53 protein-coding genes and 4 pseudogenes (1 of these 57 cut by a window edge) are annotated in these 55998 nt (G+C 71.5%); 22 read left to right on the top strand and 35 right to left on the bottom strand.

The genetic code is table 11. The features are described 5' to 3' along the window. The first annotated feature begins 253 nt into the window (after positions 1–253). Entirely contained in the window at positions 254–607 is a 354-nt protein-coding gene (locus AC067J_RS34320; protein WP_478305947.1) for a hypothetical protein, read from the top strand. A gap of 204 nt (positions 608–811) precedes the next feature. Here the strand turns inward: AC067J_RS34320 and AC067J_RS34315 are convergent, their stop codons facing one another. The 3 genes from AC067J_RS34315 to AC067J_RS34305 all read right to left on the bottom strand — a co-directional run bounded on the left by AC067J_RS34315 (position 812) and on the right by AC067J_RS34305 (position 3844). After that, the gene (locus tag AC067J_RS34315) at positions 812–2425 is read right to left on the bottom strand and encodes a peptide chain release factor 3 (protein ID WP_478305945.1); all 1614 of its coding nucleotides are present in this window, start codon (positions 2423–2425) and stop codon (positions 812–814) included. Continuing rightward, positions 2422–2922, bottom strand: a complete 501-nt coding sequence (locus AC067J_RS34310; RefSeq protein WP_478305943.1) for a site-specific integrase — start codon at positions 2920–2922, stop codon at positions 2422–2424. Before AC067J_RS34310 ends, AC067J_RS34315 begins: the two co-directional genes overlap by 4 nt. 94 nt (positions 2923–3016) lie before the next feature. After that, on the bottom strand, positions 3017–3844 hold the full coding sequence (locus AC067J_RS34305; protein WP_478305941.1) for a tyrosine-type recombinase/integrase: 828 nt from the start codon (positions 3842–3844) through the stop codon (positions 3017–3019). 339 nt (positions 3845–4183) lie between these two features. On the opposite strand from AC067J_RS34305, the gene AC067J_RS34300 reads away from it, so the two are divergent. Further along, positions 4184–4879: a TMEM175 family protein gene (locus AC067J_RS34300; protein ID WP_478305939.1), complete on the top strand. Its 696-nt coding sequence runs from the start codon at positions 4184–4186 to the stop codon at positions 4877–4879. 914 nt (positions 4880–5793) lie between these two features. Here AC067J_RS34300 and AC067J_RS34295 read toward each other — a convergent pair. The 25 genes and pseudogenes from AC067J_RS34295 to AC067J_RS34175 all read right to left on the bottom strand — a co-directional run bounded on the left by AC067J_RS34295 (position 5794) and on the right by AC067J_RS34175 (position 32402). Beyond that, on the bottom strand, positions 5794–7704 hold the full coding sequence (locus AC067J_RS34295; RefSeq protein WP_478305937.1) for an amidohydrolase: 1911 nt from the start codon (positions 7702–7704) through the stop codon (positions 5794–5796). Positions 7705–7771: 67 nt separating this feature from the next. Continuing rightward, complete coding sequence (locus AC067J_RS34290) at positions 7772–8605, bottom strand: alpha/beta fold hydrolase (RefSeq protein ID WP_478305935.1); 834 nt, start codon at positions 8603–8605, stop codon at positions 7772–7774. 265 nt (positions 8606–8870) lie between these two features. After that, on the bottom strand, positions 8871–9299 hold the full coding sequence (locus AC067J_RS34285) for an SsgA family sporulation/cell division regulator (protein WP_478305933.1): 429 nt from the start codon (positions 9297–9299) through the stop codon (positions 8871–8873). 152 nt (positions 9300–9451) lie between these two features. Further along, on the bottom strand, positions 9452–10165 hold the full coding sequence (locus tag AC067J_RS34280; RefSeq protein WP_478305931.1) for an alpha/beta fold hydrolase: 714 nt from the start codon (positions 10163–10165) through the stop codon (positions 9452–9454). Positions 10166–10184: 19 nt separating this feature from the next. After that, on the bottom strand, positions 10185–11057 hold the full coding sequence (locus tag AC067J_RS34275) for a helix-turn-helix transcriptional regulator (protein WP_478305980.1): 873 nt from the start codon (positions 11055–11057) through the stop codon (positions 10185–10187). An 89-nt stretch (positions 11058–11146) separates the two neighbouring features. Continuing rightward, complete coding sequence (locus AC067J_RS34270; protein WP_478305929.1) at positions 11147–11998, bottom strand: alpha/beta fold hydrolase; 852 nt, start codon at positions 11996–11998, stop codon at positions 11147–11149. A 191-nt stretch (positions 11999–12189) separates the two neighbouring features. After that, positions 12190–13437, bottom strand: a complete 1248-nt coding sequence (locus AC067J_RS34265) for a PucR family transcriptional regulator (protein ID WP_478305927.1) — start codon at positions 13435–13437, stop codon at positions 12190–12192. Positions 13438–13575: 138 nt separating this feature from the next. Further along, the gene (locus AC067J_RS34260) at positions 13576–16419 is read right to left on the bottom strand and encodes an ATP-binding protein (RefSeq protein ID WP_478305925.1); all 2844 of its coding nucleotides are present in this window, start codon (positions 16417–16419) and stop codon (positions 13576–13578) included. A gap of 68 nt (positions 16420–16487) precedes the next feature. Further along, a pseudogene (locus tag AC067J_RS34255) lies at positions 16488–16971 on the bottom strand (CE1759 family FMN reductase); the annotation flags it as partial. A gap of 192 nt (positions 16972–17163) precedes the next feature. Further along, complete coding sequence (locus tag AC067J_RS34250; protein WP_478305923.1) at positions 17164–18000, bottom strand: alpha/beta fold hydrolase; 837 nt, start codon at positions 17998–18000, stop codon at positions 17164–17166. Between the two features lie 65 nt (positions 18001–18065). Next, a complete protein-coding gene (locus AC067J_RS34245) occupies positions 18066–20879 on the bottom strand; it encodes an ATP-binding protein (RefSeq protein ID WP_478305921.1) in 2814 nt (937 codons plus the stop codon). Further along, positions 20876–21763, bottom strand: a complete 888-nt coding sequence (locus tag AC067J_RS34240; RefSeq protein WP_478305919.1) for a carbohydrate ABC transporter permease — start codon at positions 21761–21763, stop codon at positions 20876–20878. The genes AC067J_RS34245 and AC067J_RS34240 overlap by 4 nt, the downstream gene beginning before the upstream one ends. A 23-nt stretch (positions 21764–21786) precedes the next feature. Next, entirely contained in the window at positions 21787–22752 is a 966-nt protein-coding gene (locus AC067J_RS34235) for a carbohydrate ABC transporter permease (RefSeq protein WP_478305917.1), read from the bottom strand. Next, positions 22752–24080, bottom strand: a complete 1329-nt coding sequence (locus tag AC067J_RS34230) for an ABC transporter substrate-binding protein (RefSeq protein ID WP_478305915.1) — start codon at positions 24078–24080, stop codon at positions 22752–22754. Before AC067J_RS34230 ends, AC067J_RS34235 begins: the two co-directional genes overlap by 1 nt. A gap of 162 nt (positions 24081–24242) precedes the next feature. Beyond that, the gene (locus AC067J_RS34225) at positions 24243–24968 is read right to left on the bottom strand and encodes an alpha/beta fold hydrolase (protein ID WP_478305913.1); all 726 of its coding nucleotides are present in this window, start codon (positions 24966–24968) and stop codon (positions 24243–24245) included. A 61-nt stretch (positions 24969–25029) separates the two neighbouring features. Further along, a complete protein-coding gene (locus AC067J_RS34220) occupies positions 25030–25776 on the bottom strand; it encodes an acetate uptake transporter family protein (protein WP_478305911.1) in 747 nt (248 codons plus the stop codon). Beyond that, on the bottom strand, positions 25776–26372 hold the full coding sequence (locus AC067J_RS34215) for a Dps family protein (RefSeq protein WP_478305909.1): 597 nt from the start codon (positions 26370–26372) through the stop codon (positions 25776–25778). Before AC067J_RS34215 ends, AC067J_RS34220 begins: the two co-directional genes overlap by 1 nt. Before the next feature lie 89 nt (positions 26373–26461). After that, a complete protein-coding gene (locus AC067J_RS34210; RefSeq protein ID WP_478305907.1) occupies positions 26462–26983 on the bottom strand; it encodes a DoxX family protein in 522 nt (173 codons plus the stop codon). 5 nt (positions 26984–26988) lie between these two features. Next, positions 26989–27651 carry a hydrolase gene (locus tag AC067J_RS34205; protein ID WP_478305905.1) on the bottom strand — a complete coding sequence of 221 codons (663 nt, stop codon included), beginning with the start codon at positions 27649–27651 and terminating at the stop codon, positions 26989–26991. 496 nt (positions 27652–28147) lie between these two features. After that, positions 28148–28981 (bottom strand): YhjD/YihY/BrkB family envelope integrity protein, encoded by an 834-nt coding sequence (locus tag AC067J_RS34200; protein ID WP_478305903.1) that lies wholly within the window; start codon positions 28979–28981, stop codon positions 28148–28150. 225 nt (positions 28982–29206) lie between these two features. Then, positions 29207–30079, bottom strand: a complete 873-nt coding sequence (locus AC067J_RS34195) for a DUF1206 domain-containing protein (protein ID WP_478305901.1) — start codon at positions 30077–30079, stop codon at positions 29207–29209. Positions 30080–30173: 94 nt separating this feature from the next. After that, positions 30174–30347 carry a CsbD family protein gene (locus tag AC067J_RS34190; RefSeq protein ID WP_478305899.1) on the bottom strand — a complete coding sequence of 58 codons (174 nt, stop codon included), beginning with the start codon at positions 30345–30347 and terminating at the stop codon, positions 30174–30176. Between the two features lie 63 nt (positions 30348–30410). Continuing rightward, positions 30411–31037: a hypothetical protein gene (locus AC067J_RS34185; protein WP_478305897.1), complete on the bottom strand. Its 627-nt coding sequence runs from the start codon at positions 31035–31037 to the stop codon at positions 30411–30413. A gap of 458 nt (positions 31038–31495) precedes the next feature. Next, complete coding sequence (locus tag AC067J_RS34180) at positions 31496–31744, bottom strand: hypothetical protein (RefSeq protein ID WP_478305895.1); 249 nt, start codon at positions 31742–31744, stop codon at positions 31496–31498. After that, complete coding sequence (locus tag AC067J_RS34175) at positions 31719–32402, bottom strand: type III effector protein (RefSeq protein ID WP_478305894.1); 684 nt, start codon at positions 32400–32402, stop codon at positions 31719–31721. Before AC067J_RS34175 ends, AC067J_RS34180 begins: the two co-directional genes overlap by 26 nt. Positions 32403–32515: 113 nt before the next feature. Here AC067J_RS34175 and AC067J_RS34170 point away from each other — a divergent pair, with 113 nt between their 5' ends. The 6 genes from AC067J_RS34170 (at position 32516) to AC067J_RS34145 (ending at position 35169) form a co-directional block, all read left to right on the top strand. Beyond that, positions 32516–32950, top strand: a complete 435-nt coding sequence (locus AC067J_RS34170) for an Hsp20/alpha crystallin family protein (protein WP_478305892.1) — start codon at positions 32516–32518, stop codon at positions 32948–32950. Positions 32951–33072: 122 nt separating this feature from the next. Next, complete coding sequence (locus AC067J_RS34165) at positions 33073–33366, top strand: STAS domain-containing protein (protein ID WP_478305890.1); 294 nt, start codon at positions 33073–33075, stop codon at positions 33364–33366. Positions 33367–33411: 45 nt separating this feature from the next. Further along, positions 33412–33816, top strand: coding sequence for a DUF2267 domain-containing protein (locus tag AC067J_RS34160; RefSeq protein ID WP_478305888.1), 405 nt, complete (start codon positions 33412–33414; stop codon positions 33814–33816). A gap of 61 nt (positions 33817–33877) precedes the next feature. Continuing rightward, positions 33878–34276, top strand: coding sequence for a DUF2267 domain-containing protein (locus AC067J_RS34155; protein ID WP_478305886.1), 399 nt, complete (start codon positions 33878–33880; stop codon positions 34274–34276). Positions 34277–34364: 88 nt separating this feature from the next. Then, positions 34365–34613, top strand: a complete 249-nt coding sequence (locus tag AC067J_RS34150) for a DUF6296 family protein (protein ID WP_478305885.1) — start codon at positions 34365–34367, stop codon at positions 34611–34613. Positions 34614–34950: 337 nt separating this feature from the next. After that, on the top strand, positions 34951–35169 hold the full coding sequence (locus AC067J_RS34145; RefSeq protein ID WP_478305883.1) for a DUF6296 family protein: 219 nt from the start codon (positions 34951–34953) through the stop codon (positions 35167–35169). Positions 35170–35431: 262 nt separating this feature from the next. Here AC067J_RS34145 and AC067J_RS34140 read toward each other — a convergent pair. Together AC067J_RS34140 and AC067J_RS34135 are read right to left on the bottom strand one after the other, a co-directional pair. Beyond that, positions 35432–35560 (bottom strand): annotated as a pseudogene (locus tag AC067J_RS34140) (plasmid stabilization protein); the annotation flags it as partial. Positions 35561–35928: 368 nt separating this feature from the next. Then, positions 35929–36402, bottom strand: a complete 474-nt coding sequence (locus tag AC067J_RS34135) for a hemerythrin domain-containing protein (protein ID WP_478305882.1) — start codon at positions 36400–36402, stop codon at positions 35929–35931. 229 nt (positions 36403–36631) lie between these two features. Here AC067J_RS34135 and AC067J_RS34130 point away from each other — a divergent pair, with 229 nt between their 5' ends. From AC067J_RS34130 to AC067J_RS34120, 3 genes are all read left to right on the top strand, one after another. Beyond that, entirely contained in the window at positions 36632–37525 is an 894-nt protein-coding gene (locus AC067J_RS34130; RefSeq protein ID WP_478305881.1) for an SDR family oxidoreductase, read from the top strand. Positions 37526–37642: 117 nt separating this feature from the next. Continuing rightward, positions 37643–39913, top strand: a complete 2271-nt coding sequence (locus tag AC067J_RS34125; RefSeq protein ID WP_478305879.1) for a catalase — start codon at positions 37643–37645, stop codon at positions 39911–39913. A gap of 229 nt (positions 39914–40142) precedes the next feature. Further along, positions 40143–40673, top strand: a complete 531-nt coding sequence (locus AC067J_RS34120; RefSeq protein ID WP_478305877.1) for a hypothetical protein — start codon at positions 40143–40145, stop codon at positions 40671–40673. A 404-nt stretch (positions 40674–41077) separates the two neighbouring features. Here AC067J_RS34120 and AC067J_RS34115 read toward each other — a convergent pair whose 3' ends face one another. After that, entirely contained in the window at positions 41078–42100 is a 1023-nt protein-coding gene (locus AC067J_RS34115; RefSeq protein ID WP_478305875.1) for a YihY/virulence factor BrkB family protein, read from the bottom strand. Between the two features lie 230 nt (positions 42101–42330). On the opposite strand from AC067J_RS34115, the pseudogene AC067J_RS34110 reads away from it, so the two are divergent. Then, positions 42331–42480: pseudogene (locus AC067J_RS34110) on the top strand (glutathione-dependent formaldehyde dehydrogenase); the annotation flags it as partial. 436 nt (positions 42481–42916) lie between these two features. On the opposite strand, the gene AC067J_RS34105 reads toward AC067J_RS34110, so the two are convergent. After that, positions 42917–43267 carry a PRC-barrel domain containing protein gene (locus tag AC067J_RS34105; protein ID WP_380431653.1) on the bottom strand — a complete coding sequence of 117 codons (351 nt, stop codon included), beginning with the start codon at positions 43265–43267 and terminating at the stop codon, positions 42917–42919. Between the two features lie 482 nt (positions 43268–43749). Between AC067J_RS34105 and AC067J_RS34100 the strand changes: the two are divergent. Then, positions 43750–44121, top strand: a pseudogene (locus AC067J_RS34100) (DUF2267 domain-containing protein); the annotation flags it as partial. A gap of 43 nt (positions 44122–44164) precedes the next feature. Continuing rightward, positions 44165–44341 carry a hypothetical protein gene (locus tag AC067J_RS34095; RefSeq protein WP_478305873.1) on the top strand — a complete coding sequence of 59 codons (177 nt, stop codon included), beginning with the start codon at positions 44165–44167 and terminating at the stop codon, positions 44339–44341. 478 nt (positions 44342–44819) lie between these two features. On the opposite strand, the gene AC067J_RS34090 is transcribed toward AC067J_RS34095, so the two are convergent. Then, complete coding sequence (locus AC067J_RS34090) at positions 44820–45047, bottom strand: hypothetical protein (RefSeq protein WP_030396173.1); 228 nt, start codon at positions 45045–45047, stop codon at positions 44820–44822. Between the two features lie 517 nt (positions 45048–45564). Between AC067J_RS34090 and AC067J_RS34085 the strand changes: the two genes are divergently transcribed. The 3 genes from AC067J_RS34085 (at position 45565) to AC067J_RS34075 (ending at position 48187) form a co-directional block, all read left to right on the top strand. After that, positions 45565–45768 carry a cold-shock protein gene (locus AC067J_RS34085; protein ID WP_030918248.1) on the top strand — a complete coding sequence of 68 codons (204 nt, stop codon included), beginning with the start codon at positions 45565–45567 and terminating at the stop codon, positions 45766–45768. Between the two features lie 362 nt (positions 45769–46130). Further along, a complete protein-coding gene (locus AC067J_RS34080) occupies positions 46131–47675 on the top strand; it encodes a DEAD/DEAH box helicase (RefSeq protein ID WP_478305870.1) in 1545 nt (514 codons plus the stop codon). A 131-nt stretch (positions 47676–47806) separates the two neighbouring features. After that, the gene (locus tag AC067J_RS34075) at positions 47807–48187 is read left to right on the top strand and encodes a CBS domain-containing protein (protein ID WP_478305868.1); all 381 of its coding nucleotides are present in this window, start codon (positions 47807–47809) and stop codon (positions 48185–48187) included. A gap of 507 nt (positions 48188–48694) precedes the next feature. Here the strand turns inward: AC067J_RS34075 and AC067J_RS34070 are convergent. Together AC067J_RS34070 and AC067J_RS34065 are read right to left on the bottom strand one after the other, a co-directional pair. Next, positions 48695–48973, bottom strand: a complete 279-nt coding sequence (locus AC067J_RS34070; RefSeq protein ID WP_387895092.1) for a helix-turn-helix domain-containing protein — start codon at positions 48971–48973, stop codon at positions 48695–48697. 1469 nt (positions 48974–50442) lie between these two features. After that, positions 50443–51081 (bottom strand): TetR/AcrR family transcriptional regulator, encoded by a 639-nt coding sequence (locus AC067J_RS34065; protein ID WP_478305866.1) that lies wholly within the window; start codon positions 51079–51081, stop codon positions 50443–50445. Positions 51082–51155: 74 nt separating this feature from the next. On the opposite strand from AC067J_RS34065, the gene AC067J_RS34060 reads away from it, so the two are divergent. From AC067J_RS34060 to AC067J_RS34040, 5 genes are all read left to right on the top strand, one after another. Beyond that, positions 51156–51869: a carboxymuconolactone decarboxylase family protein gene (locus tag AC067J_RS34060; RefSeq protein WP_478305864.1), complete on the top strand. Its 714-nt coding sequence runs from the start codon at positions 51156–51158 to the stop codon at positions 51867–51869. A 56-nt stretch (positions 51870–51925) separates the two neighbouring features. Beyond that, positions 51926–53029 (top strand): helix-turn-helix domain-containing protein, encoded by a 1104-nt coding sequence (locus AC067J_RS34055; protein ID WP_478305862.1) that lies wholly within the window; start codon positions 51926–51928, stop codon positions 53027–53029. A gap of 3 nt (positions 53030–53032) precedes the next feature. Then, positions 53033–53599: a S8 family serine peptidase gene (locus AC067J_RS34050; protein WP_478305978.1), complete on the top strand. Its 567-nt coding sequence runs from the start codon at positions 53033–53035 to the stop codon at positions 53597–53599. A gap of 229 nt (positions 53600–53828) precedes the next feature. Then, a complete protein-coding gene (locus tag AC067J_RS34045) occupies positions 53829–54056 on the top strand; it encodes a hypothetical protein (protein ID WP_478305860.1) in 228 nt (75 codons plus the stop codon). 157 nt (positions 54057–54213) lie between these two features. After that, positions 54214–55998, top strand: the 5' portion of a protein-coding gene (locus tag AC067J_RS34040) for a transglycosylase domain-containing protein (RefSeq protein WP_478305858.1). The gene runs 225 nt beyond the window's last position; only the first 1785 of its 2010 coding nucleotides appear in the window; the start codon lies at positions 54214–54216; its stop codon lies beyond the right edge, outside the window.

Below are 55998 nucleotides of genomic sequence, written 5' to 3'. Positions count from 1 at the left end.
TGCACAGTGATGAGGGTTTCGGCCCCTCGGAGCCGCCCCCGCGGAGGGAAGCCCCAAACCGCCTCCTGCTGCGTCGGCTGAAGACCGTCGCGGTGAGGGTCGGAGGAAGAGGTGCTCTTGAAGGGGCGTGGCCGGCCTGGCCCCCGCCTCGGATACCGTGTTCCTCTACGGGGTGCCATAACGGATGTGACACCCCCCACCGGAGGTTAGTCAGCGTATGAGTTCAAAGCGCAGCAAGAATCCAGCCCTGCCCGTGCTTGACGACGCATTCCGACTCGCGTCGGTCAAGGACACCGAGGAGTCCACCCGTGACTTGGCCGCGCGGCTGGCCACCACAGAGCTGCGCCGCGCTTCCCACCCGGGCCGGGTCACCTGGGAGCCCATCGATCAGGCCGAGCCCGTACCGGTCCCGCCGACTGTGGTCGACGGTGACGGGGACCTGTGGCTGCGGGACCGGGGCACTGGCACCTGGACCATGCCCGAGTTCGACCCGAAGGAGTTCCCGGCCCGCTGTGGCGAGGTGCTGACGTGGAACGAGCTTGCCTGCGAGTACGGCCCGCTGACCGCGTTGGCCGACGACCGCCACATCGGCGGCCGCCGGCGCTGACCGCGCAGCCCTCCGGGACGACCGCGCCCCTGAAGCGCCCGTTGCGGGTAGCCGGGAGCTCCAGCTCACCGCCGAGCCCGACGGTGGCGGCGAGCAGGTGAGCGTGGTGGTGGCCGAGCAACGCGGGGCGGCCCTGGCGCCACCCGACACCCTCGGTCCGGCCCGCGTCGGTGGCCGGCCGGGGTGGCGGGTAGCGGTCGGCGATCAGTCCGCCGTGGCGATCAGCGGCTGGAGCAGGACGTCGGGGTGGGCGCGCTGGAAGGCGTTCAGCTGCCACTTGTCGGCGAACAAGGCCAGCAGCACGTCATCCGAGCGGCGGGTGAGCACCTCGCCGCTGATCAGGCGGGCTTTGGCCAGGGCAGCGGCGCCGTCGGCGTCAGTGATCCGGGCCAAGCGGTAGGAGAGCTGGTCGAGGGCGATCGGGGAAGAGAACTCGTGCTCCATCCGGTGCAGGATCACATCGAACTGCATCGGGCCGACCGCGGCCATGACCGGCGCCTGGTCGCCACGCCGGTCGGAGACCAGCACCTGGATCACGCCTTCCTCGTCGAGTTGGGCGACGCCCTTGCGGAACTGCTTGGACCGGCTGATGTCCTTGGGCCGTGCCACCGCGAAGTACTCGGGGGCGAAGGCGGGCAGCGGGGGAAACTCGGTCTTCTTGCCGGTGAATAGGGTGTCGCCGACCCGCAGCGCGCTCGCGTTGATCAGGCCGACCACATCGCCGGGGTACGCGGTGTCGACCACGGTGCGCTCGGCTCCGAAGACGGTGTGCGCGTACTTGGTTGCGAACGAGCGGCCGCTGGCCGCCCGGGTGACGTGCATGCCGCGCTCGAAGACGCCGGAGCAGACTCGGACGAAGGCGATCCGGTCGCGATGGGCCGGGTCCATGTTCGCCTGGATCTTGAACACCAGGCCGGAGAACTCCTCGCCGACCTCGCGGCTGCCGCCCTTGGCCAGCTGGCGGGGCCCGGGAGCCGGAGCGAGGTCGACCACGGCGTCCAGCAGGAGCTTCACACCTATGTTGGTCAGCGCGGCGCCGAAGAAGACCGGGCTGATCTTGCCGGCCTCGAAGGCCTCCTGGTCGTAGCCGGGGCCGGACGAGAGCACCAGCTCCAGCTCCTCCAGCGCGGTCGTCCAGGCTTCGCCCTCCTGCTCGGCGGCCCTCTCGGAGGTGAGCTGCTCCTCGAGGGCGGCGTGCGTGCCGGCCGGCACCTTGGTGTAGCGCAGCATCTGCTCGGTGTTCCCCGCTTCGACCAGGCCGCGAAGGTTGCCCGCGCTGCCCACCGGCCAGACGACCGGGACGGGGGTGATCCCGAGGTGCGTCTCGATGTCCTCGAGCAGGGTGAGTGCGTCCTGGCCGCGCCGGTCCCACTTGTTGATGAAGGTGATCACGGGGACGCCGCGATGGCGGCAGACCGCGAAGAGCTTGCGGGTCTGCTCCTCCAGGCCCTTGGCCGCGTCGACCAGCATGATCGCGCAGTCGACGGCGGCCAGCACCCGGTAGGTGTCCTCGGAGAAGTCGGCGTGGCCGGGGGTGTCGACCAGGTTCATCACGTGGCCGCGATAGCCGAACTGCAATGCGGCCGAGGTCACCGAGATGCCGCGCTCGCGTTCCAGTTCCATCCAGTCGCTGGTCACGCCGCGTCGGTCACCCTTGGCGTGCACCGCACCGGCGGAAGTGATCGCCCGCGCGTGCAGCGCCAGCGCCTCGGTGAGCGTGGACTTGCCCGCGTCCGGATGGCTGATCACAGCGAAGGTCCGTCGGCGGCCGGCCTCATGAAGGACCTGCTGGACGGGGATCGACTGTACGGTGCTCACGTGTTTCCTCGGGTACGCATCGGCAGCAGGCCGGGTGACGCCTCTCCGTACCTGGTGAGCCGGGGATCAGGTCCGCCGGCCCAGGAAGCGATAATAGGCTGTCGGGCGGCGTGGCCCCGAAATTCCCGTTCGCTGGGGGAGAGGCTGATCCAGGCCCGGCTGGCCTCGGTCTTGGGCCGGCCGAAGGCCAGGCCGTCGTTGTCGACGGCGGCGAGCGTCCAGCGGACGAAGAGCCGGCGGTCCATGAGGTGGACGTCCGACCAGTACAGGGCGAGGACCTCGCCGCGGCGCAAGCCGGTACCAAGGATGACCTCGAACAGGTCGGTGAGCTGGTCGGCGTACCGCTCGGCGTTGTGCCGCAGGAAGCTCGCGGCCTCTTCCGGAATCCAGCAGGTACGCACGGCGGCGCTGGGCTTTGGCGGGACGGAGTGCTTGGCCGGGTTGTTGCGCAGCCGCCAGGAGGAGACGGCGTCGTGCGTTGCGCAAGGGTGGGTCAAGGGGTCGCAGGTTGAATCCTGTCGCCCCGAATGTGAAGTCGGTTGTGGGATCCGGTACTTGGGAAACCGAGTGCCGGCTCTTCCTGTTGCTGCGTCAGCTGGTGGTCGCATGGTGGTCGCCGGGCCACATCGGCCAGGTGGGTGACTGGTCCGCTGTTCCTGCCTGTCGATACGCGGGCAGTTGCCGGTGCGGGCGTGGGCGTGGGCGCCAGGGGCGTCGGGCGCGGCAGACGGGTCGGCCGAGGACGGCGCGGTCGGCGTTGTCGAGGATCCAGGCGACGGCGTCGACGGCTGCGCGGGCGGCGAGTTGGGTGAGCTCGGTGTAGATGTTCGCGCTGGTGGACAGGGTGCGGTGGCGCAGGGCTTTGGAGATGACGGGCATGGGGACGCCGGCTGCTGTGGCGAAGCCGGCCATGAGGGGGCGCAGGTCGTGGAGGGCGATGCGGGGGACGCCGGCCTTGTCGCAGAGCAGGTGGAAGTGGTCGAGGACGTTCTTGGGGTGCAGGGGTCGGCCGTGGCGGTGGAAGACGTAGCCGCCGCTGTCGGCGATGCTGCCGAAGGCGCGGGTGCCGGCGCGGCCGTCGAGGGCTGAGGCGACGCGGTCGGGGAGGGCGACCCGCATCCTGCTGCCCTTGGGTTTCGGGGCGGTGAGCAGGAGCTGGTTGTTGTCGACGGCGGAGAGCGTCGCGTGGACGAAGAAGACGCGGTCGGTGAGGTGGACGTCGTCCCGGCGCAGGGCGAGGGCTTCGCCTTTGCGGATGCCGGAGCGCGGGCCGCTGACCGAGTTATGGCCGCGGTGAGGGGTCCGGGCCGTCCGGGGCGTGCGGGCGGCGCCGCCGTTGGGCAGGCGGGGCTTGGTGATCGCGTCCGCGGCCTCGGCGAAGTGCTTGCGCTCCTCCTCGCGGCGCCGGCCCTCGGCCACCGGAAACAGGAGCGTGGACCCGGGGAGGGCGAAGCCCTCCGACGGCGGTTCGCGCAGAGGCCAGAACCGGGGCACGGATGGACCAACCGACCATGACCGGCGGACGTACGGTGACGACCGAGTCGACCCCGCCTGCCCGTGCGGCCCGGTCCATGCCCGCCGCCGGCACCCCACCCGCCCCGTAGGGCGCGCCGCGGCATCCGCCTTCCCCGGCGGACGACTGGTGGACGTCGACGAGCAGCGGCCGACCCGCCCAGAGCGCGCTCCGGTGTGCCGTCGGTGGCACAGCGGACCCCGGCACATCGGGTGGTGCGCTCCGGGACCAGAGGAGAGAACGACATGACGGACGACCACGGCCTCCCGCGGAGGTTCACCCGCTCCGAGACCGCCCGTGCGGAGGCGTTCAGCGACGGCGTGCTGGCCATCGCCGTGACCATCCTGGTCCTCGGGCTCACGGATCCGCCCCACGAACCGGGCGGACTCGGGCTGGCTCTGCTCCGCCAGTGGCCGGTCTACCTCGGCTACCTCGCATCCTTCAGCTATGTGGCGGTCATCTGGCTGAACCACCATCAGGCCTTCGCTCGGATAGCTGCCATGGATCGCGGGCTGCACGCGGCCAATCTCCTCCTGCTCTTCACCACCGCGGCGCTCGCCTTCCCCACCGCGGTGCTGTCGGGCGCACTGCAGAACAGCGTCTTCGATACCGACGCTCGCGTGGCCGTCGCGCTGTACGCCGGGATCGCGGCGGGCATGTGCGGCAGCTGGATCGTGCTCTACGGCCATCTGAACCGCCGTCCGGAGCTGCTGCACCACGCTGTCGAACCCTCCTACGTCGCTCACGGCAGGGTCCGCTCGTGGGCAGGCATGGTGGCATATGTCCTCGCCGGCGCGGTCGGTGCGCTGACCACCCCGGTCGCCGCACTCGCCGTGTTCGTCGTGCTGCCGGTCTTCTACTTCCTGACCAGCGAGGGGTTGCGGCTGCCCGGTCGCGGCCGGCGGGACGGGAATCGCCGGAGGTGGGCGAGGGACCGGTGAGCCGTCCGGCCGGTACCCGGCTCCATTCCGGGCGGGAGGATCCCGGCGGCCGTCAAGACCAACGCGCGGCGGTGGTGCGCCCGGCCCGCCGTGTCTGGCCGGCATGGCGGCCCGGTTGCGCGCTTGAGGGGCCTCCCGCGGACGGAGATGCACCGTGGAAGGCCCCCGTGTGCGCGGCGGAAGGCCGACGGACTGCGGCGCGTGGTCACCGACGCGGGCGCCCGAGCGCATTGGCCCGGGCGGTTGCCGCGAAAGTCCGCGACGCCCGCCCGCGACGCCCGCCCGCGACGCCCGCCCGCGACGCCCGCCCGGGTCGGTCGGTCGGGTCGGTCGGCCGGAGAGCGGGGCCGGTGCGCGACGCTCAGCGTCCGCTCACCAGGCCGTCCCGCTCGGTGGTGCGCTCGTCTCCGCATCGGAACATCACCGAGGTCGCCCTGGAGCCGGGGATCAGCCCGGAGGGCTGCGGGGCTGGGGCATGCAGGACCGCCCCGACTGGGGCGAAGGCCTGCCCGGGGAGCTGACCGGTCCCGAGCACGAGGGACTCACCCGGCTGCGTCGCCAGAACCTCGACCGGCAGAGGACCATCGAGTTCCTGCGCGAGGCCGACTGTTTCGCGGCCGAGAGGACACGGTGGTCCGCTTCCGTTTGGTCGAGGACCACCACGGCGCCTGGGGCGTCAAGCGGATCTGCCACGTCCTGGGCATCGCCCGGTCCTCGCAGTCAGCGTGAACAGGGTCGGTTCGAGCGGGTGGCGGTCGTGGATCCGCGCGGCGGCGGGCACGGGAGAGGGGGAGGCGGAGGAAGTCACGTGGGTGGTCCTTTCACGGCTCTCGCCGGGCAACGCCGGGCGCCGCCAAGCGACAAGGGCTCGGCGGCGCGGGGTGGTGGAACCGGTCAGGCCGGAAGCGGGCGGCTCAGAGGAAGCAGGGGTCGTCGAGCGCGGGGCCGCCGGCCTGTCCGGGCACCCATTGGCCGCGGGCCGCGCGCCAGGCGCGCTGCTCGTCGGAGTCGGCCGCCGCCTCGGCCAGCCGCTCGGCCTGCCGGACACCGGACAGGCTCGGCGCCGGGGTGGCCTGGTAGCCGCCGAAGCGGGCCACCGGGCTCCACAGCGGGACCACGGCCGGCAGCTCCGGGGCGAGGCCCTCGTGTTCCTGGGCGCCGTACACGATGCGGCCGCCGACCACGGTGAGCACCGACTCGATGTGTGGGATGTCCGCCTCGGGGACGGTGAGGTAGTCCGCACTGAGCACCGTGAGGTCGGCGTAACTGCCCACCCGGAGACGGCCCTTGACCTCCTCCTCGCCGGTGAGTCGGGCGCCGCCGAGGGTGTACAGCTCCAGCGCCTCCTCGCGGCTCAGCCGGTTGGCGGCCGGGCGGAGCGTACGTCCGCTGACGGCCCGTCCGGAGACCAGCCAGTGCAGCGCCACCCACGGGTTGTAGGAGGAGACCCGGGTGGCGTCGGTGCCGGCGGCCACCGTCAGGCCGCGCTCCAGCATCGCCCGCACCGGCGGGGCGTCGGCGGCCGCGGCCGCGCCGTAGCGTCGGACGAACGCCTCGCCCTGGAAGGACAGCCGGTTCTGCACCGAGACGGCGCCGCCGAGCGCCGCGATCCGGTCCAGGCTCGCGGTGGAGACCGTCTCGGCGTGGTCGAAGAGCCAGCGGTTCGCACCGGGGAACAGGCCCTCGGCGGCCAGTCGCTCGAAGACCGCCAGATCGCGGCGGATCGTCTCGTCGTAGCTCGCGTGCAGCCGGAAGCCCCAGTCGTGCTCCATCAGCAGGCGTACCGCTTGCTCGAACCCGGCCTCGTACGGGCCGAGTTCGGGGCGCGGTTCGGAGAAGTTCTCGAAGTCGGCGGCCGCCCAGGTGAGGTTCTCCCCGGCCCCGTTGAGCCGTAGCCATTCGTCCCCGTCGCCGGGGCGGACGGTCTCCACCCAGCGCCGCAGGTCGTCCAGTTCCTGTCCAGCGGTCTGCGGGAAGAGGTGGTAGGCGATCCGGAGTGTCAGCTGGCCGTTCTTCGCCAGTTCAGTGACGGTGCCGTAGTTTTCCGGGAAGCTCTGGAAGCCGCCCGCCGCGTCGATGGCGGAGGTGAGCCCGAAGCGGTTGAGCTCGCGCAGGAAGTGCCGGGTGGAGGTGGCCTTGTCGGCCTCGTCCAGGGTCGGCGCCTTGGCCAGGGTGGAGTACAGCAGCAGGGCGCCCGGGGCGGCCAGCAGCATGCCGGTCGGCTCACCGTCGTGTGCGCGCACGATCTGCCCGCCGACGGGGTCGGGGGTGTCTCGGGTGAAGCCCGCGGCCCGCAGTGCCGCCCGGTTGAGCAGCGCCGACTGGTACAGGTGCAGCACGAACACCGGGGTGTCTGGGGCGGCGGCGTTGAGTTCGGCGAGGGTGGGAAGCCGGCGCTCGGCGAACTGGTCGGCGGACCAGCCGCCCACCACCCGCACCCACTGGCCCGGCGGGGTGCGTTCGGCCTGGGCGCGCAGCATGGCCAGTGCCTGGCGCAGCGTCGGTACGCCGTCCCAGCGCAGCTCCATCACGTAGTTGAGGCCGCCCCGGATGACGTGCAGGTGCGAGTCGTTGAGGCCGGGGACGGCTCGCCGGCCGAGCGCGTCGACCACGCGGGTGCGCGGGCCGACCTGCGGCAGGACGTCGGCGTCGTCGCCGATGGCGGTGATGCGGCCGGCGCGGATCGCGACCGCGCTCGCCCGGGGGCGCAGGGGGTCGCCGGTGTACACCTTGGCGTTGCGCACGACCAGGTCGGCGGTGTGGTCGGGGGAGGCGCCGGGGGCCGGGGGGCCGGGACGGATCCCGGCGACGGGCATGCTCGACATGCGATCTCGCTTTCGGGGAGCAGGAGGAGGGGAGCGGGAGAAGGGGAGCAGAGAAGGGAGCGGTCGATCACTCGCCGATGAAGGCGAGCAGTTCCTTGTTGACCTCGGTGGCGTGCGTCCAGATGAGACCGTGCGGGGCGCCTTCGAGCACCACCAGGCGGGCGTCCGCGATGGCTTTCGAGAGCGGGGCGGCGGTCGCGCGCAGCGGCAGGGTGCGGTCGGCGTCGCCGTGGATGATCAGGACGGGGACGTCGATCCTCGGCAGGTCCGGGCGGAAGTCGGTGAGCCAGGTCGGGGCGCAGTCCGCCGTCGCCTTGGCTGAGGCCGAAACGCCGATGTTCCAGCTGTACTGGACGACCTGGTCGCTCACCCGGTCACCGCCGAGCACGTCCACGTTGTAGAAGTCGGCGAGGAATCCGGCGATGAAGGCGGGGCGGTCGGCGCGGATGGCGCCTTGGATCTCCTCGAAGACGATGCCGTCGACACCGCCCGGGTTGTCCTCGGTCTTCAGCAGGAACGGCGGCACCACGCCGAGCATCGCGGCCTTGGAGACGCGCTCCGAGCCGTAGGTGCCGAGGTAGCGGGTGACTTCGCCGCTGCCCATGGAGAAGCCGACGAGCACCACGTCGCGCAGGTCGATGTGGGTGAGCACGGCGTCGAGGTCGGCCGCGAAGGTGTCGTAGTCGTAGCCGGAGGACGGCTTGTCGGAGGCGCCGAAGCCGCGGCGGTCGTAGGTGATCACGCGGTGGCCGGCGGCCAGCAGTGCGGCCTCCTGCTTCTCCCAGGACGCGCCGTTGAGCGGCCAGCCGTGGATGAGCACGACGGGCCGGCCGGTGCCGTGGTCCTCGTAGTACAGGTTGATGATGCTGGAGTTCTCCTCGTCGACGGGGAGGAAAGGCATGGGCGCACTCCGTGCAGGTGTGGTCCTGCCGACGTCGGAGGCCGGCACGGTGGGGACGCGGTACGGACGAATCCAGGGAGCCGGGGTGGGTGACGGCTTTCCTCCGCACGCACCGGTTCTGGCCCGTCCGGGCAGTTCCGGATCGGGCGCCGGCCGGTCGTTCTCTCGGCCGGGCCGGGCCGGGCCGGGTTGGGCCGGGCGGGGCAACGGCTGCGCGAACGCGGATGGTCAGCGTTTCGGCGCGGGCCTGGGCGGTCCTTGAACCCTAGGAATCCGCATTCTTGATACCGCTGGAAAGGATCTCCGCCAGAACCCGGTCGAGCTCGGCCTGCGCCTTGTCCTCCCAGCGCTCTTCGGCGGACTGCGTCCTGGCCACCACGTCGCGCACATGGGCCGACGCCATCCTGACGACGCACCAGGACTGCCCCGAGATGAGCTCGACGTCCGTCTCGTCCTCGCCGTGGGGGCGGACGCGTACGTCTCCCTCGCCCGTCGGCAGGATGAGTCCGGTGGCGAGCAGATCCCGGCCGAATACCCAGGTCGCGGCCGGTGGATCGTCCTCGACTGCGAAAAGGTCCATTCGGACTGCCAGCGCATCGTCCGGCGAATGCCTCATGCGCAGGGTCAGTTCATGCCATTCGTGCTCTGCTGTCATCAGCCTCGCGCTGATCTTCTTTTCGAGGGGGAGCTGCATTACGGTTCCTTTCGCCTTCATTGAAACTACCGGTGATCCGGATATCGTCGAGCCGTTCCACGCACGCGTTCTTGACCTCCGGTGCACGCGGTTCGAGAAGCAACGTGGCGCGGAAGGACCGGGATTCGCCCGCGCCACGCGGTGCGTTCCGGTCAGCTCGTCGCCCGCACCGCGTCCCGGATCAGATCGGCGACCTGCTTGGGCTCCGACAGGGCGACGGCGTGGGAGGCGTCCGGGAGTTCGACGACGACGGACCCGGCCCGCTCGGCGCCGAAGCGCTGGACCTCCGGGTTGATCGCGCGGTCGGCTCCGGCCACCAGCGCCCAGGACGGCTTCAGCTGCCAGGCGGCGGCGGAGGCCGTCTCGGTGAAGGCCGCAGTGGCGACCGGGCGTTGGGCCGCTGCCAGGACCCCGGCGACCTCCTCCGCCACGTCCGCGGCGAAGACGGCGGGGAAGGCCGCCTCGTCGATGGTGACCTCGACCGCGGAGTCGCCACCGACGAGCGGGTAGGTCCACATCTTCAAGTTGCCCGTCAGTGAGGAGTCGGGGAAGCGTCTTTCCAGATCGCCGAGGCTCTCGCCCTCGTGGAGCACGTACGCGGCTATGTAGACGAGCCCGACGACGTTCTCCGCGGCGCCGGCCACGGTGATCAGCGCACCGCCGTAGGAGTGGCCGACGAGAAGGACGGGGCCGGCTATCTGGGAGACGACGGACGCGACGTAGGCGGCGTCGGAGGCGAGGCCGCGCAGGGGGTTCGGAGGTGCGATCACCGGGATGCCGCGGCTGCGCAGTTCCGAGATGACGCCTATCCAGGCCGCTGCGTCGCCGAAGCCGCCGTGTACGAGGACGACGGTGGGGGTGGTCATGGCGGTTCTCTTCTCGGTGTCAGGCCGCGTGCGGGGCGTCGGCGACGGCCGAGGTTGCCAAGGACTGCCATTCGCTCGGGGTCATGCCGTACGCGCCCCGGAAGGTGCGGCTGAAGTGCGAGGGGCTGCTGAAGCCCCAGCGGTGGGCCACCGCCGCCACGGTGAACCGGCGGTTGGACCGGCTCAGCTCGACCCTGCAGGACTCCAGCCGACGTCGCCGCACCCACTGGCCCACCGTGATGCCCTCGTTCTGGAAGAGCTTGTGCAGGTACCGGACGGAGATGTGGTGGGCACGTGCGATGGACTCCGGCGAGAGGTCCGGGTCCATGAGGTGCTCTTCGATGAAGCACCGGATCCGGGACAGCATCTCGCTGCCGATCGTCGGTGCCTCGGCCTCCTCGCCCTCCTTCCCGGTCCCGAGGAGTTCCATGAGCAGGACGGACAGGAGGTGGACGGCCGTACGGGCGAGCCGGTCCCCGGGCCTGGAGCGGCGGAAGTCCGCCTTGTCGGCGAGTGCGGACAGGAAGTCCGAGACCAGCGCCCCCAGCCCGTCGCCACCGGGCACGGGAACACCCACCACCTGGTCCAGTTCCGACTCCGTGACTCCCAGATAGCCGCGGGGCACCCGGAAGAAGATCATGTGGCAGTCGTCGCCGAACTGCAGGAGGTGGCGCCTCGCCGGGTCGCAGAAGACCAGGTCGTGCGGCTCCAGCGCCGTTCTGACCCCCTCGCGGACGGTGGCCGCCGACCCCCGGACGTGCATCCCGAGATAGAGGAAGTTGCCGTCCCCCTCGCTCGGTATGCCGGAACGAATCTCGACGAGCCATTCGGAGGAGGACGCCGGCCGGAGAGGGGCCGGCCGACGTTCCGCCCTTTCCGGCGCGCGTGACATCACTGACTGGGTCATGAGAACTCCAAGCCTACGGTTCTTTGCGGTGGAGCAGCCGTTCGCGCGGCCGCCGGAACGGACACGGAGGCGGTCTACGCTCTCAGGTCCGGTTCCTCGGCGAGGAATTTCTCCACCACCGCGTTGAAAGCCGCCGGGTTCTCGAGGAACGGGAAATGCGAATTCGCCACCTCGGAGGTGAAGACATGGATTCGGGCGCCGGGAATCTGCCGGGCGACGAATCGCTGCGATTCGGGGTTCACATGGCTTCCCTCGCAGCCGATCACCAGGGTCGGCACATCGATCCGGGGAAGCACGTCGCGCCAGTCCTGGGCGCAGTGGTCGAACAGCAGGGGGACGCCGGCGTGGGCGGGCGTCGAGGTGATCTCCTGTGCGACGAAGGCGAGGATCTCCGGGTCCGGCTCACCCGAGAACATGCCGCGCACGAAGTCGGCGCGCACCGTGTCGCCCCCGGGGGCTGCGAGCGCGGCACCCAGTTCGAGGAGCTGCGACACGTCGAAGATGGCGCCGGACTGCTGCTGCTCCTCCCCGGTCGTCCAGGGGACGGCGGCGACGGCCGCCGGCTGGTCGACGGCGACGAGGCGCCGGAGCCGTCCGGTGCCGTACTGGTCGATGAAGCTCCACCACACCGAGACGCCCATCGACCACCCCAGGGCGTCGAACCGCACCAGTCCGAGGTGGTCGACGAGTTCGAGCACATCGCGGGAGAACCGGGCGATGCGGTAGCCGTGCTTCGGCTTGTCGGACAGCCCGTGGCCCCGGAAGTCGACGGTGACCACGCGACGGCCGGGCGACAGGTTCTCGACCTGGTGGCGGAACATCGCCTGGGTCTGGCCCCAGCCGTGGAGCATGACCAGGGGGACGCCCTCGCCACCGGTGTCCCGGTAGGCGAGGCGTGTCCCGTCGGTGGTGATCAGTTCCTTCATGACCTCTTCCTTCCCTGGCCACGGGCCTGTGGTCGTGCCCGCGCCGTCTCTCACATCTTCGATGACGGTCCTTCGCCGCCACCACCGCGTGCTGTAGGAATCGGGTCGCGGATCCTTCTCGCTTTGTCGAAGCGGCGAGGACCGGCGAGGACCGGTGGGGGCCGGCGAGGACCGGTGGGGGCCGGCCGGGATCAGGCGGCCCGGTCGTCCCCGGCGGCGAGGAGTTCCTCGATCCTGAGCCCCAGGTGCAGCGTGAGCCGGTGACCACCGTCGTCGAGGTCGAGTCCGGTGATCTCCTGGATCTGGCGCAGGCGGTAGTAGAGCGACGTGCGGTGGAGCCGCAACGCCTCGGCGGTCCTGGGGATCGATCCGGCGTGTTCGAGGAAGCAGCGCAGGGTGTCCCGGAGCCGGTCGTCGCCGTGGGCCTCGTTCAGGGCGCGCAGCGGCTCGGGGACGAGGGAGGCGTTCAGTGCGTGCTCGGGGAGCTGGAGGAGCACGGCGAACTCCCCGAGCAGGTCCCAGTCCCCGATGCTTCGCAGTGAGGGGATCCGGCGCGCGGCCCGGGCCGCGACGAGGGACTGCTCGTACGACCGCCAGGCGTGCTGCAGGCCCAGGTGCCGCCCGCCGACACCGATGACCGGAGACGCCGACGGTTCCAGGAACGTGGCGAGTTCGTCGAGGATGCGGGCCGACTGGACGGCGACCTCGGGCGGGGCGGGAGGCCGCTCACGCAGTTGGAGCAGGACCGCCCGGTCCTGGTCGACCGCGAGGATGCCGTGCGCCGAACGTGTTTGCCGGAAGCCCTCCAGAGCTCCCCACAGTGCCGCCTCGGGTTGCCGTACGGGCTCTGTTCCGCGGCTCAGCTTGACCAGGGTGACCAGGACGTGTTCGGCCTCCCCGAGCAGCCCGAGTTCCACGGCCCGCCGGCGTGCGGCGGTGCGGGTGACGACGTTGGTGTCGACGAGTTCCAGGACCAGGGTCTGTTCGTCGGTCTTCCGAGTGTCGGCGCCGAGCTGCTCGACGTACATCTGGGCGGCCATCAGGCCCGCGGCCCGCCCGATGGCTTCGGTCTCCTTCGGTTCGAGCGTCATCTCGGGCGCCACCACCATGAGCAGCCCCAGGAGGTGACCGCGCTCGCGCAGCGGCACGACGTAACGGGGCAGGAGCCCGAGGTCGTCACGGCCCTGGATGAATCCGGGCCTGGCCCACTGGGTCACTCCTTGGGCGAGTACGTAGCGGATCGTCGCGTTGTCGGCGCGGCCCTGGAGCAGCGTGCCGATGCGTACCGGGTCCTCGTCGCCGAAGTGGCGACTCGTGCAGACCACCCGGACCAGCGGATCATCGATCGCGACGGACCGGCCGAGCTGCTCCGCGAGTTCGTCGACGAGCGCCTGAAGTCCAGGGCTGCCAGGGCGGGCTCGCTGGAGCCTTGCGGTCATGCGCTGTTCCTCTCTCGACCAACTGTTCCCTGCGGAACGCTTCCTTTCCGCAGCTGTTGATCATTTTGAGGAGACGGCGACGTCGGCACATCGCATGAAGGGTCCATAGGTACGGCGTCGTCAGGGGATACGAAGCGGTCACTCTCCGCTGTCGCGTCTCTCCACCAGTCGGGCCAGCTCCGCGCGGGAGCGGATGTCGAGTTTGGTGTAGGCGCGGCGCAGGTGCGAACCCACCGTGTGGGGCGACAGGGAGAGCTGTTCGGCCACCTGCGGGTTCGTCAGCCCCTGGGCCACGAGCCGTGCCACCCGGAGCTCGGACGCTGTCAGCTCGGGCCATTCCGTGGCCGATCCGGCCGATGAGGGGCGTCGGCGCACGCCGGCGGCCCGCAGGCGTCGACGGATCCGCGCGACGTGCCGCTCGGCACCCGCCTGGGTGTAGAGGACGAGAGCCTTGTCCAGGTACGGCACCGCCTCGGGTGTACGGGTGGTCGCGAGCTTGCGTCCGACGTCCTCCAGCGCCGACGCCCGGGCGATGGGGCGTGAGCACCCCTCGTACAGCCGGACGGCGTGCAGGAGGTGCGCCAGATCGTTGTCGAGCAGCCCGCGGGCGTGCGCGGCACCGGCGGCGAGGATCGTGAAGTCCGGGTTGCGCGCGGCTCGCCGCTCGGCCACCTCGACGGCCGGGGCGGCCCGCTCGGATGCGCCGGCGCGCAGGGCCATGCGGACGAGGGCGGGAGTGTCCATCGGGTCGACCGGGCTCACCAGGGCCGGCCGTTCCTCGGCGAGCGCCGCCAGCACCTCGTCGAGTTCCGCCAGGGCGCGGTCGGGCCGGCCGTCGAAGTCCGCCAGCAGTACCAGCATCCAGGCGCCGACGCTACGGGCGAGCGGTGCGCCCGTACCCCGTACGCGCCGCGCCTGCGCCGCGCACCGCTGGGCGGCCTCGCGGTCGTCGGTGTGGATCGCCACTCGCGTCAGCGTGTACAGGAGCATGAGTTCAGCGAGGTCTCCGCTGTCGAACGCACCCCTCATGTCGGCGGCGGCTTCCGCCTCGGCCCGGGCTTCCGCCAGCCGTCCGGCGTCCAGGAGCGCCCGGGCGCGGTGCATGAGCCACAGGCGTGCGGCCGCCGCCTGGCCCTGGTGGCGGGTGTCGTGGACCCCGGCCTCGGCGAGCGCGAGCGCCTCCGCGGTGCGGCCGGCCACGGTCAGCAGCAGGCACTGCCACAGCGCCTCCGGGATCCAGACCGAAGGGGCGATGCCCAGGCCGGCCGCCAGCGCGGCCGCCCGGCTCGCCCGGCGGAGCGCCTCGTTCCAGTCCATCCGGTAGAAGCACAGGGCCGAGTCGACCACCATCATGGTGGCCTGGGCGATGCCGTCCCGGGCCGCATCGGTGGCCTCCCGCGCCTCGGCAGCGGTCTGCTCCGCGCCCTCGGGGTCACCCGCCAGCGACAGGCCCAGGCACAACAGGGCGAGCAGCCGGGCCCGCAGTGCGGCCGGGATCCCGGGCAGTGCCGCCCCCGCACGGGCCTGGCGGACGGCCTCGGCGAAATCGAAGTGACTGGCGAGGCGCGCCATGGCGAGGCGTATCCGCGCCTCGTCGTCGGGCCGGAGATCACCGGCTGCCAGGGCCGACGCCCCCAGGTCGTGTGCCTGGGCCGGCTGCCCCATCTGCCAGAGCAGCGGGAGCGCCTCGGCGATGACCTTCGGCCGTTCCGTCGGGTCCTCCAGGGTGAGTTCCAGGGCTCTGAGGCTGAGCTCCGCCGCTGCTTCGGGCGCGGTGGCCGCGAGATCGGCCGCGGCGGCACGCAGCCGTTCGACGGCCGTCCGGTCGCCGAGCCGCACGCCCACGGACACCGGCGCGTATGGGGCGATCGGGGACGCCGTACGCGCCGGTGGCACCTCGGCGGCATGACCCCGCAGGGTGGCGCGCAAGGTGGGAGGGAGACCGGCTTCCACGGCCTCACGGATCAGTTCGTGGCGGAACTCCAGACGGTCGTTCCTTTCGACGAGCAGACCGGAGTCGAGGGATTCCTGAACTGCGCCGATCAGCGCCGCCGGTGATCTGCCGAGCAGCTCGGCCAGCAGTTCCACGGTGACGGGGCGTCCCGCTGCGGCCGCCGTTTCCACGAGTTCGCGGGCCGGGGTGGGAAGCCGGGTCAGTCGGTCTGAGACGGAGGGCAGTTGGGGGAGGGGGAGGGACCCGGCCGACAGCCGGGCCGTGTCGTTCTCGATCGTCACCAGCCCCTCGTTCCGTATCGCGTCGAGCAGGTCCTTGAGCAACTGCGGTACCCCTTCGGCGCGGCGCGCGACACGGAGGACGCCCGGGTCGGGAATCGCGCCCAGGGCGTCCTCCGCGATCCGGGCGACCGCCGGGTCACCGAGCGGCCCCAGGAGCAACTCGTGCGCCCCGGTCTGCCGAATCCTGTCCAGCGTCGTGCGGACCCGGGGAGGCACGCTCCCGTGGCGCACGGCGACCAGCCACAGGATCGGGTGCGGCGCGAGTGCGGCCGCCAGGGTGTGGAAGGTGAGGAGCGTCAGTTCGTCGCACCACTGGAGGTCGTCGAGGACGATGAGCAGCGGCCCGCTCCGAGTGGCCTCCCGCAGGCGGTCCCCCAGTTCCTGGAGCAGCCAGAACCGCTGGCCCGGCGTCGCGGCGAGGTCCCGTAGCCGGTCGGCACCCGCGAGCGGTTCCTCCCCCGAGAACAGGCCGTCCAGCAACGGGCCGAGCGGCACGAACTGTTCGTCGGGGTCGGCTCCGCCCTGGAACACCCTCGTCCCGCGCCGTTTCGCGGACGCCGACGCCTCCGCGAGCATCCGCGACCTGCCGATGCCCGCAGGGCCTTCGACGAGGACGATCCCGCCTGCCCCCCGGGCTAGGGCGTCGAGTCGCGCCTCGACGAACGCCAGTTCCTCAGCCCTGCCGCGGACCGGTGTCCCCCCACCCTCGACGTCCCCGAGGAAGGGCCATGTCGTCAATCGGTTCACACTCACTCCGCCGGACGGGGCCGCACGGGACGGGGCTCGTCCAACGGCGGTACGGCGGATCAGTATGCGGCACGGCGGCTTCGCCCGGGCAGGCCGTCGGCGTACTCGTCTCCTCCGGATCCCCAGTCCGCGGACGCCGCGTACACCGCGGTGGGGACAGCAGTGGCACGCAGGTACGCGAAGAGCGGTCGCATGGCGTGCTCCAGCACGAGGGAGTGGCGAGCCGTACCACCGGTGGCCGCGACCAGGACCGGTTTGCCCGCGAGGGCGTCCGGGGCGATCACGTCGAAGAAGGACTTGAACAGGCCGCTGTAGGAGGCCGTGAACACGGGGGTGACGGCGATCAGGCCGTCGGCTCCGGTCACCGCGTCGATCGCGGCGGCCAGGCGCGGTGCCGGAAAGCCGGTCACGAGATGGTTTGGCGACGTCGCCGGCCAGTTCGCGCAGCTCCACGACCTCGGCCGACACGGCGCGGCCCCGGACGGCGAGTTCGTCGCGGACCGAATCGGCCAGCCGGTCAGCGAGCAGGCGGGTGGAGGAAGGGGTGCTCAACCCCGCGGAAACCCCCGACGGTGAAGCTGCCGAACTGCATGATGCTTCTGCTCTCCTGAACCTGTCTGGATGCGGTGATCGCGGGCCTCGTAGCCGGAGGACTCCTGATCGTCCGGCGCCGGCGCCCGCGGCAGCCGGACGTCCGGCTGCCGCGGGCGGGGGCTCACTGCGCGCGAGCGGGCGGGAGCGGCCTCACTTCGCCAGGAACGCGAGGAGCGCGGCGTTGACCTCCTCCGCGTGGGTCCACAGCAGGCCGTGCGGGGCGCCGTCGATCTCGACGTAGTCGGCGGACGGGAGCGCCTTGTGGAAGGGACGCGCGGTGTTCTCGGCCGGGAGGATGCGGTCGGCCGTGCCGTGCAGGATCAGGGCGGGGACGTCGACGGCCGGGATGTCGGCGCGGAAGTCGGTGTACCAGGTCGACGGCGCCGCCGAGGCCGCGAAGGAGCCGCCGCCGGCCGCGGTGTTCCAGCTGTTGCGGACGGCCTCCTCGCTGATGCGGGTGCCCAGGTTCTCGTCGAGGTTGTAGAAGTCGTTGAAGAAGGCGGTGTAGTAGGCGTAGCGGTCGGCCTTCACCGCGGCGACGATGCCGTCGAAGAACTCCTTCGGGGCGACACCGTCCGGGTTGTCGTCGCTCTTCAGCAGGCAGGGCTCCAGCGAGGCGAGGAAGGCGACCTTGGCGACGCGGGCGGTGCCGTACGCGGAGACGTAGCGGGCGACCTCGCCGGTGCCCATGGAGAAGCCCACGAGGACGGCGTCGTTCAGGTCGAGGGTCTCCATCACGGTGTTCAGGTCGGCCGCGAAGGTGTCGTAGTCGTAGCCGGTCGTCGGCTGGGAGGACCGGCCGAAGCCGCGGCGGTCGTAGGTGATGACGCGGTAGCCGGCGTCGAGGAGCGCGGCGCTCTGGCGCTCCCAGGAGTGGCCGTCGAGGGGGAAGCCGTGGATGAGCACGACCGGCCGGCCGGTGCCGTGGTCCTCGTAGTAGACCTCGACGGCGGTGGTGTTCTCCTGGCCAACGGTGATGTACGGCATGGCTGTGTCTTCCTCGCTTCGGTTCGGCTGGTCCGCGCGTCGTCGCGGCGCGGAATGCCGTCACGCTATGGCGGGGGAGGCGCCGCCGATTGTCGTGCGGCGCCCCGGGCCTTGCCCGCGGGCGCAGAGTGCGCGGACGCGGACGGGCCGGCCGCGTCGACTTCGGCCTGCGCCAGGACCAGCCGGGTCAGGTGGACCCGTGAGTTCACCGAGAGCTTGCGGAAGATCGACGTCAGATGCGTGTTGACCGTGTGCGGAGACACGACCAGGGCGGCAGCGGCCGACCGGTTGGTGTGTCCTGCGGCGATGAGCCGGGCGACCTTGCGTTCCGAAGCGGTGAGCGCGTCCCACCCCTGGCTGGGGCGAGGGCGGGCCGGACGCCGGCCGGAGCCCGTCACGGCCCGGTCCAGTTCCGCCCGGACCCTGTCGGCCTCGAAGCCGGCCCCAGCGTGGGCGTACGCCTCGTACGCCCTCGTCAGGGCGGGTATCGCGGCGGCGTCTCCCGCGGCCGACAGCGCGCGGCCGAGGTCGGCGCAGGCCGCCGCGAGGTGCAGCGGCCGGGGCCCGTTGAGAAGGATCCGGACGGACCGTTCCAGAAGGCCGGGATCGGCGTTCACCAGCGCCGCCGTGTGAGTGGCCGTCCCCTGTGCCGTCGGCACGGCGGGGTTGTGGGAGGCGTAGTCGGCCGCCTGGGCCGCGAGGTCCACGGCCAGGGCCCGGTCTCCGGCACGCAGGGCGATCCGCACGGCCTCGACGAACCGGGTGCGCAGGAGCCTCCAGCGGACGAAAGGGTGGTCCCGCTGGGCGGATCGAAGCCGTTCGGCCGCCGCCACGTGATCGCCGTCGTTGTCGGCGAGGAGGGCCTCCAGGTACTGGTGGGCGGCGTGGTTCCCCGGGTTCGGCCGGCCGGCCACCGCCGCCCTGACGACCTCGACGTGTTCCTCCGCTGCTTCGCGATCGCCACGCAGCAGCGCCAGCCAGCCCCGGTGGACGCGGATGTTGACCAGGTTCGCGGGCACGTGGATGTCCGCTTCCAGCCGCTCGGTGGTGACGAGGTCGGCCTCCGCGTCGTCGAGCCGCCCGAGTCCCAGATTCAGGCTTCCCTGCGCCCACATCAGCATCGCGGGTCGCAGCGGGTCGTCGCCCGCCGTCCGCAGCAGGTGCCGGGCCGTGTCGAAGTCGTCCAGGTGGACACGGGCGACGACCTCCTCGGGCAGGAACGCCGCGTCGAACGCGCTGAGCGCCGTGTGATGGTCGACGGCGGACGCACACTCGCCCGCGTTGAGGGCGATCTCGCCCAGGCCCCACAGCGCGACGACGCGGGCCTCCCGGTCCTGCGCACGCTCCGCCTCGGCGAACGCCCGTTCCGCGGTCCCGCGAGCGCTGCCGAGGTCGCGGCCGCGGGACTGAGCGAGCGCGAGTCGCGCGGTAAGCCGGGCGCGGACCGCCGGGTCGGTGACGACGCCCAGGGCGGCCGTCGAGCGGCGGGTCAGCTCATGGATTTCGTCGAGGTGCCACAGCGTGTCCCCGAGGACCGACTGCAGACGGGCGAAGACGTCCAACGGGGGCTGCCGTGCCAGGAGGACGTCGCCGGTCTCCCGTGCCCGGGTGTACCGGCCCGCACGGGTGAGGGCGGTGATGGCCCGTTCACCCACGTCGAACTCCGCGGGATCGTGGGGCGCCACCAGTTCCATGGCACGTACGGACAGATCGGCGGCGAGGTCGGGCATGACGGTGAGCACGTCCGAGGCGGCACGGCCGAGCAGCCGGATCGCCTCCCGGTCACCCGGTTCGGCGCTCTTGAGCAGGTGCGGGACCGCGTCGGCCGAGGTGCGGCCCGCCGCGACGAGCCGACTCGCCGCCTCCCGGTGCAGTGCCCGCCGCGCGGAGGGCGCGAGGTCGGCGTAGACCGCCTGCCGGAGCAGATCATGGCGGAACACGAGGCGTTCGCCGTCGTCCTCGATGAGTCCGGCGCCGATCGCCTCGTGCAGTTCGCCGATGAGGCCCGAGGCCGGCTTGCCGCACAGGGCCGCGGCGTCGGCGAGGTGGAAGGCGCGGCCCAGGACCGAGCCGATCCGCAGGAATGCGAGGGTGTCCGGTCGGAGCGCGGACAGCTTGCCGCGGACCCCGAGCACCAGCCGCTCCGGCGGCTCGGCCCCGTCCGCACCCGACGCCGCGATGCCTTCCAGCACCTCCGTCGCGAGGAAGGGGTTACCGCCGGCGGTGTCGAGCAACCCGGTGACGCGATCCGGTACCGTCCCGCCGAGTACGTCCCGCGCCAGCTCGGCGAGCGCCGCACCGGACAGCGGCCGCAGCGCGAGCGTCGCCGTCCGGGTGGCGCCCCCGCGCAGGTCCGGGTTCTCCCTCCCCGCGAGCAGCCAGAGAACCGGGGAGGCCAGCAGTCGTGCCGGCATGACGTTCAGTGCGAACCGGCTCAGCGGATCGGTCCACTGGACGTCGTCGATCGCGATCAGTGTGGGCGCGCCCGTCGAGCGCTCCTCGATCAGCCGGGCCAGCCGCTCCACCAGCCAGACGCGCTGGTCGTGGTGGCCCGCCAGGTGCGCGAAGTCCTCCGGGGCCAGCAGCGGCGGGTCGCCGTGCAGCAGGCCCGAGGCCAGCGACGCCAGCGGTGCCAGCTCGTGCAGCTCCTCGGCGCGCCCCCGGCTGACGGCGAACCCGCTGGCGCGTGCGATCGAGACGGTCTCCTCCAGCAGGGCGGTCTTCCCGATTCCCGGCTCGCCGAGGAGCAGGGCGATCCCACTGCCGTCGCCGTCGCGCACCGCCTCGACCATGGCCCGCAGCTGTTCCAGCTCGGCTTCCCGGCCGCGCAGACCCGGCCGGCTCAGCCGGGAGCCCGTGCTCGTCTCCTGCGGTGTCATCCCTTGACGGACCCCGCGAGCAGGCCTCGGGCGACGTGCCGCCGGAAGAGGAGGAACACCAGCAGCGGGACGAACGCCGACACGAACGCCCCCGCGGTGAGCCGCTGCCACTCGTTGCCGCGCGTCCCGGCCATGGTCGCCAGTCCGACTGTCACCGGAGCGGTCTCGGCGGTCCCGCCCGACAACGTCATCGCCACCAGCAGGTCGTTCCACACCCAGACGAACTGGATGACCGCGAACGTCACCAGGACCGGGCGGGCCAGCGGCAGGACGATCCGGAGCAGCAGCGTCGCGTGTGACGCGCCGTCGACCCGGGCCGCTTCGATCAGGTCACGGGGCAGTCCGGCCAGGTAGTTGTGGAGGAGGAACACCGCGAACGGCAACGCGAAGACCGTGTGGGCGAACCACACCTGGCTGAACCGAGCCGCTCCGGTGGCGTTCCAGGCGGGCAGGAACAGCCATCCGCGGGAGAAGAGCCGCAGCAACGGGACGAGCACCATCTGGAGGGGCACGATCTGGAGCGCGAAAATGCCGACGACGAGCACGTCGCGCCCCCTGAAGTCGATCCACGCCAGGGCGTACGCGGCGAGGAACGCCAGCGTGAGCGGGAACAGCACCGAGGGCAATGTGATGACGATCGAGTTGACGAGGTGGTCGGCGAGCCGGCCCGACGCGTTCCCGGTGCCGAACAGCACCTCACGGTAGTTGGCGAGCGTGAGGCGGGGCGAGCCGAACACGGTCCACCAGCCGGTCGTCTTGATCGCGGCTTCGGGACGGAACGAGGAGAGGAACAGACCGAGCGTCGGCACGGTCCACAGCATCGCGACCACCACGGCGGCCAGCGAGAACACGCGGGACGACAGACGCTCCCGGACACCGCTCACGCCACGCTTCCCGCCCGCCCCGCTCACGCCGCGCTCCGCTGCGCACGGACCTTGTAGGCCACGACAGGGGTGACGAGGAGGAAGAGCAGCACCGCGAGGGCCGCGCCGTGGCCGCTCCGGCCGTAGCGGAAGGACTGGTCGTACATCTCGTGGGCGATGACACCGGTGTCGAACTGCCCGGCGGTCATGGTCTTGACGATGTCGAACGCCTTGAAGGTGCCGATCACCTCGGTGAGGACGACGACCAGCAGCGTGGGTCTGATCGACGGCACGGTGATGTGCCGGAAGATCTGCCGCGGTGACGCGCCGTCCAGCCGGGCCGCCTCGATGATCTCGCCGGGAACCGCCGCGATCGCGCCCGCCAGCAGGAAGGCCGCGAAGCCCGCCTGGCTCCACACCATCGCCACGATGAGGAACAGGATGTTCCAGGGGGAGTCCACGAGCCACTGTCTCGGCTCGCCGCCGAACGCCACGACGAGTTCGTTCAGCAGCCCGATCTGCTCCGCCCCGGCCGGCCGGTAGGCGTAGACGAACTTCCAGACCAGGCCGGCGCCGACGAACGAGATCGCCATCGGCAGCAGGACGAGGGACAGGGCGAGCACCCGGAACCGCGCACGTACGACGGCCGCGGCGTAGAGGAGACCGATCCCCGTCACCAGCGAGGGCACGAGCACCACCCACGCCAGGGTGTTGCGCAGCGCGATCAGCGCCTCGGGGTCGGTGAACATCCACACGTAGTTGTCGACGCCGACCCAGGTGTCCCCTTCGTCGTCCATGAACGACAGGCCCAGGGTGTGCAGGCCGGGCAGCAGGAGGCCGACGGTGAGCAGCAGCAGGGCGGGGGCCAGCAGCAGGAAGGCCGCGCCCCGCCTCCGTACCGGCCCTCGGTGAAGTGCCAGGAGGATCAGGCCGACCACGGCCGAGAACGCGACGACGCCCTGGAGAAGGTGGGCCAGCTTGGGTTGCTGAGCGACGACGTCGAACGACATCAGTGGCTCGGCCAGGACCGTTCGATGGCCGCCGCCACCGATTCGGTGTCCTTGCCGCTGATCCAGTCGACGGCTCCCTTCCAGAAGGTGCCCGCACCGACTGCCGCGGGCATCTGGTCGGAACCGTCGAACCTGAACTGTGTCCGGGGATCCTGGAGCAGCTGGATCGAGAGCTTGTCGATCGGGCCGGCGGCGTCGGCCGGATCCACTCCCTTGTTCGCGGAGACGAAGGGGCCCTTCTTCATCCGCGCTTCGGCGAAGTCGGCGCTCGCCAGGTACTCCCGGAAGGCTCGCACCTCGGGGCGGTCGGAGAACGCCGCGGCGAACGTCCCTCCGCCCAGGACGGGCTTGCTGGCTGTGTCCACCCCCGGAAGGAGGAAGGCGAAAACGTCCCCGTCCGGTCCGATCCGGGTGCCCTTCGGCCAGTGCTCGGCGTAGAACGACGCCTGGCGGTGCATCGCGCAGTCGCCGGAGAGGATCGGCGTGCCGCCGTCCTGGTAGGAGATCGAGGCCATCGAGCGGGCCGGTCCGTAGCCGCCGTTGGCATAGCGGTCGTTCTTGAGGATGGATCCCACCGTGTCCATGGCCCGGATCACTCGCGGGTCGTTGAACGGGATCCGGTGGGAGACCCACTGGTCGTAGACGTCCGGCCCCTGCTGGCGGAGCAGGACGTCCTCGATCCAGTCCGTCACGGGCCATCCGGTGGCCTCGCCGGATTCGAGGCCCGCACACCACGGATTGACCCCCGATGCGGCGACCTTCTCCGTCACGTCCATCAGTTCGGCCCAGGTGCGGGGGGCGGTCAGCCCCCTGTCGCGGAAGAGCTTCGGCGAGTACCAGACGAAGGACTTCACGTTCGCGACCAACGGAGTGCCGTAGAGGGTGCCGTTCACGGTCGCGTAGCTGTTCCAGTCCGCCGACCAGCCCTGTTCGGCCAGGGAGACGAGCTCCGCGCTCGCGGGTTCGAGCTCTCCCCCGCGCGCGAAACGTTCCAGGAGCCCGGGCTGGGCGAAGAACGCCACGTCGGGGGCGTGGCCGCCCTCGACCCGGAGCTGGATCTGGGCCTCGAACTCCCCGTTTCCCTCGTACTGGACGTCGATCCCCGTGCAGGCGGCGAAGCCGGCCCAGGTCTCTTCGAACAGGTCTGCTTCCCGGTCCCGGCTGGACGCGTAGACGGTGACGTGGGTCGCGGGGTGGCTGCCGTACCGCGCGTACGGCCCGCAGTCCCCGGCCTCGCCTGACGAAGAACCGCTGGGAGGGGCGACACATGCGGCGGCCGTGACGACGATGGCGATGACGGCGAGCGCGAGCCTCGCGCCGAACCTCATGGGTGTGCTTCCTCCGTTCGCCCGCCGAGTGTTCCCGGGGGCGGACCGAAGCTATCAGCGTTCGAACATAATCAACCAATCGTTCGAGGTCAGAGGCTTGTGTGCCCGTGCCGAGCCCCCACCGGGGGTGGTCTCGGCACGGGCACCGGCGGCGCGGGCGGGTCAGCGGGTGACGGACCGAGCCGCGTCCTGGATCAGTGCGGCCACAGCCTCGGGCCGGGCGAGCATGACCAGGTGCGAGGAATCGACCTCGACGGTGGTCATGCCGGCCCGCTCGTAGCCGTAGCGCTCCACGTCGGGGTTGATGGTCCGGTCGGAGGTGGCGACCAGGCCCCACGACGGCTTGCTCTTCCAGGCCGCGACCGGGGCCGCCTCCGAGAAGGCCCGCGCGGCCAGGGGGCGCTGGGAGACGGCGAGCACCGCGGCGAGCCCGGGGTCGACGTCGGCGGCGAAGAGGGCGGGGAACCGCTCGACATCCACCGAGACGTCGGTGCCGGCCTCGGTGGATCCGGCCACGGGGAACGGCGTGAAGACGAGCGCGTCGGCGAGGCCGGAGTCGGGGAAGCGCCCCTGCAGCTCGCCCAGGCTCTCGCCCTCCTCCAGCGCGTACCCCGCCAGGTAGACGAGTGCCCGGACGTTCTCCTCCACGCCGGCCAGGGTGATGACGGCGCCCCCGTAGGAGTGGCCGACCAGGACCACGGGGCCGTCGACGGCACGAATCACCGAGGCGATGTACGCGGCGTCTTCCACCAGGCCGCGGTTGGGCACCGCGGGGGCCACTGCCTTCAGGCCTGCGGCGGTCAGCTCCGGTATGACGCGGGCGTAGCTGGAGGCGTCGGCGAAGGCGCCGTGGACCAGCACGACGGTGGGTTCGGCGGATCGGGACATGGGGGAACTCCTGTTCAGTCGTTGTGACGGTGCGGTTGCGGTGTTCGTGAGCGCGGGACGGTCAGAGCGTTCGTCGCACGCCGGCCTGGCGTTCCAGGTTGCGGAGCTGGACCGCGAGGTCGCCCTCGACAGCGGTGTGGGCCGGCCCGCTGCGGCCGATGGGCAGGACCTCCTCACTGCGCATGTCCTCCAGCATCAGGGCGAAGGCGGTGTACATCGCGACGATCGCCACCACGAGGCCGAGGGCACCGGACGTGCGGGTGAGCCATTCGGCGCCGGTGAGACCTGACAGACCGGTGGTCGCCCAGCGTGGCAGGGAGACCAGCAGGACGAGCCACAGCGCGCGCTTGGGCCGTGTCACGGCGGTCATCAGCACCCCGAAAACCAGGAGCGCGAGGTTGAAGACGCCCAGCACGCGCAGACCGTCGGCCGAGCCGCTGAACATGACGAGCGCGTAGGCCAGCCAACTGCCGGCGAAGACGCCCATCAGCGTCGCCGCGATCACGTCCCGGGCGCCGAACGCCAGGACGCTCACCAGGAACTGCAGCGCGAAGGCCGGCAGCACGCACAGGGCGACGGCGCCGCGGGCCTCCGTGTCGAAGAGCCCGAGCTGCATGCACCCCGTCATCACGGAGGCGATCGCCACCGTGAAGAAGCCCAGCGGCATGGGGGAGGCGATGGGGCGGAGGTTGATCCGGGTCATCGACCGGAGGTCGGGTTCGAAGCGGCGTCCCGGGGGAGCGTCCGGCCGGCCGGCCTGTCCGCCGTCGGCGCCGCCGACCACGACGTCGTCGTACGTGTCCGCCATCAGCCCTGCACCAGAGGGGTGTCCACGAGGTGCTCGGCCAGGAACCACACCTGCGTCTCGCCGGTACGGACGACCTCGGAGACGAGCAGGTCGGTGCTGCCCTCGTCGCCCTCCGCCGAGATCCGGGCGGCGGCGTCCCGCGCGTCGATCAGGATCCGCTCGTGCGCGTCGAGGAGCCTCGACAGCATGACGGGAACCTTCTCCACGCCGTTCGGCGGCCGCGGAACGGCCGTCAGTTCCGCGACGTGGCGCGGGTCTGCGACGGCGACGCCGCCGAGGCTCTGGATCCGCTCGGCCAGCGCGTCCACGATGGCCAGTTGGGCCTCCGCGTGCTTGTCCAGCATCAGGTGGAGCGAGTAGAAGGTCGCCCCGCGCATGAGCCAGTGGTGCTTCTTGTAGAGGGAGTACAGGATCTGCGTGTCGGCGAGTACGCGGTTCAGCCGCTGGCAGGCGTACATACGGGTGTCGTGGCCGAGGCCGATCGGCAGCTGCTTCAGCGTGCCGAACGCCTGGGTCTCGCCACCCTTCTGGTGCAGCAGCGGCTGACCGCCGCCGCGTGAGGACGCGGTGGTGGATGCGGTGGTCGCGGTTTCCATCGGGTAACTCCTGGTGTGGAAAGCGGGAGGGCCCGGCCGCCCGCGCGGGGGTCGCAGGGCGGCCGGACCCGGTCTGTCGCGGCTCGTGCTCAGCGGCCGCCGGAGGCGGCGGTCCGCGGTGCCGCCGGGGCCCGGCGGTGCAGTACGAGCCGGGTGAGCAGCCCGCTGCCGAGGCCGGCCACGAACACGAGGCCGGCCCACCACAGCGGGTACGGGGTGAGGCCGAGGGCCGCGTCGAGGGACCATGCGCCGGGTCCGGTCGCGGCCAGGGCGACGGCGGTGCCGATGAGGACGAGCGGGTACTCGTACCCGTCGTTCTGCACCCAGAGGCCGTGGTGCCACTTCACGGTGAGCGCGACCGTCATGACCCCGACGGCCCCGGTCGCGGCGAGCGGGGTCAGGGCGCCGGCGGCGAGCAGCAGGCCGGATCCGATCTGGCCACCGCCCGCCGCCAGGGCGGTGAGCGCTCCGCCGCGGAAGCCGTCGGCACGGAACTCCTCGGTGCCGCCCTCAAGCCCCCTGCCGCCCAGGTGCGTGCTGATCTTCTGCACGCCGTGGCCGGCGATGAGCAGGCCCACCAGCAGGCGCAGGATCAGAATGCCGGTGTCCACGGAGATCAGCCCGCGGCGTGCGCGCCGATGACGCTCTGCGCGTACACGACCCCGAGGCCGTACGCGCCCGCGTGGGCCTTGACGATCTCCATGACGGCGCCGTAGGTCTCCTGACGCGCCCAGTCGCGCTGCAGCTCCAGGAGCACCTGCACCCAGGTCACCGGCACCGCGCCGGCGGCGATCATCCGCTGCAGCGCGTGCTCGTGAGCGGCCGGGCTGACGCCGCCGGAGGCGTCGGAGACGACGTACACCTCGTACCCCTGTTCCAGCGCGGACAGTGCCGGCAGCACCAGGCAGACCTCGGTCCACAGACCGGCGAGGATGATCTTCTTGCGTCCGGTCGCCTTGACGGCGGCCACGAGGGCCTCGTCCTCCCAGGCGTTCATGGTCGTGCGGTCGATGACCTCGTGTTCGGGGAACACCTCGGCGAGCTGCGGCAGCAGAGGCCCGGAGAAGGACTCGGCGGCCACCGTGGTCAGGACGGCCGGAACATCGAAAGCCCGAGCCGCCTTGGCGAGCCCCACGGTGCTGTTGATGATCGCGGCACGGTCACCGCTGCCGGTGCCGAAGAACATCTGCGGCTGGTGGTCCACGAAGAGCATGACCGCGTTGTCGGGCGTGAGCAGGTCCGTGCTCGGGGCAGCCTGAACCTTGGTGATGTCGAACATGAGGGATCCTCTCGGAACAATCGGTAGAGCGCCCACCGCACTCGCGGCTTCGGCACACCCCGAAACTACGGTCGGATCGATCGGCCGGGTTTCCCGCTCGCGCCCAGGAGTTGGCACGCCAGCGCACTACCTGTCAGGCGCGTGGGGCAGGGGGCGACGACTCGATCGATGGTGGCGCGGCGCCGGTCGGCCTTCTACTTGGGGGAGCCGGTAGTGGCCGAAGGCGGGGATCAGGCCCCCTCGACGCGGTCCACGTGGCCGGCGTAGGTGTCGGGGGCGAGGGAGGAGGTCGCGTGGGGAAGAGACTTCGATGCAATCCGCTTCGAGGACGGCCTCGGAGTACATGTCGTTGAGCAACGTCACTTGCTTTCATCGAAGTTGAAGCAACGGTCAACGTCTTGAGGTCTGAGGGTGTTGACGCTGGTTGAAGCACTCTGGGTGACAAATGGCTCGGAAGTCGCAGTCGCCCCGAGAGATCGACAGGCCCGTTCGAGCGTCACCTTCGTTGTTTCAGAACGTTTGCCAGACGGGGGAGTTCTTCGTGAAGCAGTCGGCCGGTCAGTGCGCCGCCGTACACGACGGCGCCGACGCCGACGAGCCAGGACTGGATGACGAGGACGGTGCCGATCGCTCCGTAGGCGAGGGTGTTGGTGGCGATCAGTGGCGAGAAGACGAGCCGGGAGAAGACCCTCAGGCCGAGCAGCCCGACCGCGGTGACCACTGCGCCGGGCAGCAGGGCTCTCCAGCGGATGCGCCCGCCGAGCAGGAGGCGTTGCGACCACCAGGTGAACAGGGCGGCGCTCAGCACCGCGGCGAGGCCGCCGGCCGGGGTTTGCCGCCACAGGGCGGTGGTCGCGGACAGGAGGAGGAGCCCGATGAGGGCGGCGAGCCACACGACGTGCCGCCACCTGGCCCACCAGCGGGCCGGTGGCAGGCCCCAGATCTTCTCGTAGGTGGTCTGCACCGTCGCTCCGAACGAGAGACCGAAGACGGCGAGGGCGGCGAGGCTGAACGCGGTGGTGGTCCGCAGGGTTTGGCCGGGTAGGGCGATGAGCTGCTCGACCTTCTTCCTGGAGGTCGCCGAGACGCCGAGTCCTTCGCCCAGCCATTGCGCGAAGCCCTGGCCGTTCGCCGGGTCGGCCGCTGAGATGACGATCAGCAGCGGTACGAGCGTGAGGAACCCGAGGGCCGCGAACCCCAGCGACCGCTGCCACAGTTCGAGGTTGCTGCCCTGCCGCCATCCACGCCCGGCCGGCGACCGGCCGACCCTACGGCGCAGCCGCCCGAACAGGGACGAACGGCCCTCGGGCTCGGGAGGCTTCATCGGCATGGGTGTTGACTACCACGGTCGATGGCGTCGCCGTGCGAACGGCGCGGCCAGCGCCGGCGGCGGGGCAGCCGACCGGGCTTCGGAGGGGCGGAGCGCAGCCGTGGCAGAGGGGATCGAGTCCCCTCGCGGGCACGCTGGAACATCGAGCCGTCGGTGCTGCTCACGGCTCCGGGCGTGGCCCCGGACGCCCGGGGCCGGTCGGCTGCTTGGCCGAGACGCTTGCGGCTACGGCTCGGTTGGGTCCGGGTGTTCGGCGGCCGTGCGCCAGCGGGCTTCGCAGAACGAGTAGAGGCCGAACAGCACGAGGCCGACCGCCGCGGCGATGAGGAGCACGGGTCCGGCGGGTGTGTCGGCGAACGAGCGCAGTGTCTCGTCGAGGCCTTTGGCGCGGTTGGGGTCGAACTTCACCGCGGCGAGAAGGATGAACAGGCCGGTGACCGCTGCGACGGCGCCGCAGGCGACGCCGCCGATGATGCCCAGCGTTGCGACGACACGGCGTGTTGGTTCGCTCATCTTGTCCGTCCGGAGGTTCTCCTCGAATTTGCGCATCGCGGCGCGCACGGCCATCACCACGCCGACGATGATCAGGACGGCTCCGACCGCGCCGACGAGCACCCGGCCGCCGGGCCAGTTCAGCACCCTGGCGGTGTACTCCTTGGAGGTCTCGTTGCTGGAGCGGCTTCCGGAGGACCCGCCGACCAGGACGGTCTGCACCACGGCGATGGCGATCACGGCGTAGAACACCGCCAACCCCAGGAAGCCCAGGCGCACCGTCCACTTGCCACTGTCCGACCCCGCTGGTCCGAACGAGGCCTCGGACAGCCGCCACAGCGCCATCGCCGCCAGCCCCACCACCAGCGCCCACAGCAGGACGCGACCGAACGGCTGCTCGCCGATGGTCCCCACCGCGCCGGATCGCTCGGCCTGCTGGCCGCTCTTGTCGCCGAAGCCGATCTGAATGGCCAGGGCCCCCACCAGCACATAGATCACCCCTCGGGCGCAGAGTCCGACCCGGGCCGTGATGTCCATGGCGCGGCTGTCGGCCAGGCGTTGTCCTTGGGATTTGGCCCGTGCGGCAGAACCGTTTCCTGTGGCCATGGATGTGCACCTTCCCGTGTCGGACCTGCACCCCGTACGGCCGAGACCGCCCTGAGCCCTCGGGCCGATTCGAGTCTGCGGCGGGGTGCGGTGATCAGTGTTTGAAGGCGTCCTTGATCTTCGCTCCCGCCTGCTTGGTGTTGCCCTTGATCTGGTCGCCGCGGCCCTCGGCCTGCAGACGCCGACTGCCGGTGACGCGGCCCACGGTCTTCTTCGCGCCACCTTTGACCGCTTCGGCCTTGTGCGCGATCTTCTTGCCGATACTCATGGCAAGCCACCCTTCGAGAGCAGATTGCTGGGGCGTGCCCGTGAGGGCATGTGCGGCGGCCGGTCAGCGGTCCGCGCGTGGTGGTGTCTCTGGTCCCCCGGGATCGGAGCGGTGCCCGAAGGGGTGCGACCAGTTCCGGTGGCCGTCATCCGTTTCGGGAGGGAGGGCGTCCCGGGGTACGCCGCTGTCAGAGGCGTCCGCCGGCTCTGCGCGGGCGGTGTCACGCCGGCCGATCAGGTCGTCGCGTTCCCTGCCGGCTGCGGCCGTTTCCGCGCGGGCGGTGTCACGCTGGCCGATGAGCTCGTCGCGTTCCCTGCCGGCTGCGGCCGTCTCACGGCGGGACTCCTTGAGTCCGTGGCGTGCGGCGCGGCCGCGCCGGGAGGTCCGACGTGCTCCGCCCAGGAGCAGGCTCAGGCCGAACATGGCAAGGGCGCCGACGATGATGCCGTACAGGAACAGCGTGCCGGTGGAGCCGGTGACGTGGTAGCCGAACACCTCGAACCCGCCGGTGAGCGCGTGTCCGCTGCCGGTGTTGGTGAGGACACCGGCCACGCCGACGACGACCGCGGCGACCAGGATGACGAGCCCAATGATGATGATCATGGCGCGCTCCCGGAGATATGCGCTGGTAGGTCCACGGTAGAACCGCACCGTGTGCGAAGCCAGCCTGACCAGGGACAGCGTGATCAACGCGGGACAGGGCGCCTGCCGCACGCAGGCGCACGAGGCCGTGGCGCGGGCCGGCCGGACGTCCGGCCGCTGCCGGGGCGGCGCTCAACGCGGTCGGATTGTCCTCGATCAGTCCGGGCGATGCCCGGAACTTCTCGGGGGACCGGTCCTCGGGAGGGGGCGGCCGGTGACGGCTGTGACCGCGCTGGCCGCCCGGCCCAGGATTCTTCTGCCCTCGGACGTCATCAGGCCGGCCCACCACGCCGCCCGCGTGTGATCAATGACGCCTGACGGCAGATCCGCCGGACGGGTGACAGCGCCGTCCACCACCGCGGCCGGCCCGGGGCGGGTTGCCGGCTGCGCTGCTCTCGGAGACGCCGGGCCGCTCCGGGCCGTCGAGTGATCACGAGCGCTGGAACGCGGGCGCCGGGCCCGCTGGTCCGGGTGGTCGCGGACCGCGGGGGTGGCCCCCGGCCCCGTCAGGCCGGCTGGTTGTTCGGCGCTGTGGCCGGGGGGCTGTCCCGATAGGGGGCGGGCAGTGGCCAGTTGGGGTGGGCGAGGTGGTGGCGCAGCGCGTCGAGTCGGGCGAGTCGGGTGTCGAGGGCGGTGGTGACGCTGTTCGTGGTGGCGGCTACTCGTGTTTCGAGGTCGTGGATGCGGTTCAGGAGGTCCTGCCAGCGCCTTTCGGCGGCGGCGACGGGGTCAGGCGCGGCGTCGGTCGCTGTCATCGCGGAGCTGGGTGGTGCGGTGGGTGAGGGCGTCGAGGCGGGTGGCGAGGTCGCGCTGGCCGGTGCCGAGGTGGGGACGGACGGCGGCGAGGGGCTCTATGAGGTCCGCGGGGTCGGTGGCGCCGAGGGCGGCGGTCAGGGCGGCCTGGGTGCGGCGGGCGCCGGGGGCGAGTGCGGTCGCGGTGATCTGGGCGGCGAGGACCCGCAGCTCGGCGGCGTTGTCGCGGGCCCAGGCGGTGACCGTTCGGTCGGCGGCCCTCTGGTCGCGGACAGCCTTGACGCGCTCCGCGCCAGTGCCGGCGTGCTTCGTGCTGCTGGAGGGTTTGAGGCGCAGGTAGCGGTTCTCGGCGGCCTGGCGGCTGGCGACGCCCATCGGGCGGGCGAGGTCGGCCCAGGTGGCGCCGGCCTCCCGGGCGGCATCGACCAGGCCGGCTTCCCAGCCGGCGAGCTCAGCGCGCAGCTCGCGCAGGAGGACGAGGGCGGCGAGGGCATGCTCAGGGCCCTGCGTATGTGGGGTGGTCGGGGGTTGGGACGCGGGGTTGTGGGCGGTGCGGACGGCGTCGTCGATGGCGGCCAGCGCTGCGGCGGCGGCCAGGAACGAGGCGGGCTCGACCGGCCGGGGAGCGTCGGGTGCGGCTCCGCGGGGCTTCTCACTCATGAGGTCACTCTATCGGCGACGCATCGACTTGTCATCGGATGGATGACGCGCTACAACAGTGTCAGGTGAAGCGCACCGGCTCCCATAGCCCAACCACCTGGAGGTGTTTCGCGATGCTGCTGCGCACTGACCCGTTCCGCGAGCTGGACCGGCTGACCCAGCAGTTCCTCAACACGACCGGCACCTGGTCGCGTCCGACGCCGATGCCGTTGGACGCCTACCGGGCCGGCGACGAGTACGTGATCTGCTTCGACCTGCCGGGGGTGGACCCGGAGGCGATCGACATCGACGTCGAGCGGAACATGGTGACTGTCAAGGCCGAGCGCCGCCCGCGCCAGGAAGGCGAGGGCGTGAAGTGGGAGCTGTCCGAGCGCCCGCTCGGCGTGTTCTCGCGACAGGTCATGCTCTCCGACACCCTCGACCCCGCCGGGATCACCGCCGACTACGACGCCGGCGTGCTGACTCTGAAGATCCCGGTCGCCGAGAAGGCCAAGCCCCGCAAGATCGCGATCAGCCACAGCGGCGACCGCAAGCAGATCCGGGCCTGACCGGCCACCGAATGGCGTTCCGGCCGCCCCTGATCTCTCCCCCCTCGATCGAAGGGGCGGCCGGAACATCCCCAGCCGCCGGCCGCCCTTCCGGGCCCCGGCCGAGGACACGGGGCAACGCCATGAACAGCCAGGGCAACGAATCCTTCGTGGTACGGGCGTGGGGCGAGATCGACCTCGACACCGCACCCTCGCTGCACCGTGCTCTGGCCGCCGCGCTCGAGTCGCACAGGGAGGTGGTGCTGGATCTGTCGGAGGTGACATTCATGGACTGCGCGGGCCTGGGCGTCGTGGTCCGGGCCCGCAACCAGGCCGACCACGGCGGCGGGCGCCTGGTCCTGCGCGGGGCGGGGCGCCGCGTGGTCCGGCTGCTCAAGCTCACCGGTCTGAACCGGCACCTGGCCGCCGAGCCCTGACCGGGCACCGGTCGCGTCGACCCATGGGACGAAGGGAGAACCGCGGTGACTCCACGATGGGAGGCGTTCCTGGACGAAGTCCGGGAACGCGGCGAGTACGACACCCCGCAGGAGGCGGAGCGCGCGGCCCGGGTCGTCCTGGCTCTGCTCGGTGCCCACCTGGTCGGCGACGTGCGCGCCGAACTGGCCGCCCGCCTTCCGGATGCCATGGCCCTGGTCCTGCTCGACCCGCTGCACGCCGCTGAGCCGCTCAGCCACGAGCGCTTCGTACGCGCCACCGCGGCCTGGATCGAGGGCGCCACCGAAGTGACGGCCCTGTGGGATATCGGTGCCGTCCTGTCCACGGTGGCGGACGCCGCCGGCGACGACCTCACCGGGCGCGTCCTGCTCCAGCTGCCGCCCGGCTACGACCTGCTGTTCGGCCGCCCTGCCGCAGGAACACGACCCTGACCCCCCACCTCACCCCGGCCGCCCTCCCGCGGCCGGCCAGCCCCCGGAAGGCCCCACGGTCATGACCCGCTACCGCCACCTCCTCCAGCAGGTCCGCAACCTCGGCCGCTACACCGCCGACGAGCAAGCCGAACGCGCCCTCACCGCCGTCCTGACCGTTCTGGGCTCTCAGCTCACTGGCGAAGAACGCTGCGATCTAGCCGCCGCCCTCCCCGACCGGGCCCGAACCGTCTTCGCCACCCAGATCCCCCTTCCCGCTCCGGTCACAGCCCCCGCGTTCGTCGAAGCCGTCGCCCGCAACCTGGACACCAGCCTCAGTGCCGCCCGCTGGGACACCTCCTCCGTCCTGACCGCACTGACCGACCTCTCCGACGGCCACCTTGCCGACCGCATCCTCGCCCAGCTACCCCGCGGCTACGCGCTGCTCTTCGGCCGCGCCGACCTGACGGCCGCAGCGTGAACCGGGGCGGCGCACCGCCGGACCGCGCCCGGGCCGGGGGGACGGCCCGCGCCCTGGGCCGGATCCTCGGCTTCGACCCCCTCCACGCGTGACGGCCACCGTGGTGGGGGGATCCGCTGCGGCCGCCAAGGGCGGGTACCTGCTGCGGCTGCGGGACACGGCCGGCGCGGTCCGCAACGCCGTCGTGACGGCGAGTGCCCGTACAGGCCCCGCGGGGCACCGCGTCTACATCGACGACGACGGACGCTGGGAGGTCGAGATCACCCGCAGCGGAGAACACCGTGTCCTGCGGATCACGCCCGGCCTGCGGATCACCTCGCTCGCCTGCCTGCCATGACGGGCGTCCGCCGCGGTGACCGGCGTGCGTCACTGGGGCGGGCGCCGGTCACCGGCCAGGGCCGGCAGGCGCGGATGCGACGCCCGGCGGCGTGGGCCCCACGCGTGGCCATGCGGAACCGGTCCGTACCGCTGGGCCCGGGGACGCGGTCCGGGCCCGCGATGATGAACGGCTCCGACAGCGTCGGCCGCCACAAAGCCTCTACGCGGTTGGCCGGCAACGACGCGCGGAACCACCGCTTGCCGGGCGGGGCCGCGGCCCCGCCCGGCAGTAGGAGAATGGAAGGCCCCTATCCCCGGCCGGTGGACCAGGCCGACCGCGCTCGCGGAGCTCCGCCATGCACCAGACGTACTTGATCACCCTTCCCCGTCCCGTCGGCGCCCACGCCCCGCAGCCCCAGGCCACCGTCACCGCGACCGGTGAACTCAGCCCCCTCGGCAACCCCGTCTACAGCGACCCGGCCGGCACCCTGCGGGTCGAGATCACCCCGGGCGGCCACGCCTGCCTGCTGACTCCGGGCCCCGACGGGCCGCTGCACGCCCAGCCCCTCGACTGACCCCGCTCCGACACCGCCCGCAACGCCACCTCCGCACCCGGCTCCGGGCCGTCCGCCGACCGCGCCGTCAGGGCACGTCGTCGGAGCCGTGCCCGGCAGCGGCCGCCATACACGGGGCGCTCCGGGTCGGCCGGGTCCGCATGGGCCACGTCCACCCGACTCCCCGAACCTTGTGTTCCGAGGACCGGTGCGCCGGCCCACGGGCTGTGAATCGGATCGGTTCCGTGATCGGCCTGCCTGCCCCACCGACCTGGGTGTTCGGTCAGTGGCCGAGAGCGTCGGCGAGTTCCTTCTTGCTCATCGTGGAACGGCCGTGGATGTTGCGCTGCTCCGCCTCGTTGTACAACTGTTCCTTGGTCGGCCCCTGGGAGCCGGAGTGCGAGCGTTGGCCGCGTTCACCTCGCGCCTACCCGGGCCTGCCCGCCCGACGCGGCCCGTCCGGCCGGGCCACCACCGAGCGAACCCGCCCTCGTGACCGCGGGCCCGTCACGGATGAGAGCCCCAGACGGTCCGCTGGACGACGGCGGCGGAGATTCAGGTCTCGACGTTGTCACCGGTGCGGCGCCTGACCCACCGGTCTGTGACGCGGACGTCGCCGCTGAGGTGGGCGGCGGCTGTGTCCGATCCCGTCACCTGCCCGGGATGGCAGGCACGACGGCGGGCGCCCACTGCTTCTTGGCCGTGTCTCCAGGCTCCGCTTCCGCCGGGGCGGGCACCACGCGGGCGCTGCGAGCCCGCGTCCGGGTGATCCTGCGGCAGTCAGGCGTCGGCGCTCGGGACCTTCAGGGGGTCGCGGGTGGCGGTCTTCTTCGCTTCCTGGAGCTGTTCGCCGAGTTCGACCAGGCGGTTGCGGCCCATGGCCTTGCGGACCTCGGGGAACCAGTCCTTCTCCTCCTCCTCGACGTGGTGGCGTACGTTCTCCATCAGCACGGTCATCTTGGCGTCGAACCGCTCGTCCTTCGGATCCATGCCGGCCAGCTCGGACAGCATCCACACCACGACGTGGTGCTCCTCGATGCTTTCCAGGACGTGGTCCTTGGTGTCCGGCGCGGCCTCGCGGGCGGCCGGGTAGAAGACCCGTTCCTCGATGACGGCGTGGACGGTGAGCTCCTCGATCACCTGGTCGACGATCTTCAGCTTCTCCGCGTACGCGTGGTCGCCGGCCTTCTCGAAGGCCTTGAAGAGCTTTTCCACGGTTTTGTGGTCGTCCTTGAGCAGCACGATCGCGTCCATGCGGTCCTCCGGTGAGTGGGTAACGGGGTTGGTGTGTGGGGCACGCGTACCCGTGATCGGTGGGCTCACCCCGCCCGCGCGGCGCCGGGCCACCCGGGTGCAGCAGTGCGCCGCGCCAGGGCTCGGCCCGGGCGCCAGGATCGAACGGGACGGGTGGGGCGACGGTCGACGGGTAGCCGCGACCATGAGGCACACCCTCCTTGGAGCCCGGAAAGGCCGTATTCCTGTGATGAGCGATCAGTCGACCTCGTCCGAACCGGCGCGCCGACGGCCGGAGCCGCCGATGCCGCAGCAGTCCCAACCGCACCCGGGAAGCGGTGAGGCGATGGAGCCGGTGCCCGATCACGGGGAGGACAGCTACCGGGGGTCGGGCCGGCTCGCGGGTCGGGTCGCCCTGATCACGGGCGGTGACTCCGGGATCGGGCGGGCCGTGGCCCTGGCGTTCGCCCGGGAGGGCGCCGACATCGCGTTCTGCCACCTGCCCGCCGAACAGCGGGACGCCGACGGGACGGTCCGTCTCGTCGAGGAGGCCGGCCGTCGTGCGGTGGCCGTTGCCGGTGACATCCGCGAGGAGGGGTTCTGCGCGGATCTCGTGCAGCGGTGCGTGGGGGAGCTGGGCGGCCTGGACGTCCTGGTGAACAACGCGGCCTACCAGATGTCCCAGCCGGACGGCCTGGCCGCGATCAGCACCGACCAGTTCGACCGCGTGATGAAGACCAACCTGTACGGCATGTTCTGGCTCACCCGGGCGGCACTTCCGCACCTGCGGGAGGGCGCGTCGGTCGTCAACACCGCCTCGGTGCAGGCGTACAAGCCCAGCCCGCACCTGCTCGACTACGCGATGACCAAGGCCGCGATCGTCGCGTTCACCCAGGGCCTCGCCGTGCAGCTCGCCCCCGACGGCATCCGGGTCAACGCCGTCGCCCCCGGACCGGTGTGGACGCCCCTGATCCCGGCCACCATGGACGAGGACAAGGTCGCGCACTTCGGCGAGCAGTCCCCGATGGGGCGTGCCGCACAGCCCGCCGAGATGGCTCCCGCCTACGTCTTCCTCGCTTCCCCCGAGGCCTCCTACATCACCGGCGAGATCGTCAACGCCACCGGCGGAACCCCCCTGCCCTGAGTCCCCGCCCTGTCCGTCGGGGCGGTCGTTCGTGTTCGTCAGGCACCGACAGGCCCGGGGCCTCCGGTCCCGGCGAGGACCGCGGCCGCCGGGTACCCCACCCGCATCGGAGGAACCATGTCCAAGCCCGGACCGGTGAAGAAGATCGTCGACGCAGTTACCGAGGCCGTGCGCGACGACGACCGGCCGACCGTGGAGGTGCCCGGCGCTCCCGGCGTCCAGCCGCCGCCGCTCGCGGAGCCCACCGAGCCGAGGGCGCCGCTTCCGTTGAAGCCGGACCAGCGGGCGCCCGCCCCGCTGTCCCCGACCGGCCGGGAGACCGGCGCCCCCGCGGACACGGCGGCGCAGAGCGGCGGCTACCTCACCACGGCGAACGGCACGCGGCTGCCGGACTCCGACCACTCGCTGAAGGCCGGGCCGCGCGGTCCGGTGCTGCTGCAGGACCACCACCTGCGCGAGAAGATCACGCACTTCGACCACGAGCGGATCCCCGAGCGCGTGGTCCATGCCCGGGGCGCCGCCGCGCACGGGGTCTTCCGCGGCTACGGCACCGCCGCCGGCGTCAGCAGGGCCGCGTTCCTGGCGGAGGGCGTGGAGACACCGGTGTTCGTGCGGTTCTCCACCGTGCTGGGCTCGCGCGGGTCGGCGGACACCGTGCGCGACACCCGAGGCTTCGCGACGAAGTTCTACACCTCCGAGGGCGTCTTCGACCTGGTCGGCAACAACATCCCGGTGTTCTTCATCCAGGACGCGATCAAGTTCCCCGACGTCATCCACGCCGGCAAGCCGCACCCGGACCGGGAGATCCCGCAGGCGCAGAGCGCCCACGACACGTTCTGGGACTTCGTCTCCCTGCACACCGAGGCCACCCACCACACCATCTGGAACATGTCGGACCGCGGCATCCCGCGGTCCTTCCGGATGATGGAGGGCTTCGGCGTCCACACCTTCCGCCTGGTCGACGCCGAGGGCGACACCACGCTGGTGAAGTTCCACTGGAAGCCGAAGGCCGGCGTGCACTCACTGGTCTGGGAGGAGGCCCAGCTGATCAACGGCATGGACCCGGACTTCCACCGCCGCGACCTCGCGGACGCCATCGAGACCGGGAACTTCCCGCAGTGGGAGCTCGGCATCCAGACCTTCCCGGACACGCCCGACCAGACCTTCGCGGGCATCGACCTGCTCGACCCGACGAAGTTCGTCCCGGAGGAGCTCGCACCGGTGCGGCCGATCGGGCTGATGACCCTGAACGCGAACCCGACGAACTTCTTCGCCGAGACCGAGCAGGTCGCCTTCCACCCCGGGCACCTCGTCCCCGGCATCGACGTCACCGACGACCCGCTGCTCGCCGGGCGCCTGTTCTCCTACCTCGACACGCAGATCACCCGCCTCGGCGGCCCCAACTTCGCGCAGATCCCGATCAACCGCACCCACGCGCCCGTCAACGACATGCTGCGCGACGGGTTCCACCAGGACGCCGTGCACAGCGGCGTCGCCCCGTACAAGCCGAACTCCCTCGACGGCGGCTGCCCGTTCTTCGCCGGTGCCGCCGAGCACGCCTTCATCGAGCACCCCACCCCGATCGCAGCCGCAGCCAAGGTCCGCGAAGCGCCCGCCTCGTTCGCCGACCACTTCGGCCAGCCGCGGCTGTTCTGGCTGAGCATGAGCCCGGTCGAGCGCGAACACATCATCGCCGCCTACACCTTCGAGCTGTCGAAGGTCCACGAGCCGGCCATCAGGGAGCGGGTCCTGACCGTCCTCGCCGAGATCGACGAGGTGCTCTGCGCGGAGGTCGCCGCAGGCCTCGGACTGCCCGCGCCGCGGGCCGCGGCCGGCGCCCGTGCCGAGGTCGCGCCCAGCGCGGCGCTGTCGCAGGTCGGTCGGCGCTGGCCGGCCACCGGCCGGGTCCTCGGCATCCTCACCGGCGCCACCAGTGACCCCGCCGCCGTCCGGCAGCTGCGGGAAGCCGCCCTCGACGCCGGACTGCTGCCACTGATCATCGCCCCCACCGGCGCCCCCCTGGCCGACGAACTCGCCGTGCAGAGGACCTACGCCGCGGCCCGCTCCGTCGAGTTCGACGCACTCCTGGTGGCCGGCGTGCCATCGCCGGGCGCCGACGACCGCGGCGCCCGGGACGCCAAGTCCGGCGCCGTCGCGGGCGGGCAGTCCACACTCGACTCCCGCGCCGTCCTGCTCGTCAACGAGGCATGGCGGCACGCCAAGCCGATCGCCGGCCTCGCAGACGCCCGAGCCCTGTGGACAGCGGCGGGAGTCGACCCACAGGCACCCGGTGTGATCACCGTCGCGGAAGGCGCCGACGCGCTCCCGCAGCTCGTGGACCTGCTCGGCACCCACCGCGTCTGGGAGCGGTTCCCGGCACGGGCCTGATGTCGTCGACGTGCCCCGCATGCGTGCGGAAGCACCACCCGCGCGTGCGGGCACGTCGCGCCCGGGCGGCTCCCGGACGAGCGGGTCAGGAAGCAGGAGAAGCAGACAGCTGGGCCCGCAGGCCGTCTCCCCGGCGGGCAGGCGCCCGTCGGCCGTGTGCGCAACGATGGACAGTGACAGCCCCCCGCGGGGCTGCCCTCAGCAGGCTCAGGTCTTCGGAGGACAGGCGATGACTGCGCAGCCGCGGACGGATCCGCTGAACGTCTACTTGAACGACCATCTCACGGGCGCGTTCGGCGGAAGCGCGCTCGCCCGCCGCATGGCCGACACCCACCCCCATCTTGCGCGCGCCTCCGCGCTGCGCCAGTTGGCCCGGGATGTGGAGCAGGACCGGGACGACCTCGTACGGATCATGAACCGGCTGGGCGTACCGGTCCGGCACTACCGCACCTGGCTGGGCGTGGCCGGCGAACGGCTCGGGCGCCTCAAGCCGAACGGCACGCTGGTGCGCCGCTCCCCGTTGAGCGATCTGATCGAGCTGGAGACGATGCGCGTCGGCGTCGAGGGCAAGGCCGCGCTGTGGCGCGCGTTGCGTGCCATCGCCGACCAGGACGCCCGCCTGGACCCTGACGACCTGGACCGCCTCACACAGCGGGCCAACGAACAGGCCCGTCTGCTGAACGGCTGGCATCACGAGGTCAGTGTCAACGTCCTCGCCCCGCACGGCGCCGGACACCACCGCTCCGCGCCCACCCGGTGAAGCCGACGACGAGCACCGTACGGGGGCAAAGTGGCAGCTGCCCCCAGACGCGAAGGGTGCCGCTCGACCTCGGTCTGAAGCGCCCGACCCGGAGCGCAAATGTGAGCCGTCGCCCTCGCCGCACCGGTGGGCGAAACTGAGGGGGGACGGACAATGTAGGTCATCGTGATCATCCTCGGAGTAATCCTCCTGGTCATCGGATTCCTCACCAGCATTTCCATCCTGTGGACCTTCCCACGCGGACAACGCTGCCCGCACCGCCGTACCGGAGCGGCCCGGGCTGGGCCGGTCGGCCTACCGAGGGGAACTCCGGCCGGGTCAGGAGGTGCTGGACGCCTGGTGGGCGGGACACATCGGTCGTGCACTGCGCCTGCTGTTCACCGTTTGGATCGCCGGCCCGTTGATCAGGGCTGTTCGTCCTCGGGCCAGGTGTCGGTGTCACGGGGCCGGACGTACGGCTCCTCGTCCTTCGGCAGGCCGCCCTCGATGGCGCGTTCACGGGAGAGTTCGGCGTCGAACTCCAGGCCCAGCAGGATGGCGAGGTTGGAGATCCACAACCAGACCAGGAAGACGATGACGCCGGCCAGAGTGCCATAAGTCCTGTTGTAGGACGAGAAGTTCGCGACATACAGGGCGAACCCGGCCGAGGCCGCCATCCAGAGGGCCACCGCGAGGGCGCTGCCCGGGGAGATCCAGCGGAAGCCGCGGTCGCGCACGTTGGGCGCGGCCCAGTACAGCACGGCGATCATGAGCACGACCAGGAGCACCAGGACCGGCCACTTGGCGATCGACCAGACCGTGAGCGCGGTACTGCCGAGACCCAGGGCCCGGCCGACGTGGTCCGCCAGCGGCCCGGTGAACACGACGATGACCGCGCTGGCCGTCAGCAGCGCCATCAGCAGCAGCGTCAGCCAGAGCCGCAACGAGGTGGTCTTCCACACCGGACGGCCCTCCCGGATGTCGTACACGGCATTGGAGGAGCGGATGAACGCGGCGACGTAACCGGAGGCCGACCACAGGGCGGCCGCCAGGCCCACGACCAGCAGGACCGCGCTGGTGCCGGTGTTGTTCTGCAACTGGTCGACGGCGCTGCGCAGGATGTCCCGGGCGGCACCCGGTGCGAGCTTCTCCACGTGGTCCAGGACGGTCGTGGTCGCCGACGTGCCGGCCACACCGAGCACGGAGACGAGGACCAACAGCGTGGGGAAGATCGCCAGGACGCTGTAGTAGGTGAGGGCAGCGGCGCGGTCGGGCAGTTCGTCCTCCAGGAACTCCTTGCCGGTCCGCCGCAGTACCGCCCACCAGGACCGTCGGGACAATTCGCCGAGTGTGTCAGGGGCGGCCGCCTCCACGCGACGGCTCGGGCCCGGGCGGTTGCCGCCCTCCCCACCACCGTTCCGGTGCGATCGGCTGAACAGGGGAGTCATACCGGGCGTCTGTCCGCAACGCCGCCGGCCAACCACGGGGAGACCTGTCGTCCTGCCGTAGCCCGTCCACGTGGTCGGACCTGCTGCCGAACGACAACCGGACCGTGAGGACGCCGGCGGGTTCCGGGCCCGGCATGACGGCCAGGCCCCTGCCTGCCCGCCCCGTTTCGCCACCGGTCGCGCGGACAGACGCGATGGCGAGGGGCCGCGGTCCATTCCTGGCAGTGGCAGTGAAGGCTCTGACATGGCACGGCAAGCGCGATGTCCGGATCGACTCGGTCCCCGATCCCGTGATCAAGGACCCGACCGACATCGTCGTCAACGTCACGGCCACCGGGCTGTGCGGGTCGGACCTGCACCTCCACTGGGCGTGGACGCCTTCGCCACCCACCACGTCCCGCTCTCCGGAGCACCCGACGCCTACCGCATGTTCCAGAAGATGCAGGACGGCGCCGTCAAGATCCTCTTCAGGCCGTGACCCGTCGTCCACCCTTCACGCCCTCCACGCCGGGAGAGCAAGCCTGTGTCGGATACCCGAACCGCTTCGACGGCTGAACCGCACTCGTCACCGGCTCCTCGCGCGGATGCTCGACCAGGGCAAGGCGGTCAACTCGCGCCGAGCGGTCCGAGTTTGGGTGCGATGACCGATGGCTCGCCCTTGCCGCCGGGGCTGGCATGTGGTGCGTTGGTCGCATGTCCCACGGTAGAGGGAGCACCGGCTGGTCCGGTGAGCGTGCCGCGCCGACCCGCCGGTACGCCCGGGAGGGCGGCCGGGGACCGGCCGCCCGGCCAAGTGGTTCCGTCCGGTGCCCGGGTTCAGCGGTCGTGGGATCCGTAGTAGCTGCCGAGGGTGGTGCGGTAGGCGGGGTCGTTCTTGTGGGTGTCGGGGTCGTACTCGGGTGCGTCCTTGATCTGGTCCTTGGTGCGGTTGACGTAGATGGTCTCGTCGTCGTGGTCGACCCGGGTGACGGTGCCGGCGGGCAGCATGACGTGCTTGCCGATGAGCCACGGCTTGCAGTTGACCACGATGTAGGCGGATCCGACCTCGTCGGTGGCGTCGTCGACCTTGCCGACGGTCCCGTCGGTGGCCTCGACCTTGTAGCCGTTCAGGTCGGTGCCGGGCGTGTACTGCGAAGCCTCGGGGTAGCCCCAGATGTCGTGCGACATGGCGTTCCTCGTTCCGTTGCTGGTGGGGGAGTGAGTCTGATGGGCGGCGAGATGCCGCGCCGCGAGTACAGCGGGTCGCCCCTGTATGCGGGTGGCTGCTGTGCCGTCGTGGCCGTCGAACCAGTGGTCGGGCCGTGGGTGAGGAAGCGGACACGCCCATCGGTGGGCAGAACGACGGCAATGACGGCTGCCGAACGGGTGCCGAACGGGTGCCGTTCGTGCGGACGCTGAGCGGGTGCGCACCGGCCGCCGGTTGCCGACGACGCTGCCTCACCGTCCCTTGTGCCGGACACGCTCCAACTTGACCGCCAGCTCCTCCCTCCAGCGTACGTTCGCCTGACCCCGATGGCGCGGCGGTGTCGCCGCGCGCCGTCGTCCGGGAGCACCACTCACTGCGGCGTGCGCCCACAGGATGATCTCGATCGGGCTGCCAGGGCTTCGTCGCGGCGAGCGCCAGCGCCGCCCGCGTCCGGAGACCGCCGGTCGAGGAACGCGGCGAATGCAAGACACCTCAGGAGGCGGAGCGTGCCGCCCGCGTCGTCCTCGGGCTGCTCGGCGCCCACCTGGCCGGCGGCATCCGCGCCGAGCCGGCGGCCCGCCTGCCCGAGCACCTTGCGCTGATCCTGCTCAACCCGCTGCAGGCTACCGAACCCCTGAGCCCCGAACGGTTCGTCCGCGCCACCGCCGCGTGGATCGAAGGCGCCACCGAGCAGACCGCGCCGTGGGACATCGGCGCCGCCCTCAGCACCGTTGCCGACTGCGCCGGAGACGGCCTCATACAGCGCGTCCTGCTCCAGCTGCCCGCAGGTTACGACATGCTCTTCGGCCGACCCGCCGCCGGCGGGCACCCCTGACCGCTCCGGGCCCCAGTGGCCCGCACGCGGAAGGCCTCACACCATGACGTGGCACCACCTCGCCCAGCAGGTTCGCGAACTCGGCCGCTACGACACCGACCAGGAAGCCGAACGCGTCCTGGAATCGGTGCTGACCGCACTCGGAGGCCAGTTCGTCGGTGGGCCGCACCACCGCGGCGTCGCTGCGCGTTGGCGGGTCGGGAGGTGGGTGACCGGGTGATGTGGCGCAGCGGGGGCAGTGTGTCGCGCAGGGCGTAGAGGTCGTCGGTGGTGGCCGTGCGCCCGGCGGCGTCGGCGGTATGCGGGCAGGAGTGGAGGGTCGGTCCGATCAGATCCTGGCCCGGAGTCCATGCCAGCACCAGGCCGGTCCCCGGACGCTGCCGGGCGGAGAGCCCGGCGGCCTGGGGCGGTGCCGGCTCGAACCCTCGGCGGGAAAGCACCGCACAGACGGACTCAAACAGATGATTGTCATCCACGCGCGGAGTCAATCGCTTACCCAGCCCGCTGCCGACCGTCAATGGCGGATCGTCATGTGTCGTTCCGGCCATTGCCGGTACGGCTCCCGGACCGGATCGGTGGGTGCCCGTTTGGCCTGGTCGGGGTGTGCCTCCCCTGGAGGGAGGAGCACCGACGCGACGGTTCAGGGACGCACCGTGCGCGCTGCGGTGTTCTCGGCTGAGAACCGCGTGCGTCCTGGGTCAGAGTTTGAACATCGCGGTGTAGGGCTGGGTGATGCGTTCGCGTCGCGATCCGAAGTCGACGAGTACCGCGATGTCACTGTCGCCTTCGACGCCGACGGCCCGGCCGAGGCCGTACGTGTCGTGGGTGACGCGGTCGCCGACGGCGAAGTGCTTGCGCGGTGCTTCGATCCGGGCCTTGAACGGGCTGGTGGGCAGGACGCGGCGGACTGCTGCAGATTTCGTCATTCCCTGCAGTATGCGCCGAAAATCGCAGGAAGGGGTCTTTCTGGCACACTCAATATTTCGGAGCTGCGGCAGGAGCTTCGCCGGCGCCGTTCACGTGGTCCGGGATTCATCGGCGGCCTTGGTGCGTCGCTTTCGCGGGTCTGTCTCAGCAGGGGCGTGCGCCCGGCTCCTGCGCGACTGGCCCTCCCGGGGAGGGCCAGTGGGCGGTCCCCAAGGGGCGGTGTGCATGCTCAACCTGGATACCGTGTAGGCGTGTTGGTTGTTCTGTTGTCTTGGGTTCGGCTGCCCCTGGGAAGGTGGCCCGCAGAGCCGGGGCGGAATATCCGCCCGTGGCGGGCCTGGGCCTGCTAGAGTCGCTCTTAGTTGCAGTAGTGGTTCCCATGAACTTTGTGTGCGCCTGCTGATGTTTCGCAGGCGCCTTTTTGTTTCCCGGCTCTTCCCCGGGTGGGTGCTCATCGCGGCGACTCGAAGCGCGCGCTGTGCGTGCTCCGGACAGCCCCTTGAAGGAGATTTCTTTATGGCTAATGGCACTGTGAAGTGGTTCAACGCGGAAAAGGGCTTCGGCTTCATCGAGCAGGAGGGTGGCGGTCCTGACGTGTTCGCCCACTACTCGAACATCAACGCCAACGGCTTCCGTGAGCTGCTCGAGGGCCAGAAGGTCGAGTTCGACGTCACGCAGGGCCAGAAGGGCCCGCAGGCCGAGAACATTCGTCCGCTGTAGTTTCTGCCACGGCACCCGCCTGGTCGCGAGGGGCCCGCACCGCGTACATGATGCCCGGTGCGGGCCCCTCGGCATTGCGCCACGCGCGCTCCCCGGCCGTTCAGGCCCCCTGGCTCCGCCACCGGCGGCCATCCCCACGCGAGACGCACAGCGCCGCGTCCGGATCGGCGCCCTGCCGTGACACCCACGGTTCGAGGTTCTTCGCTCCCGCCCCGCGGTGAGCGCTGACCTGAGGTGACGTGCCGCACGGTTTCACCGTCCACGCCCCGCACTCCATACTTTCGGCCCGATCCCTGCGGCCTCCTGCCGGCGCCCCGCGCTGCGGAGCCGCCTCGCGACGTGCCGCCCCAGGAAGGTTTCCCATGAACCGCTCCAGTCGCTCCCCGCACCAGAACGCCAACTCCCGCTCCTCGGCCTACTCCCGCTCCGGCGGCAGCTCCTTCTACGGCGACCGGCCCTCCGGCGGCGGCCGGCACTCGTCCGGACGGACCAGCCGTCAGGGCGTGTCTGTTCAGGGGGAGTTCGCGATGCCGGTGAGCACCACTCCGGCACTGCCGGCCGTCGAGAACTTCGAGGAACTGGACATGCCGAAGGCGCTGCTGTCGGTGCTGACCCGCCAGGGCGTCACCACGCCGTTCCCGATCCAGGCCGCCACGCTGCCGAACTCGCTCGCCGGCCGCGACGTTCTCGGACGAGGCCGCACCGGCTCCGGCAAGACCATCGCGTTCGGTCTGGCCGTGCTGGCCCGCACAGCCGGACAGCGCGCCGAACCCCGCCGCCCGCTGGCCCTGGTCCTGGTCCCCACCCGCGAACTCGCCCAGCAGGTCACCGACGCCCTCACCCCCTACGCCCACGCGGTGCGCCTGCGCATGGCGACCGTGGTCGGCGGGATGTCGATCGGACGCCAGGCCCACGCCCTGAACCACGGGGCGGAGGTCGTGGTCGCCACCCCCGGCCGGCTCAAGGACCTGATCCAGCGTGGCGACTGCCAGCTGGACGGGGTCGGCATCACGGTGCTCGACGAGGCCGACCAGATGGCCGACATGGGCTTCCTGCCGCAGGTCACCGAACTGCTCGACCAGGTCGCCGAGGGCTGCCAGACGATGCTGTTCTCCGCGACCCTGGACCGCAACGTCGACCGCCTGGTCCGCCGTTTCCTCAAGGACCCGGTCACCCACTCGGTGGACCCGTCCGCCGGGGCGGTCAGCACGATGGAGCACCACGTGCTCCACGTGCAGAACCACGACAAGAACGCCACGATCGCGCACATCGCCTCGCGCGACGGCGGGGTGATCATGTTCATCGACACCAAGCACGGCGCCGACCGCCTCGTGGAGGACCTGCTCGCCAACGGCGTGAAGGCCGCCGCCCTGCACGGCGGCAAGTCCCAGCCGCAGCGCACCCGCACCCTGGAGCAGTTCCGCACCGGCCAGGTCACGGCGCTGATCGCGACCAACGTCGCCGCCCGGGGCATCCACGTCGACGGGCTCGACCTGGTCGTCAACCTCGACCCGCCGAACGACCACAAGGACTATCTGCACCGCGGCGGGCGCACCGCCCGGGCGGGCGAGTCCGGCAGCGTCGTCACCCTCGTCCTGCCCAACCAGCGCCGCGAGATGGCCCGGATGATGACCACCGCCGCCATCACCCCCGTCACCACCCGGGTCAGCGCCGGCGACGAGGAGCTGGCCCGCATCACCGGCGCCCGCGTGCCCACCGGCATCCCCACCGTGATCGCGGCCCCCGTCGTCGAGCGCCCGCGCCGCAGCCCGTCCACGAGCCGCAACCGCCGCAGCCGCCCCGCCCCTGCCGTCGGCGGAGCCACCGGCACGGCTGCCGTGGGCCGTGCCGGCCAGGGTTCCTCCGGCCGCCGCCGGGCACCCCGACGCGTCGCCCTCGCCGCCTAGCAAGCAGACGCGGGCCCGGACCGCCGCCGCGGTCCGGGCCCGCCCCCGGCGGACCCCGCCGGTCGTCCCGCTGTCGTCAGCGCCCCCACCACCGCCGGCCCCGGCGGAAGCGACCCCGAAGGAGTCCGCCCATGACCCTCACCCTCGAACGCCCCGCCGCCGCTGCCACGGTCCGCGACCTCATGACCCACCCCGAGCTCCAGATCAGCGACGACGTCATGCTCGACGTGGCGATCCACATCCTCCACGGCTCCGGCGCCGACCACCTCCTGGTCCGCGACGACGACGGCCGCTGCGCGGGCCTCCTGACCCGGCGGCACCTCGCCCCGTTCCAGGCCCGCTCCCGGACCACCGCACGGACCCCGGTACGCGACATCGTCCTCGACCGGGCCCCGTTCGCCACCCCCGACATGCCCGCCGCCACCGCGACAGCCGCCATGCGCGCCCGGGGCCTGGCCGTGTGGCCGGTCGTCGACCACGACGGCCACGCCATCGGCCTGCTCGCCCTCTGAAACCGCCCACCCGCTCACGCACCGCGCTCCCTTCCGCCCGTTCCCGGCCGGAGTCTGACGGTGCGCAGTGGACGGCGGTCACCCACCCCGCCGTCGCTCCAGCGGCAGCACCCGCCACGCCCCCGCCTTGCCGAGAGCGCACAACGCCCGGACGACCTGCTGCAAGGGCTGAGGCCGCTCGGCCTCAAGACGTCGGACCTGTGCCGTGGGCGCCACCGTGTGAGGCTTCGTGCGCTCCCTGAACAACGCGAAGTCCGGCAGTCGAGGTGGTGGGGGCGTGGGCCCGGTCCGGTCAGGGGGAGTCCGGTCCGGCCCACGGGGCGGGGCACGCGTCATGACCCGGGTAGAACGGTTCTGGACACCCCCGGGAGTGCAGTCCAACGGGGCGATGAGCCGTCGTACCGGACGGCGCCGGCGGTCGGAGGGCTGGGGTGCTCGTGTCCGGGGCGGCCCGCGGTGAGCACGTGTCGCTCACCGCGGGCCGGCCCCGTCGGCCTGGGGGGTGGGTCAGGTGTCGGCTGCGGGTTCCTGACCGGCGTCGCGGCGGAGCTGTTCGTTGATGCGCAGGGCTTCTTCGAGTTGGTCTTCGAGGATGATGATGCGGCAGGCGGCGTCGATGGGGGTGCCCTGGTCGACGAGGTCGCGGGCGCGCATGGCGATCCGTAGTTGGTAGCGGGAGAAGCGGCGGTGTCCGCCCTCCGAGCGCAGGGGTGTGATGAGGCCCTGGTCGCCGAGGGCGCGTAGGAAGCCGGGGGTGGTGCCGGTCATCTCGGCGGCGCGGCCCATGGTGTAGGCGGGGTAGTCGTCGTCGTCGAGGGAGTCGGGGGTGTGCGGTCGAATGGTTGCCGTGGTCACTGCACCTCTTCTTGTTGTTGTGTCCGGGGACGCGCTGAGGGGCCCCGGGGCCATAGCGGCTCCCGGGGCCCCGAAGGGTTTTACACCATCTACCGGCTCTGGGGCCGGGTTCCTTATGTCCGCACAGCCCCGGGGGAGGGGGCGTGCGGGGATCGCGTATGCGTGACCGGAAACCACCGTCCTTGCCTTGGGGTCTACGGAGTCCGCCCGGGCTGATTCCTCACGGGCCGGGCGATCCTGATGGCGCGCTGTCCCTCCATTCATCCTCTGTACTGGCCGGTTACTGCGAACTGCGGGTACGTCCAACTGCCTGGTAATGCGACCTGCTCGGTACTGCTCGTACGGGTACTGCGGTTACTGCTGTGGCGGTCCCTGGCGGTCCCGCCGACTCCGGCAGCCAGCCCCGTCGCCCGTCCTGCTCAACCTGCTCGGCTTGGAACCCCGCTGCCGGACTCCCGGTACGCGCGCCCGCAGCCTGGGCGCCTTCACCGGGATACCGCGTACTGCGACTGCCGGTACCGCTGAACTCAGCTCTACCTGCGGGTACTGCTCCTGCTGAACCGCGGTACCGCTGGTCGGCGGCCCCTGATGCCTGCGGGCCGCCCGGCCCGGCCACCGGCCCTGTCGCCTTACTGCACCAACCCTGGCTCCAGAACCCTGCAACCGTGCCCACCTGCGAACTTCCGTACTTCTGCCCGCCAGTTCATGTCTGGCGAGTACCGCTCGACTGCTGTCTACGAGAGAAACACTAACCACGGTGCACGGCAATGTCTACTCCGGCGGGCACAGATTTTCCGGTGTCGGTCGGGGAGGTAGTCTGCGCCCCGCACGCGGTCGCCGCAGCCGCACCAGGACGGAGGGCGCCGCGTCCGGCGGCCGGACCACGAGTGAAAGGGAGGCGAGCGGTGGAAGGGCCAGGCCGCGCGGCGCGCATCCCCGACCCCCATACCCAGGCGTCGCTGGCCGCGGCCAGCGACGAGGCGGTGCGAGACCGGGACGAGCGGGTCCTGCGCCGGCTGATGGCGCGTTTCGCCGAGCAGGCCGCCATCACGGACGTGCCCGCCCTGCGGACGCCCTCGACGCCACCGGTCAGCACGGCGACCGCCCCGCCCGCGCATGCCCACCCGGGGCCGGCTCCGAACCGTGACCGGCAGCACGCGCGCGGTAGCAAAGTGCGTCCGTGCTCGTACACGCCCCTGGCATGCGCCCCGAGCGTGCGGCCTGAGTGGTCGACTCCGGAAGTCCTTCGGGGGTTGACGTGAGGTCAGGCCGTGCGCCAGGTGCGGATCGCAGGTTCGGTCCGGCGAGGTAGAGGTCACAGGTGCAGTCCGGGGCGCCGGCCAAGAGGGCCGGCTACCGTGGCGCGGCACCAAGCCGCTCTGCCGCACGCCACACCGCCGTCACCCCTTCGCGGGCGAGATGCCAACCAGTTTCACCAGGAACCGGTCCACCTGTTCCTCCAGTGGGGGCCAGGGCAGCTCGGGCTGGTTGACGCGCAGCGAGACCGCGCCGTGGACGGCCGTGCGCAGATCCAGGGAGACGGTCTCCGCGTCGCCGCGTGTCGCCAGCCCGGCGTCCATGCAGCGGCGGATCGCCGCGGTCGTGCGCTTGGCCATCTCCTCCTTGAAGGACATGTCCGTGCGCCGGTTGAGCGTGCTCTCGTGCAGCACCTTGTACAGCCCCTGATGCTCGCGGGACCACGCGCCGAGCAGCGCCGTTCGGGCGCGCAACGCGGCCACCGGGTCGGCGGCGCCCGACTCCGCGTCGTCCACCGCGCGCAACAGGCCCGCATGGCAGTGCTCCAGGGCGGCCAGCACCAGAGCGTCGCGGTCGGCGAAGTGGATGTAGACGGAGGTCGCGGCGATGCCCACCTCGCGGGCGACCGCGCGCAGCGACAGTGCCTGGTCGTCGGCGAGTTCGTCCAGCAGACGCAGCGCCGCGTCGACGATCTCGGCGCGCAGCCGCTCGCCCTGGCCACGCGGGTTGCGGCCGCGCGGCGCCGGGCGGGCGGTCGTTCGGGCCGGGGTAGTCGCATCCATGATTCGCCATTGTAATGGACTGCCTGTAGGGCTACATTCGTAGCCCTACAGGCGTTCACATAAGGAGAGTCACCATGACGCTGCCGACCCAGACCGCGGTCAAGGAGCTGGACCCGGTGTTCGCGGAGATGGCTGCCGCAAGCTTCCAACTCACCGAGTCGGGAACGCGGCTCACGCCACGTGAGCTCGCTCTGCTCAGCCTCGTCGCCGACGTCTGCGAACAGGTCCTCGGGATGCCGTTCGAACTGCACGTGCGGGCCGCTCTGGACAGCGGCCTCGACGCGGATGACCTACGCGAGCTGCTCCGTTTCATCTCCTACGACAGTGGCTACCCGGCGGCACTGGCCGCCTTGGTGCGGCTGGCTGAGGTCGAGCGCAAGCACGGCCTGCCCGGGCCGACCGGCCAGGGCCACCAGGTGAACTCGGAGGGCGCGGGCAGCCCCTTGCCCGCGACGATGCGCGCTGAGGTGCGTGCCCTCGACCCGGGCCTCGCCGACTACATGGACCTGCAGTCGCGAATGCGCGCCGGCATGTCCCGGATCAGCGTCCGCGAGCGGGCGTTCGCCACGATGACGGTGGACGTCCTCTACCAGACCCTCCAGGAGAGCTTCCGCGCCCACGTCGGCCGCGCGCTGGGTACGGGGGCGACGCCCGACGAGGTCCGCGCCGCCGTCCGCGCCACCGCGACGTTCGGGATGACCCGTACCTGGCGCGCCCTGAACGTCCTCGACACGCTGCTGGCCGAGCAGGGTGAACCGCAGGGAAAGCAGTCGGCCAGGGACGCCTGAGCGCCCGCCGGCCTGCACCACGCACGCGACTCGGTCCGCAGGCCCGGTCCGGCGCGGTGCAGGCCGGCGGGCGCGGTCCAGGGCATCGTAGGGCGAGCCGGCGAGCCCACCGCAGCGCGGCAGGCCGCGCAACCGTCAGTGATCCACTTCGCGAGATCGGCCGTTCCTCCTGCCACGCGCCTACCCTGCGCCCGCCCCGTCCTGCCGACCGCCGCCGAGCGCGAGCGGCTGAAGAAGATGGCCTACGGTCACAGGACCGAGTACCGGCTGCGGGTCCGTGCGCAGGTCGTCCCGCACGCGGCACGGGGCGCTCCAACGCGCGCATCGCCCGCGAGACCGGCCTGCACCTGGACACCGTTCGCACTTGGCGGGGCCGGTTCGCCGACGGCGGGCTGCCGGCCCTGGCCGACCGCAGGCGCTCCGGGTGCCCGGCCCGTTTCACTTCCGTGCAGGTCGCCGAGGCAAAAGCGCTGGCCTGCCAGTTACCCGCCGAGACCGGCGTGCCGCTGTCGCGCTGGTCCTGCCCGGAGCTGGCCGCCGAACTGACCGCGCGCGGGATCACCGATTCCGTCTCCGCGTCCACGGTGCGCCGCTGGTTGCGCGAGGACGCGCTCAAGCCCTGGCAGTACCGGTCCTGGATCTTCATCCGCGACCCGGGCTTCCGCGTCAAGGCTCAGAGTGTCCTGGACCTGTACGCCCGCACGTTCGAGGGTGTCCCGCTGGGCGAGGACGAGTACGTCGTCTCCAGCGACGAGAAGACCTTCGTCCAGGCCCGCTGCCGCTGTCATCCGACCCTGGCTCCGGGGCCGGGCCCGGGCGATGCGCGTCAACCACGAGTACGGCCGCGGCGGCGCGCTGGCTTACCTGGCCGCCTACGACGTCCACCAGGCCAAGGTCTTCGGCCGCTGCGAGCCGAAGACCGGCATCGTGCCCTTCATGGCTCTGGTCGAGCAGGTCATGACAGAGGAGCCCTACGCCAGCGCGAAACGCGTCTTCTGGGTCGTGGACAACGGCTCCTCCCACCGCTGCCGGCGGGCTGTCGACCGCCTGGCCAGCAGGTTTCCGATCTTCAGCACGGAACTGCCCGTCGACGGGCCGATGACCGTCCATGCGGTCCAAGCGCGGGGCAACGGCGGCAAGCTCACCCATTCCGGAAGTAAGACCTGGGACCTGGACGTCGAACTCGTGGCCGGCGGGGCGAGCGAGGAGGAACGGGAACACTACCGGCAGCTGAAGCGAACCCAACTCCGCCGGGACGCCCGAAGCCCGCACCACCTCACGCTCCGCGACATCTCCCGGACAGAAGACCCCGCCCAGGCCTGAACGTCCTGACCGTCGGCGCCTACACCGACCTTGCCAAGCCGCCCCAGGACGCCGACTTCGACGGAGACCGGATTCTGGCCGCGGCCGGAGAGCTTTCGCCCTTCAGCCGCACCTCCGTAGCCCTGCCGGCGAGCACCCCCATCAAGCCGGACATCGTCCTCGAAGGCGGAAACCTCCTCGTCGACGCCGACGGCACCCTCACCGACCAGCGTGACGTCGTCAGCCTCACCACCACTCACAACGGCCTCGACCGGCCGCTCACCACCGCCAACGCCACCAGCGCAGCCACCGCCCAGCCCGCACGTCTGGCCGCCATGGCCCACGCCGCGTACCGCTGCGCCGCTACGGCTGGGGCGTGCCGACGGCGGAACGGGTCCTGTCCAGCGCGGCCAACGCCGTCACGATGATGACCCAGGGATCGCTCGTCCCTTTCCGTAAGGAGAAGAGCGGCGTCCACCTGGGCGAGCTCAAGCTCCACCACCTGCCCTGGCCTCGCGAGCAGCTCCTCGACCTCGGCGTGACGCCGGTCGAGCTGCGCGTCACCCTCTCGTACTTCGTCGAACCGAATCCCGGCCGGCAGGGCGTCCTTGGCCAGCACACCCACGCGTCCCACCGCGGCGGTTCGCGATCAAGGGCGTGGAGAACCTGGCCGACTTCGAAGCACGGGTCGCGAAGGACGCGCAGACCGAGGACGACGGCATGACCACGGTCGGCAAGTTCGAGGGCGACAAGGCCTGGCTCGTCGGCTCCGACAACCGCAACCGCGGCTCCCTGCGCTTGGCCTGGAGGGCGAAGAAGCTGGAGCCCGTGCGGTCGATCAGGATGGGCTGTCCGGGGTCCGGCGGCACGGCAGAGGAGGCCTGACGGAACGTCACATTTGTTGTTCCAAGGCCCTGGTGGCCGTCAGGGGTGTGTCGGTGTGACCATGATCACGCCGATTGGCTGCTGTCGTGGTCCGGCCCTCACCGCATCTATCCGTTCGAAGGGGTTCTGTACCCACGAACGAAGCGGAGAACGGACTGTGCGTGCACAGCGAGCTGGCGGGGTCGAGGAAGAGAAGCCCGGGCGTCGACGGTGGCGGCCTCTGCGGTGGGTCGACTATCCGCGCAGGGGGCGGCGCGGAGTCCGGCGCTGGCTGCCCTCCTGGCGGCAACTGCTCCTGGCGGCGTCGCTGGGCGTCCTCGGCCCGACCGGGTGGCTGGCCTGGTTCTACACCGTCACGCAGGTGCCCGAGGACCTCAACGCCTTCGCCACCCAGCAGAACAACGTCTACTACTGGGCGGACGGCACCGAGATGGCCCGCGTCGGCGAGACCAACCGGCAGGAGGTGCCGCTCGACGGCGTCCCCGAACCGGTGCGGTGGGCCGTGCTCGCCGCCGAGAACGAGACCTTCTACTCGGACCCCGGGATCTCCGCCAAGGGCATCGGCCGCGCACTCTGGCAGCTGGTCTCCGGCGGCGAGACCCAGGGCGGCTCCACCATCACCCAGCAGTACGTCAAGAACATCTACCTCAACCAGCGCCAGGACTTCTCCCGCAAGCTCAGCGAGGCCGTGATAGCCGTGAAGCTCGACGACCGGATGAGCAAGGACGACATCCTCGCGGGCTACCTCAACAGCAGCTGGTTCGGCCGCGGCGGCTACGGCATCCAGCGCGCCGCCGCGGCCTACTACGGCAAGGACGTCTCCCAACTCGACGTCAGCGAGGGCGCCTTCCTCGCCGCCCTGCTCAAGGGCGCCGGGCGGTACGACCCGGCACTGAGCACGGCCAACCACGAACGGGCCGAGGAACGGTGGGCCTGGATCCTGGACCGGATGGTCGACACCGGAAAGCTCTCCCGCGCCGACCGTGCCCGGTACACCGTCTTCCCCGAGCCCAAGCCGCAGCCGAAGTCAGCCGGTCTCAGCGGTCAGGTCGGCTACCTGGTCGACATGGCCAAGTCCTACTTGGAGAGCCACACCGACATCACCCCCGCCGAGTTCGACCTCGGCGGCCACCAGATCCACACCACCTTCGAGAAGCCCAGGGTCACCGCCCTCGGCGTCGCCGTCCAGGAGGCCACGAAGGGCATCGACCCCGGCGCCCGAGAGACCGACAAGCTCCTCAAGGTCGGAGCCGCTTCCGTCGCCTCCGACGGGCGGATCGTCGCCCTCTACGGCGGCCCCGACTACCTCAAACAGGGCTTCAACAACGCCAACACCTCCACAGTGCCGCTCGGTTCGGCCTTCACCCCGCTGGTCTACGCCGCCGGACTCGACCAAGGCGTGCAACGCGCGCGGGGTGCCACCCGTACCCCGGTCACCCCCGGCACCACCTACAACGGGGACAACGGGGTCAACGTGATGACCCCGGAAGGCCCGTACTGGGGACGCGACGGCAAGATCGCCAAGACCGCCAACGACGGCAAGCGGGACTGGGGCCAGATCACCCTGCGCGGAGCCGTCGAGCAGTCCGTCAACGGGCCGATCATGCAACTCGGCCTGGACATCGGCCTCGAACGGGTGCAGAAGACCGCCGCCGCCCTCGGCCTCCTCCCCGGCGCCATGGGCGAACTCAGCCCCGGCTTCGCCGTCGGCAACTCCACCCCCAGCGCCATCCGCACCGCCGACGCCTACACCGCCTTCGCCGCCGGCGGCAGCCGCACCGACCCGTACTCCGTTCTCCGCATCACCCGCAACGGCGAGCCGCTCGCGCTGCGCCTGCCCACCGCCGTCCAAGCGCTGCCACCGGCCGTCGCCGCCGAGGTCGACGCGGCCCTCAAGGGCGCGGTCCGCGGCGGCAGCGCCGGCTGGGCGGCTGAAGCGGGG

It is taken from the genome of Kitasatospora sp. NPDC042419, assembly GCF_056437345.1.
The sequence above is the reverse complement of the archived record's forward strand: the minus strand, read 5'-3'. Positions and strand labels throughout refer to the sequence as shown.

Excerpts from the sequence above, each read along its gene's own strand:
- AC067J_RS34300 (WP_478305939.1), top strand. The coding sequence starts at position 4,184 with ATGACGGACGACCACGGCCTCCCGCGGAGGTTCACCCGCTCCGAGACC.
- AC067J_RS34295 (WP_478305937.1), bottom strand. The coding sequence starts at position 7,704 with ATGTCGAGCATGCCCGTCGCCGGGATCCGTCCCGGCCCCCCGGCCCCC.
- AC067J_RS34290 (WP_478305935.1), bottom strand. The coding sequence starts at position 8,605 with ATGCCTTTCCTCCCCGTCGACGAGGAGAACTCCAGCATCATCAACCTG.
- AC067J_RS34285 (WP_478305933.1), bottom strand. The coding sequence starts at position 9,299 with ATGCAGCTCCCCCTCGAAAAGAAGATCAGCGCGAGGCTGATGACAGCA.
- AC067J_RS34280 (WP_478305931.1), bottom strand. The coding sequence starts at position 10,165 with ATGACCACCCCCACCGTCGTCCTCGTACACGGCGGCTTCGGCGACGCA.
- AC067J_RS34275 (WP_478305980.1), bottom strand. The coding sequence starts at position 11,057 with ATGTCACGCGCGCCGGAAAGGGCGGAACGTCGGCCGGCCCCTCTCCGG.
- AC067J_RS34270 (WP_478305929.1), bottom strand. The coding sequence starts at position 11,998 with ATGAAGGAACTGATCACCACCGACGGGACACGCCTCGCCTACCGGGAC.
- AC067J_RS34265 (WP_478305927.1), bottom strand. The coding sequence starts at position 13,437 with ATGACCGCAAGGCTCCAGCGAGCCCGCCCTGGCAGCCCTGGACTTCAG.
- AC067J_RS34250 (WP_478305923.1), bottom strand. The coding sequence starts at position 18,000 with ATGCCGTACATCACCGTTGGCCAGGAGAACACCACCGCCGTCGAGGTC.
- AC067J_RS34245 (WP_478305921.1), bottom strand. The coding sequence starts at position 20,879 with ATGACACCGCAGGAGACGAGCACGGGCTCCCGGCTGAGCCGGCCGGGT.
- AC067J_RS34235 (WP_478305917.1), bottom strand. The coding sequence starts at position 22,752 with ATGTCGTTCGACGTCGTCGCTCAGCAACCCAAGCTGGCCCACCTTCTC.
- AC067J_RS34230 (WP_478305915.1), bottom strand. The coding sequence starts at position 24,080 with ATGAGGTTCGGCGCGAGGCTCGCGCTCGCCGTCATCGCCATCGTCGTC.
- AC067J_RS34225 (WP_478305913.1), bottom strand. The coding sequence starts at position 24,968 with ATGTCCCGATCCGCCGAACCCACCGTCGTGCTGGTCCACGGCGCCTTC.
- AC067J_RS34220 (WP_478305911.1), bottom strand. The coding sequence starts at position 25,776 with ATGGCGGACACGTACGACGACGTCGTGGTCGGCGGCGCCGACGGCGGA.
- AC067J_RS34215 (WP_478305909.1), bottom strand. The coding sequence starts at position 26,372 with ATGGAAACCGCGACCACCGCATCCACCACCGCGTCCTCACGCGGCGGC.
- AC067J_RS34205 (WP_478305905.1), bottom strand. The coding sequence starts at position 27,651 with ATGTTCGACATCACCAAGGTTCAGGCTGCCCCGAGCACGGACCTGCTC.
- AC067J_RS34200 (WP_478305903.1), bottom strand. The coding sequence starts at position 28,981 with ATGCCGATGAAGCCTCCCGAGCCCGAGGGCCGTTCGTCCCTGTTCGGG.
- AC067J_RS34195 (WP_478305901.1), bottom strand. The coding sequence starts at position 30,079 with ATGGCCACAGGAAACGGTTCTGCCGCACGGGCCAAATCCCAAGGACAA.
- AC067J_RS34190 (WP_478305899.1), bottom strand. The coding sequence starts at position 30,347 with ATGAGTATCGGCAAGAAGATCGCGCACAAGGCCGAAGCGGTCAAAGGT.
- AC067J_RS34180 (WP_478305895.1), bottom strand. The coding sequence starts at position 31,744 with ATGACAGCGACCGACGCCGCGCCTGACCCCGTCGCCGCCGCCGAAAGG.
- AC067J_RS34175 (WP_478305894.1), bottom strand. The coding sequence starts at position 32,402 with ATGAGTGAGAAGCCCCGCGGAGCCGCACCCGACGCTCCCCGGCCGGTC.
- AC067J_RS34170 (WP_478305892.1), top strand. The coding sequence starts at position 32,516 with ATGCTGCTGCGCACTGACCCGTTCCGCGAGCTGGACCGGCTGACCCAG.
- AC067J_RS34165 (WP_478305890.1), top strand. The coding sequence starts at position 33,073 with ATGAACAGCCAGGGCAACGAATCCTTCGTGGTACGGGCGTGGGGCGAG.
- AC067J_RS34155 (WP_478305886.1), top strand. The coding sequence starts at position 33,878 with ATGACCCGCTACCGCCACCTCCTCCAGCAGGTCCGCAACCTCGGCCGC.
- AC067J_RS34145 (WP_478305883.1), top strand. The coding sequence starts at position 34,951 with ATGCACCAGACGTACTTGATCACCCTTCCCCGTCCCGTCGGCGCCCAC.
- AC067J_RS34135 (WP_478305882.1), bottom strand. The coding sequence starts at position 36,402 with ATGGACGCGATCGTGCTGCTCAAGGACGACCACAAAACCGTGGAAAAG.
- AC067J_RS34130 (WP_478305881.1), top strand. The coding sequence starts at position 36,632 with ATGAGCGATCAGTCGACCTCGTCCGAACCGGCGCGCCGACGGCCGGAG.
- AC067J_RS34125 (WP_478305879.1), top strand. The coding sequence starts at position 37,643 with ATGTCCAAGCCCGGACCGGTGAAGAAGATCGTCGACGCAGTTACCGAG.
- AC067J_RS34120 (WP_478305877.1), top strand. The coding sequence starts at position 40,143 with ATGACTGCGCAGCCGCGGACGGATCCGCTGAACGTCTACTTGAACGAC.
- AC067J_RS34115 (WP_478305875.1), bottom strand. The coding sequence starts at position 42,100 with ATGACTCCCCTGTTCAGCCGATCGCACCGGAACGGTGGTGGGGAGGGC.
- AC067J_RS34105 (WP_380431653.1), bottom strand. The coding sequence starts at position 43,267 with ATGTCGCACGACATCTGGGGCTACCCCGAGGCTTCGCAGTACACGCCC.
- AC067J_RS34095 (WP_478305873.1), top strand. The coding sequence starts at position 44,165 with ATGACGTGGCACCACCTCGCCCAGCAGGTTCGCGAACTCGGCCGCTAC.
- AC067J_RS34090 (WP_030396173.1), bottom strand. The coding sequence starts at position 45,047 with ATGACGAAATCTGCAGCAGTCCGCCGCGTCCTGCCCACCAGCCCGTTC.
- AC067J_RS34085 (WP_030918248.1), top strand. The coding sequence starts at position 45,565 with ATGGCTAATGGCACTGTGAAGTGGTTCAACGCGGAAAAGGGCTTCGGC.
- AC067J_RS34080 (WP_478305870.1), top strand. The coding sequence starts at position 46,131 with ATGAACCGCTCCAGTCGCTCCCCGCACCAGAACGCCAACTCCCGCTCC.
- AC067J_RS34075 (WP_478305868.1), top strand. The coding sequence starts at position 47,807 with ATGACCCTCACCCTCGAACGCCCCGCCGCCGCTGCCACGGTCCGCGAC.
- AC067J_RS34070 (WP_387895092.1), bottom strand. The coding sequence starts at position 48,973 with ATGGGCCGCGCCGCCGAGATGACCGGCACCACCCCCGGCTTCCTACGC.
- AC067J_RS34065 (WP_478305866.1), bottom strand. The coding sequence starts at position 51,081 with ATGGATGCGACTACCCCGGCCCGAACGACCGCCCGCCCGGCGCCGCGC.
- AC067J_RS34060 (WP_478305864.1), top strand. The coding sequence starts at position 51,156 with ATGACGCTGCCGACCCAGACCGCGGTCAAGGAGCTGGACCCGGTGTTC.